Source organism: Micromonospora humida (genome assembly GCF_016901255.1).
GTDB classification, from domain to species: domain Bacteria; phylum Actinomycetota; class Actinomycetes; order Mycobacteriales; family Micromonosporaceae; genus Micromonospora; species Micromonospora wenchangensis.
Genome location: NZ_JAFEUC010000015.1, coordinates 112,899 through 169,998, shown reverse-complemented (window position 1 = coordinate 169,998; position 57,100 = coordinate 112,899). Strand labels below are relative to the sequence as shown.

The 57,100-nt window shown below is 72.7% G+C and carries 52 protein-coding genes and 1 pseudogene (1 of these 53 running past the window's edge); 37 read left to right on the top strand and 16 right to left on the bottom strand.

The annotated features are described in order from the left end of the window. Positions 1-108: 108 nt before the first annotated feature. On the top strand, positions 109-312 hold the full coding sequence (locus tag JQX11_RS26530) for a cold-shock protein (RefSeq protein ID WP_011905669.1): 204 nt from the start codon (positions 109-111) through the stop codon (positions 310-312). Positions 313-452: 140 nt separating this feature from the next. On the opposite strand, the gene JQX11_RS26525 is transcribed toward JQX11_RS26530, so the two are convergent. Then, the gene (locus JQX11_RS26525; protein ID WP_204927656.1) at positions 453-647 is read right to left on the bottom strand and encodes a hypothetical protein; all 195 of its coding nucleotides are present in this window, start codon (positions 645-647) and stop codon (positions 453-455) included. 88 nt (positions 648-735) lie between these two features. Next, positions 736-1,719, bottom strand: coding sequence for an aldo/keto reductase (locus tag JQX11_RS26520; RefSeq protein ID WP_204927726.1), 984 nt, complete (start codon positions 1,717-1,719; stop codon positions 736-738). Between the two features lie 85 nt (positions 1,720-1,804). Between JQX11_RS26520 and JQX11_RS26515 the strand changes: the two genes are divergently transcribed. Next, positions 1,805-2,599, top strand: a complete 795-nt coding sequence (locus tag JQX11_RS26515) for a trans-aconitate 2-methyltransferase (protein WP_204927655.1) — start codon at positions 1,805-1,807, stop codon at positions 2,597-2,599. Then, complete coding sequence (locus JQX11_RS26510; RefSeq protein ID WP_204927654.1) at positions 2,596-3,615, top strand: adenosine deaminase; 1,020 nt, start codon at positions 2,596-2,598, stop codon at positions 3,613-3,615. Before JQX11_RS26515 ends, JQX11_RS26510 begins: the two co-directional genes overlap by 4 nt. Before the next feature lie 227 nt (positions 3,616-3,842). Here the strand turns inward: JQX11_RS26510 and JQX11_RS26505 are convergent, their stop codons facing one another. Both JQX11_RS26505 and JQX11_RS26500 read right to left on the bottom strand, forming a co-directional pair. Beyond that, positions 3,843-5,246: a HAMP domain-containing sensor histidine kinase gene (locus JQX11_RS26505; protein WP_204927725.1), complete on the bottom strand. Its 1,404-nt coding sequence runs from the start codon at positions 5,244-5,246 to the stop codon at positions 3,843-3,845. Positions 5,247-5,275: 29 nt separating this feature from the next. Next, the gene (locus JQX11_RS26500) at positions 5,276-5,965 is read right to left on the bottom strand and encodes a response regulator transcription factor (protein WP_204927653.1); all 690 of its coding nucleotides are present in this window, start codon (positions 5,963-5,965) and stop codon (positions 5,276-5,278) included. Positions 5,966-6,038: 73 nt separating this feature from the next. Here JQX11_RS26500 and JQX11_RS26495 point away from each other — a divergent pair, with 73 nt between their 5' ends. Continuing rightward, complete coding sequence (locus JQX11_RS26495) at positions 6,039-6,962, top strand: ADP-ribosylglycohydrolase family protein (protein WP_204927652.1); 924 nt, start codon at positions 6,039-6,041, stop codon at positions 6,960-6,962. Between the two features lie 17 nt (positions 6,963-6,979). On the opposite strand, the gene JQX11_RS26490 is transcribed toward JQX11_RS26495, so the two are convergent. Then, positions 6,980-7,831 (bottom strand): DUF1775 domain-containing protein, encoded by an 852-nt coding sequence (locus JQX11_RS26490; protein ID WP_204927651.1) that lies wholly within the window; start codon positions 7,829-7,831, stop codon positions 6,980-6,982. Positions 7,832-8,042: 211 nt separating this feature from the next. On the opposite strand from JQX11_RS26490, the gene thrS reads away from it, so the two are divergent. The 4 genes from thrS to JQX11_RS26470 all read left to right on the top strand — a co-directional run bounded on the left by thrS (position 8,043) and on the right by JQX11_RS26470 (position 12,656). Further along, positions 8,043-10,046 (top strand): threonine--tRNA ligase, encoded by a 2,004-nt coding sequence (thrS, locus tag JQX11_RS26485; RefSeq protein WP_204927650.1) that lies wholly within the window; start codon positions 8,043-8,045, stop codon positions 10,044-10,046. 80 nt (positions 10,047-10,126) lie between these two features. Further along, a complete protein-coding gene (locus JQX11_RS26480; protein ID WP_372444638.1) occupies positions 10,127-10,699 on the top strand; it encodes an HIT family protein in 573 nt (190 codons plus the stop codon). Between the two features lie 114 nt (positions 10,700-10,813). Beyond that, positions 10,814-11,452, top strand: a complete 639-nt coding sequence (locus JQX11_RS26475; protein WP_204927649.1) for a CG0192-related protein — start codon at positions 10,814-10,816, stop codon at positions 11,450-11,452. Positions 11,453-11,597: 145 nt separating this feature from the next. Continuing rightward, complete coding sequence (locus JQX11_RS26470; protein WP_204927648.1) at positions 11,598-12,656, top strand: aldo/keto reductase; 1,059 nt, start codon at positions 11,598-11,600, stop codon at positions 12,654-12,656. A gap of 118 nt (positions 12,657-12,774) precedes the next feature. Here JQX11_RS26470 and JQX11_RS26465 read toward each other — a convergent pair whose 3' ends face one another. Continuing rightward, on the bottom strand, positions 12,775-14,898 hold the full coding sequence (locus JQX11_RS26465; RefSeq protein WP_204927647.1) for an elongation factor G-like protein EF-G2: 2,124 nt from the start codon (positions 14,896-14,898) through the stop codon (positions 12,775-12,777). 251 nt (positions 14,899-15,149) lie between these two features. On the opposite strand from JQX11_RS26465, the gene pgsA reads away from it, so the two are divergent. The 8 genes from pgsA to JQX11_RS26425 all read left to right on the top strand — a co-directional run bounded on the left by pgsA (position 15,150) and on the right by JQX11_RS26425 (position 21,367). Beyond that, positions 15,150-15,770 carry a phosphatidylinositol phosphate synthase gene (gene pgsA / locus JQX11_RS26460; protein ID WP_204927646.1) on the top strand — a complete coding sequence of 207 codons (621 nt, stop codon included), beginning with the start codon at positions 15,150-15,152 and terminating at the stop codon, positions 15,768-15,770. After that, positions 15,767-16,708: a phosphatidylinositol mannoside acyltransferase gene (locus JQX11_RS26455; RefSeq protein ID WP_204927645.1), complete on the top strand. Its 942-nt coding sequence runs from the start codon at positions 15,767-15,769 to the stop codon at positions 16,706-16,708. Before pgsA ends, JQX11_RS26455 begins: the two co-directional genes overlap by 4 nt. A 15-nt stretch (positions 16,709-16,723) precedes the next feature. Continuing rightward, on the top strand, positions 16,724-17,893 hold the full coding sequence (locus JQX11_RS26450; RefSeq protein WP_204927644.1) for a glycosyltransferase family 4 protein: 1,170 nt from the start codon (positions 16,724-16,726) through the stop codon (positions 17,891-17,893). After that, positions 17,890-18,405 carry a hypothetical protein gene (locus tag JQX11_RS26445; protein ID WP_372444637.1) on the top strand — a complete coding sequence of 172 codons (516 nt, stop codon included), beginning with the start codon at positions 17,890-17,892 and terminating at the stop codon, positions 18,403-18,405. Before JQX11_RS26450 ends, JQX11_RS26445 begins: the two co-directional genes overlap by 4 nt. Before the next feature lie 180 nt (positions 18,406-18,585). Beyond that, positions 18,586-19,503: a pyridoxal 5'-phosphate synthase lyase subunit PdxS gene (pdxS, locus tag JQX11_RS26440; protein WP_204927643.1), complete on the top strand. Its 918-nt coding sequence runs from the start codon at positions 18,586-18,588 to the stop codon at positions 19,501-19,503. Between the two features lie 31 nt (positions 19,504-19,534). After that, complete coding sequence (gene pdxT, locus JQX11_RS26435) at positions 19,535-20,140, top strand: pyridoxal 5'-phosphate synthase glutaminase subunit PdxT (RefSeq protein ID WP_204927642.1); 606 nt, start codon at positions 19,535-19,537, stop codon at positions 20,138-20,140. 219 nt (positions 20,141-20,359) lie between these two features. Continuing rightward, positions 20,360-21,112 (top strand): YebC/PmpR family DNA-binding transcriptional regulator, encoded by a 753-nt coding sequence (locus JQX11_RS26430; protein WP_204927641.1) that lies wholly within the window; start codon positions 20,360-20,362, stop codon positions 21,110-21,112. Between the two features lie 60 nt (positions 21,113-21,172). Continuing rightward, the gene (locus JQX11_RS26425; RefSeq protein WP_232378609.1) at positions 21,173-21,367 is read left to right on the top strand and encodes a hypothetical protein; all 195 of its coding nucleotides are present in this window, start codon (positions 21,173-21,175) and stop codon (positions 21,365-21,367) included. 87 nt (positions 21,368-21,454) lie between these two features. Here the strand turns inward: JQX11_RS26425 and JQX11_RS26420 are convergent, their stop codons facing one another. From JQX11_RS26420 to JQX11_RS26410, 3 genes are all read right to left on the bottom strand, one after another. Next, positions 21,455-22,402 carry a permease prefix domain 1-containing protein gene (locus JQX11_RS26420; RefSeq protein WP_204927640.1) on the bottom strand — a complete coding sequence of 316 codons (948 nt, stop codon included), beginning with the start codon at positions 22,400-22,402 and terminating at the stop codon, positions 21,455-21,457. Beyond that, on the bottom strand, positions 22,399-22,740 hold the full coding sequence (locus tag JQX11_RS26415; RefSeq protein WP_204927639.1) for a PadR family transcriptional regulator: 342 nt from the start codon (positions 22,738-22,740) through the stop codon (positions 22,399-22,401). Before JQX11_RS26415 ends, JQX11_RS26420 begins: the two co-directional genes overlap by 4 nt. 115 nt (positions 22,741-22,855) lie before the next feature. Continuing rightward, positions 22,856-23,467, bottom strand: a complete 612-nt coding sequence (locus JQX11_RS26410; RefSeq protein ID WP_204927638.1) for a hypothetical protein — start codon at positions 23,465-23,467, stop codon at positions 22,856-22,858. A 133-nt stretch (positions 23,468-23,600) separates the two neighbouring features. Here JQX11_RS26410 and JQX11_RS26405 point away from each other — a divergent pair, with 133 nt between their 5' ends. Beyond that, positions 23,601-25,001 (top strand): serine/threonine-protein kinase, encoded by a 1,401-nt coding sequence (locus tag JQX11_RS26405; RefSeq protein WP_204927637.1) that lies wholly within the window; start codon positions 23,601-23,603, stop codon positions 24,999-25,001. Here the strand turns inward: JQX11_RS26405 and JQX11_RS26400 are convergent. Together JQX11_RS26400 and JQX11_RS26395 are read right to left on the bottom strand one after the other, a co-directional pair. Beyond that, positions 24,998-25,528: a hypothetical protein gene (locus tag JQX11_RS26400; protein WP_204927636.1), complete on the bottom strand. Its 531-nt coding sequence runs from the start codon at positions 25,526-25,528 to the stop codon at positions 24,998-25,000. The two genes, JQX11_RS26405 and JQX11_RS26400, sit on opposite strands and share 4 nt — an antisense overlap. Next, the gene (locus tag JQX11_RS26395) at positions 25,521-26,060 is read right to left on the bottom strand and encodes an RNA polymerase sigma factor (protein ID WP_204927635.1); all 540 of its coding nucleotides are present in this window, start codon (positions 26,058-26,060) and stop codon (positions 25,521-25,523) included. Before JQX11_RS26395 ends, JQX11_RS26400 begins: the two co-directional genes overlap by 8 nt. Before the next feature lie 150 nt (positions 26,061-26,210). Here JQX11_RS26395 and JQX11_RS26390 point away from each other — a divergent pair, with 150 nt between their 5' ends. Together JQX11_RS26390 and JQX11_RS26385 are read left to right on the top strand one after the other, a co-directional pair. Then, positions 26,211-26,864, top strand: coding sequence for an acyl-CoA-like ligand-binding transcription factor (locus JQX11_RS26390; RefSeq protein WP_307826359.1), 654 nt, complete (start codon positions 26,211-26,213; stop codon positions 26,862-26,864). A 10-nt stretch (positions 26,865-26,874) separates the two neighbouring features. Then, entirely contained in the window at positions 26,875-28,455 is a 1,581-nt protein-coding gene (locus tag JQX11_RS26385; protein ID WP_232378608.1) for an MDR family MFS transporter, read from the top strand. Between the two features lie 58 nt (positions 28,456-28,513). Here the strand turns inward: JQX11_RS26385 and JQX11_RS26380 are convergent, their stop codons facing one another. Together JQX11_RS26380 and JQX11_RS26375 are read right to left on the bottom strand one after the other, a co-directional pair. Continuing rightward, positions 28,514-29,563 carry a hypothetical protein gene (locus JQX11_RS26380; protein ID WP_204927633.1) on the bottom strand — a complete coding sequence of 350 codons (1,050 nt, stop codon included), beginning with the start codon at positions 29,561-29,563 and terminating at the stop codon, positions 28,514-28,516. A gap of 4 nt (positions 29,564-29,567) precedes the next feature. Beyond that, a complete protein-coding gene (locus JQX11_RS26375; protein ID WP_204927632.1) occupies positions 29,568-30,170 on the bottom strand; it encodes a hypothetical protein in 603 nt (200 codons plus the stop codon). Positions 30,171-30,482: 312 nt separating this feature from the next. Between JQX11_RS26375 and dnaE the strand changes: the two genes are divergently transcribed. Beyond that, positions 30,483-34,013 (top strand): DNA polymerase III subunit alpha, encoded by a 3,531-nt coding sequence (gene dnaE, locus JQX11_RS26370; RefSeq protein ID WP_204927631.1) that lies wholly within the window; start codon positions 30,483-30,485, stop codon positions 34,011-34,013. Between the two features lie 45 nt (positions 34,014-34,058). Here dnaE and JQX11_RS26365 read toward each other — a convergent pair whose 3' ends face one another. Continuing rightward, a complete protein-coding gene (locus tag JQX11_RS26365) occupies positions 34,059-34,919 on the bottom strand; it encodes an SPFH domain-containing protein (protein ID WP_204927630.1) in 861 nt (286 codons plus the stop codon). Between the two features lie 152 nt (positions 34,920-35,071). Here JQX11_RS26365 and JQX11_RS26360 point away from each other — a divergent pair, with 152 nt between their 5' ends. From JQX11_RS26360 to JQX11_RS26305, 12 genes and pseudogenes are all read left to right on the top strand, one after another. Continuing rightward, entirely contained in the window at positions 35,072-36,109 is a 1,038-nt protein-coding gene (locus JQX11_RS26360) for an aminotransferase class V-fold PLP-dependent enzyme (protein WP_204927629.1), read from the top strand. 90 nt (positions 36,110-36,199) lie between these two features. Further along, positions 36,200-36,823, top strand: coding sequence for a transcriptional regulator (locus JQX11_RS26355; RefSeq protein WP_307826358.1), 624 nt, complete (start codon positions 36,200-36,202; stop codon positions 36,821-36,823). A 136-nt stretch (positions 36,824-36,959) separates the two neighbouring features. Continuing rightward, on the top strand, positions 36,960-38,525 hold the full coding sequence (locus JQX11_RS26350) for an MFS transporter (RefSeq protein ID WP_204927628.1): 1,566 nt from the start codon (positions 36,960-36,962) through the stop codon (positions 38,523-38,525). A gap of 12 nt (positions 38,526-38,537) precedes the next feature. Next, entirely contained in the window at positions 38,538-39,146 is a 609-nt protein-coding gene (locus JQX11_RS26345; RefSeq protein ID WP_204927627.1) for a TetR/AcrR family transcriptional regulator, read from the top strand. A gap of 96 nt (positions 39,147-39,242) precedes the next feature. Next, positions 39,243-39,770 carry a crossover junction endodeoxyribonuclease RuvC gene (ruvC, locus tag JQX11_RS26340; protein WP_204927626.1) on the top strand — a complete coding sequence of 176 codons (528 nt, stop codon included), beginning with the start codon at positions 39,243-39,245 and terminating at the stop codon, positions 39,768-39,770. Then, the gene (gene ruvA / locus JQX11_RS26335) at positions 39,767-40,369 is read left to right on the top strand and encodes a Holliday junction branch migration protein RuvA (RefSeq protein WP_204927625.1); all 603 of its coding nucleotides are present in this window, start codon (positions 39,767-39,769) and stop codon (positions 40,367-40,369) included. The genes ruvC and ruvA overlap by 4 nt, the downstream gene beginning before the upstream one ends. Positions 40,370-40,403: 34 nt before the next feature. Beyond that, complete coding sequence (gene ruvB / locus JQX11_RS26330; RefSeq protein WP_204927624.1) at positions 40,404-41,468, top strand: Holliday junction branch migration DNA helicase RuvB; 1,065 nt, start codon at positions 40,404-40,406, stop codon at positions 41,466-41,468. 120 nt (positions 41,469-41,588) lie between these two features. Continuing rightward, on the top strand, positions 41,589-41,954 hold the full coding sequence (gene yajC / locus JQX11_RS26325; protein WP_232378607.1) for a preprotein translocase subunit YajC: 366 nt from the start codon (positions 41,589-41,591) through the stop codon (positions 41,952-41,954). A gap of 229 nt (positions 41,955-42,183) precedes the next feature. Next, positions 42,184-44,106 carry a protein translocase subunit SecD gene (gene secD / locus JQX11_RS26320; RefSeq protein WP_204927622.1) on the top strand — a complete coding sequence of 641 codons (1,923 nt, stop codon included), beginning with the start codon at positions 42,184-42,186 and terminating at the stop codon, positions 44,104-44,106. Between the two features lies 1 nt (position 44,107). After that, positions 44,108-45,307: a protein translocase subunit SecF gene (secF, locus tag JQX11_RS26315; protein ID WP_204927621.1), complete on the top strand. Its 1,200-nt coding sequence runs from the start codon at positions 44,108-44,110 to the stop codon at positions 45,305-45,307. Positions 45,308-45,406: 99 nt separating this feature from the next. Then, complete coding sequence (locus JQX11_RS26310) at positions 45,407-45,973, top strand: adenine phosphoribosyltransferase (protein ID WP_088644004.1); 567 nt, start codon at positions 45,407-45,409, stop codon at positions 45,971-45,973. A gap of 432 nt (positions 45,974-46,405) precedes the next feature. Beyond that, positions 46,406-48,685, top strand: a pseudogene (locus tag JQX11_RS26305) (RelA/SpoT family protein); the annotation flags it as partial. Positions 48,686-48,764: 79 nt separating this feature from the next. Here JQX11_RS26305 and JQX11_RS26300 read toward each other — a convergent pair. Further along, on the bottom strand, positions 48,765-49,604 hold the full coding sequence (locus JQX11_RS26300) for a peptidylprolyl isomerase (protein ID WP_204927620.1): 840 nt from the start codon (positions 49,602-49,604) through the stop codon (positions 48,765-48,767). Between the two features lie 61 nt (positions 49,605-49,665). After that, positions 49,666-50,550 carry a peptidylprolyl isomerase gene (locus JQX11_RS26295; RefSeq protein WP_204927619.1) on the bottom strand — a complete coding sequence of 295 codons (885 nt, stop codon included), beginning with the start codon at positions 50,548-50,550 and terminating at the stop codon, positions 49,666-49,668. 260 nt (positions 50,551-50,810) lie between these two features. Between JQX11_RS26295 and JQX11_RS26290 the strand changes: the two genes are divergently transcribed. The 5 genes from JQX11_RS26290 to aspS form a co-directional block, all read left to right on the top strand. Beyond that, positions 50,811-51,530 carry an MBL fold metallo-hydrolase gene (locus JQX11_RS26290; protein ID WP_204927618.1) on the top strand — a complete coding sequence of 240 codons (720 nt, stop codon included), beginning with the start codon at positions 50,811-50,813 and terminating at the stop codon, positions 51,528-51,530. A 70-nt stretch (positions 51,531-51,600) separates the two neighbouring features. Continuing rightward, on the top strand, positions 51,601-52,923 hold the full coding sequence (gene hisS / locus JQX11_RS26285; RefSeq protein WP_204927617.1) for a histidine--tRNA ligase: 1,323 nt from the start codon (positions 51,601-51,603) through the stop codon (positions 52,921-52,923). Between the two features lie 73 nt (positions 52,924-52,996). Continuing rightward, the gene (locus JQX11_RS26280; protein WP_204927616.1) at positions 52,997-53,932 is read left to right on the top strand and encodes an acyl-ACP desaturase; all 936 of its coding nucleotides are present in this window, start codon (positions 52,997-52,999) and stop codon (positions 53,930-53,932) included. A gap of 912 nt (positions 53,933-54,844) precedes the next feature. Next, positions 54,845-55,897: a S1 family peptidase gene (locus JQX11_RS26275; RefSeq protein WP_204927615.1), complete on the top strand. Its 1,053-nt coding sequence runs from the start codon at positions 54,845-54,847 to the stop codon at positions 55,895-55,897. A 193-nt stretch (positions 55,898-56,090) separates the two neighbouring features. Then, positions 56,091-57,100, top strand: the 5' portion of a protein-coding gene (gene aspS, locus JQX11_RS26270) for an aspartate--tRNA ligase (RefSeq protein WP_204927614.1). The gene runs 796 nt beyond the window's last position; only the first 1,010 of its 1,806 coding nucleotides appear in the window; the start codon lies at positions 56,091-56,093; its stop codon lies beyond the right edge, outside the window.

Sequence of the window (57,100 nt, the reverse complement as noted above, 5' to 3'; positions counted from 1 at the left end):
GAACGGAGCGGTCTCCCGCTGTGGGGGCCACACCCGGGTCGTCGCCGCCCGCACACGGCCAATCGGCCGCACAGCGTGCTCGGCCGCCGGTTTTAGAAGGAGATACACATGGCGCAGGGAACCGTGAAGTGGTTCAACGCTGACAAGGGCTTCGGCTTCATCACCGTCGACGGCGGGGGTGCTGACGTGTTCGTCCACTTCTCGGCCATCCAGACCAGCGGCTACCGCACGCTGGAGGAGAACCAGCGGGTGGAGTTCGAGATCGCCCAGGGTCAGAAGGGTCCGCAGGCCGAGCAGGTCCGCCCCCTCTGAGCGAAGCCGGTCGGCGTTCGCCGGCCCGGGTGATCCGGCCAGCCGGATCGACGAGAAGCCCCGTGTCCTTCCAGGACGCGGGGCTTTCCGCATCGGTTCCTCTCCCCTTCGGCGTGCCGGGCCGCAGCCCGGCACGCCGGTCAGGGCAGCCGCCGGGCCCGCAGGCCACGCCAGAGCAGCACCAGGCCGGCCAGCACCAGCAGCGGCCCGACGACGGCCCACAGCCGCTCGTCGCTCATCAGGCTGCCGTCGACGTATCCGAGGCCCTGGACCGTCCAGACGGCGCCGACCACCACGGCCAGCAGGCCCAGGGTGAGCGTGAGCCATCCCCTCACCGGTCCCCCCTCCGTGGGCCGGTCGACCCGGCCCGGTCACCAGGATGCCGGCCGGACGGCACCGACGCGACGACCCGGCCGGCGTGGCTCACCACCGGTCGTGCACCCGGGGTCGGACCAGCTCGTCGTAGACCGACCGGACGGTGTCCAGCTCGGCGCCGGTGAGCGCGGGGGACCCGGCCGCGGCGGCGTTGCCCCGGGCCTGCTCCGGGTTGCGGGCGCCGGGGATGACCACGGTCACCCCGGGCTGGTCGATGACCCAGCGCAGGGCGAACTGGGCCATCGTGCGCCCGTCGCCGACCAGCGGGGCGAGCCGGCGCACCACGGTCAGGCCGAGGTCGAAGTCGACGCCGGAGAAGGTCTCGCCGACGTCGAAGCTCTCCCCGTGCCGGTTGTAGGTGCGGTGGTCGTCGGCGGCGAAGGTGGTGTGCTCGTCGTAGCGGCCGGAGAGCAGGCCGCTGGCCAGCGGCACCCGGGCGATGATCCCGACGCCGGCCGCGGCGGCGGCCGGCAGCACCTCGTCGAGGGGCTTGAGCCGGACCGCGTTCAGGATGATCTGGACGCTGGCCACCCCCGGCCGGGCGATCGCCGTGAGTGCCTGGTCGCAGGTCTCGACGCTGACGCCGTACCCGGCGATCCGCTTCTCGGCGACGAGGGTGTCGAGGCCGTCGAAGACCCGGTCGTCGGCGAAGACCTCGGTGGGCGGGCAGTGCAGCTGCACCAGGTCGAGGGTGTCCACGTCGAGGTTAGCCCGGGACCGGTCGGTCCAGGCCCGGAAGTTGTCCAGGGTGTACGCCTGCGGCGTCTGCTCGACCCGGCGGCCCATCTTGGTGGCGACGGTGAGCCCGTGTCCGGGGTTGTCCCGCAGGAACCGCCCGATCAGTTGTTCGCTGCGGCCGTCGCCGTAGACGTCGGCGGTGTCGAGGAAGGTGACGCCGGACTCCACGGCGGCGGCGAGGACGGCCAGGGCGTCGCTCTCGCTGACCTGTCCCCAGTCCGCGCCGAGCTGCCAGGCCCCGAGGCCGACCACACCCACCTGCCGGCCGAGCCGGTCGAAGCTGCGCTGTTCCATGCCGTCGAGCCTAGTGACCTGCTTGCCGGGGCGCAGCGCCGGCCGTACCTTGTAACAAAACGTACGTACGGTTTGGGGGTTGGTCATGTGGGATCCGGGCACGTACCTGCGCTACGACGACGAGCGGTCCCGCCCGTTCCACGACCTGCTGGCCCGGGTCGACGCCGACCGGCCACGCGCGGTGGTCGACCTCGGCTGCGGTCCGGGCACCCTCACCGCGACCCTCGCCCGCCGCTGGCCGGACGCCCGGATCAGCGGCCTGGACTCCTCCCCGGAGATGATCGGGCGGGCCCGGACACTCGACACCACCGTCGACTTCACCGTCGGCGACGTCACCGACTGGCGGCCCGCCCCCGACGTGGACGTGCTGGTCGCCAACGCCGTGCTGCAGTGGGTGCCCGACCACCCGGCCCTGCTGCGCCGCTGGGCGCACGCGCTGCCGCCCGGCGGCTGGCTGGCGTTCCAGGTGCCCGGCAACTTCACCGGCCCCTCGCACCGGGCGCTCCGCGAGGTCGCCGAAGATCCCCGCTGGGCGGCCACCGTCCGGCCGCTGCTGCGCGAGGACCCCGTCGACGACCCGGTCGGGTACGCCACCGCGCTGACCGCCGCCGGCTGCGCGGTCGACGCCTGGGAGACCACCTACCTACACCGGCTGCCCGCCCCCGCCGACGCCGAACACCCCGTGCTGACCTGGCTGGACGGCACCGCCCTGCGCCCCGTGCGGGCGGTGCTGGACGACACCGCCCTCGCCGGTTTCCGCGCCGCGCTGGAGAACCTGTTGGCCCGCGCGTACCCGGTACGGCAGGGTCAGGTGTACTTCCCGTTCCGTCGGATCTTCGTGGTCGCCCGTACGGGTGCCCGGCACAAGGAGCCGCAGTGACCGACCTGTCCGCCTTCATCGCCGAACTGCCCAAGGTGGAGCTGCACGTGCACCACGTGGGCTCCGCGTCCCCCCGGATCGTCGCCGAACTGGCCGCCCGGCACGAGGGACGCAGTCCCGTACCGGCGGACCCGGACGCCCTCGCCGACTACTTCGCGTTCCGCGACTTCGCCCACTTCATCGAGGTCTACCTCAGCGTCGTCGACCTGATCCGCGACCCCGACGACGTCTGGCTGCTCACCCACGAGGTGGCCCGGGAACTGGCCCGCCAGCAGGTCCGCTACGCCGAGCTGACCGTCACCCCCTACTCGCACGTGCGCCGGGGCATTCCCGCACCGGCGTTCTGCGAGGCCATCGAGGACGCCCGCCGCCGCGCCGAGGCCGACTTCGGCATCGCGCTGCGCTGGTGCTTCGACATCCCCGGCGAGGCCGGCCTGCCGGCGGCCGAGGAGACCCTGCGGATCAGCCTCGACGAGCGCCCCGACGGTCTGGTCGCCTTCGGCCTCGGCGGCCCCGAGATCGGGGTGCCCCGGCCGCAGTTCAAGCCGTACTTCGACCAGGCGCGGGCGGCCGGGCTGCGGTCCGTGCCGCACGCCGGGGAGACCACCGGCCCGCAGACCGTCTGGGACGCCCTGCGCGAGCTGGGCGCCGAGCGGATCGGCCACGGCATCTCCGCCGCCCAGGACCCGGAGCTGCTGGCGTACCTGGCCGAGCGGCGCATCCCGCTGGAGGTCTGCCCGACGTCCAACGTACGGACCCGGGCCGTCGCCCGGATCGAGGAGCACCCGCTGCGGCGACTCGTCGACGCGGGGGTGCGGGTCACCATCAACTCCGACGACCCGCCGATGTTCGGCACCACCCTCAACGACGAGTACGCCGTCGCCGCCCGACTGCTCGACGCCGACCCCGACGGGCTCGCGGCGCTGGCCCGGGAGGCGGTGTCCGCGTCGTTCCTCGACCCGGCCGGGCAGGCCCGGATCATTGCCGAGATCGACGCCTTCGTGGCGACCCGCTGAACCGTCACGGGTGACCGGGAAGAGTGGGTGTACACGCGGCGGGAGCTGGTGTGGGGGACCGTGCCCCCGCCGCGCGTACCGATCCACCGGCCGGTGGGTGTCAGGGGCGACAGGCCGGTGGAACCGATGGGTTCGGCCCCGATCCTGTCAGCCCGCCGACGCCGCGTCGCCGTCGTTAATCCGGATCTAAGGAAACCTTGCGCCACAGCACAGCCAGCGTCGGTTTCTCAGCCGTCGGTGGGACGCTGCCGGGGCCAGCGGCGGCCCCCGCCCTTCTGCTCCCGGGCCTCCCGGGCCATCCGGCCCACCAGCCCGAACCGGTTGACCTGCCGGGGCGTCGCCTGCGGATCGGCCAGCAGCATCACCACGCTCGCCCCGCCCAGGTGGGCCCGGTCGAGGCTGACCGAGCCGTTGGCCTGCAACGCCACCCGCCGCGCGATGTCCAGCCCCAACCCGGTCGAACCCTGGTCGCTGGCCCCGCGCCGCAACGCCCGGTCCGGGTTCGCGATGCCCGGACCGGCGTCGTCGATCCGGATCGCCACGTACCCGTCCCGGCGGGAGACGGCCACCTCGAACGCGGTGCCCTGCGGGGTGTAGCGGAAGACGTTGCCGATCACCGCGTCCAGGGCGGCGGCCAGCTCGGCCCGGGGCACCGGCACCGGAATCCGGAACTGGGCACCGCTGACCCGGTGCGGGCGGTTCTGGTCGCCGGCCAGCGCCGCCCAGAACACCATCCGGTCCCGGACCACCTCGCTGACGTCGCACTCGGCCGGCCCGGCCTCGTGTGCCACCGCCTTGCGGGTCGTCTTGATCAGCACGTCGATCTCGCCCTCCAGGGTGACGATCGCCTGCCGGATGCGCCGGATCGTCCGCCGCCGGTCCAGCTCCGCCGCGCTGAACGAGCCGACGCTGGTGTCGTCGGAGTCCAGCCCCTCGGCGTCGAGCCGCAGCACCGTCAGCGGGGTACGCAGCCGGTGTGACAGGTCCGCCACCAGCTCCCGTTCGTCGGTGCGGGCGGCGACCAACCGGTCGGCCATCCGGTTGAACGCGTACCCCGCCTCGGCCAGCTCGCGCGGGCCGCTCGGCTCGACCCGTACCCCCAGGTCACCGTCGCCCACGGCGAGCGCGGCGCGGACCAGGGCCCGGGTGGAGTCGACCGCCCGCCCGGCGACCCGGTCCACCACGATCACCGCCGCGCCGACCAGCGCCACGGCCACCCCGGTGAGCAGCAGCCAGGTGCCGCCCGCCCCCTCGTCGAGGACGGCGTCGGGCACGAAGACCTCGACCACGGCGACCCGGCCGTCGAGCACCACCGGGTCGAGCCGGACCAACCCGCCGTCGACGTCGACCACCCGGGACTGCTCCCCGGCCCGCGCCCGCTCCAGGTCGTCGGCCGACGCCCGGCCGGCCGGCTGCTTCCCGGCCAGGCCGTGCACCACCGGACGGGTCGCCGGGTCGTCCCCGGTGGCCTCGACCGCGCGGCGGACGGCCGCCGGCTCGGCGCTGACGGCGAGCGCGCCGGTGACCAGTGCCCCGCGTCGCGCCGCGTCGGCGAGCGCCTCCTCGCGCACCTCCTCCCGCAGGGTCAACCCGAGCGGGACGAGGAACGCCGACGCGACCAGCGCGCACATGCCGGCCGTCAACGCGGCCAGCGCCGGCCTCAGTCGGGGGCCACCAGCCGGAACCCCACCCCCCGCACGGTGCGCAGGTAGCGCGGCTTCGCCGCGGACTCGCCCATCTTTCGGCGCAGCCAGTACAGGTGCACGTCGATGGTCTGGTCCTCGCCGACCGACGGTTGGCGCCATACCTCCTCCAAGAGTTCCCGCCGGGACACCACCCGGCCGGGCCGCGCCGCCAGATACGCCAACAGGTCGAATTCCTTACGGGTGAGCGCCAGCGGCTCCCCGTCGAGCACCGCGCTGCGCTCGCCCACGTCCACCCGCAGCCCTCCGACGGAGTGCACGGCCGGCGCGACGGTACGGCTGGCCCGGCCGACCCGGCGCAGCACGGTGGTGATCCGGGCGTCCAGGTGGGCGCCGGTGAACGGTTTGACCATGTAGTCGTCCGCGCCGGCGCGCAACAGGCGGACCACCGACTGCTCGTCGTCGCGGGCGGTGGCGATGATGATCGGTACGTCGGTGATGCCGCGCAGCATCCGCAGCGCGTCCGAGCCGTCGAGGTCGGGCAGGCCCAGGTCGAGCACGACCAGATCGGGGGTCTCGGCGGCGACCCGACGCAGCGCGTCCAGCGCCGTGCCGACCGCGTGCACCGCGTGCCCCCGTTCACTGAGCGACCGCAGCATCGCGCCACGGACGACGTGGTCGTCTTCGACCAGGAGCACGGTGGCCACGTCAGCACCGTACTGCCCGTGGCAAGTCGGGCGCGTTGCGACGCATCCGCGAACCGGGCAAAATGGTACGACGATGCCGTTCACCCTGTTTCCCGACGCCCGGCTGGCGTTGGCCCGGGACAGCCTCGCCGGGCTGTCCGTCGGCGACGCCCTCGGTTCGCAGTTCTTCGTCCCGGGCCGCCTACCCGACGACCTCGCGGCCGGGCGCCTGCCACCACCGCCCTGGCAGTGGACCGACGACACCGAGATGGCCTGCTCGGTGCTCGCCGAACTCGCCACCCACGGCGACGTCGACGCCGACCGGCTGGCGCTGGCCTTCGCCACCCGGGCCGAGCCCTACCGGGGCTACGGGCCGGGCGCGGTGAGCATCCTACGGTTGATCCGCACCGGCACCCCGTGGCCGGTGGCCGCCGCGTCGGCCTTCGACGGCCAGGGCTCCTGCGGCAACGGCGCGGCGATGCGGGTCGCCCCGCTCGGCGCCTGGTACGCCGACTCGACCACCCGTGCCGCGTCCCGCGCCCGGGTCAGCGCCGAGGTCACCCACGCCCACCCGGAGGGGATAGCGGGCGCGGTCGCGGTGGCCGTCGCCGCCTGCCTCGCCGCCCGGGCCCGGCTGGACGGGGAACCCCGCCCCGACGCGGCCCGGCTGCTCACCACCGTCGCCGGGTCGATCGACCCGGCCAGCACGGTGCACCGGGGGGTACGCCGGGCGATCGGCCTGCTCGGTCGCGGCCTCGACGAGGCCGTCGCGACGCTGGGCAACGGCGCCCGGGTGACCGCCCAGGACACGGTCGCGTTCACCCTCTGGGTGGCCGCCACCCACCTGGCCGACTACCCGGCCGCCATCCGCGCCTGCGTCGAGGCGGGCGGGGACGTCGACACCACCGCCGCGATCGTCGGCGGGATCATCGGCGGCCACACGGGGGTCGGCACGCCCGGCGGGGTGCCCGCCGAGTGGGTGGCCGCCCGGGAGCCGCTGCCGGACTGGCTGGACTGAACCGACCCGGCCGGCCCTCAGTGCGACGACACCCGCTCGGCGTCGGCGTGCCCGTCGAGCCGCCAGCCCCGCTCGCCGGGGGCGGAGCCGGCCTGCGCCGTCGGGTCGTCGTCCCCCGTGTCGTCGGCGGCGGCCCGACGGCGCGACCGGCTCGCCACCCAGCCGATCGCCGCGCCGCCGCCCAACCCGACCAGCAGGCCCCCGCCGAGCAGCAGGTCCGCACTGGGACCGCCCTCGTCGTCGGCCGGTGCGGCGTCGGCGGCCGGGGCCGCCTGGGCGTCCGTCCCGTCGGCCGCGCCGCCGTGGTGCCCGGTCGCCGCGCCGGGAGCGGGCGGCACCAGCGCCAGCGTCGGGGCGGGATGCCCACCCCCGGCCGGGTCGGCCCAGCGCACCACCGTCCCGTCGGAGTAGGTCTGCACCACCTCGAAGGTCATCCGGTCGGCCTGCGGCAGCGGCCCCATGGCCACCGAGAGCCGGGCCGGACCCGACACCGCCGGCCCGGCACCCCGGGTCCAGACCACCGCCGAGGTCACCGTGCTCACCGACGGGGCGTGGATACCGGCGACCGGCGCGGCCAGCTCGCGGGAGGTGATCAGCGGTGCCCAGCCGTCCACCGACAGCGGGTACACCTCGCCGATCGGGGCGTCCGGCGGCATCCTGAACTCGATCTTCTCGGTGCGCGCGCCGGGCCGCTCCTCGGGCACCACGAAGGTCAACTCCACCGCGTCGCCCTGCACCGCCTGGCTCGGACTGGACGTCAGCCCGTCCGCCGACGCCGCGCCCGGGGCGCCGAACACCCCGGCCGCCGCCACCGCCGCCAGCACCAGCACGCTCCGACGCCGCCGGACGTCACCTCGGGTCGTCGTCATCTTCCGCCCCCATCCGTCTCGCCGTGGCCGACACCGGCTCCGGCCACACCCGGTAGTTCGGACGGCGGGCCGAAAAGGTTCAACGTCGGTGCGGGTCGGCACCGCGACCGGGCTTCCTTTCCCGGCGACCGGGGGCGACGGCGGGACCGATAGCATCGAAGCAGCCGGCGCGTCCGGCCCATCCGTGCCGCCTGCCGTTGAGGAGTTCACCGTGTCCGCACCCCGTACCCCCGTCGTGGCCGACCCCGTCGTCGTGGCCGCCGGGACGACGGCGGCCGACGCGGTGGCCGCGGCCGGGCTGCCCGCCGCCGGCCCGAAGGCGGTCGTGGTGGTCCGCGACCCGCAGGGCCAGCTCCGCGACCTGGACTGGACCCCGGCCGAGGACACCACCGTCGAGCCGGTCAGCCTCGACTCGCCGGACGGGCTCAACGTGCTGCGGCACTCCACCGCGCACGTGCTCGCCCAGGCCGTGCAGGACGTCTTCCCCGAGGCCAAGCTGGGGATCGGCCCGCCGATCGAGAACGGCTTCTACTACGACTTCGCCGTCGACAAGCCGTTCCAGCCGGACGACCTGGCCAAGCTGGAAAAGCGGATGCAGGAGATCGTCAAGTCCGGGCAGCGGTTCCGCCGCCGCCGCTTCGGCAGCCTCGACGAGGCGCGGGCCGAGCTGGCCGCCGAGCCGTTCAAGCTGGAGCTGATCGAGGTCAAGGGCGAGGGGCTGGACACCAGCGAGGTGATGGAGGTGGGCGGCGGCGAGCTGACCATCTACGACAACCTCGCCGCCGGCGACGACAAGGTCTGCTGGTCGGACCTGTGCCGGGGCCCGCACCTGCCGAACACCCGGCTGATCGGCGCGTTCAAGCTGATGCGTTCGGCCGCCGCGTACTGGCGGGGGTCGGAGAAGAACCCGCAGCTCCAGCGGGTGTACGGCACCGCCTGGCCGACCCGCGACGAGCTGAAGGCGTACCTGAAGCTGCTGGAGGAGGCCGCCCGGCGCGACCACCGCAAGCTCGGGGTGGACCTCGACCTGTTCAGCTTCCCCGACGAGTTGGGCTCCGGCCTGGCGGTCTTCCACCCCAAGGGCGGCATCATCCGCCGGGAGATGGAGAACTACTCGCGGGTCAAGCACGAGGAGGCCGGCTACTCGTTCGTCAACACCCCGCACATCACCAAGGGCCACCTGTACGAGGTCTCCGGGCACCTCGACTGGTACGCCGACGGGATGTTCCCCCCCATGGAGGTGGAGGGGGCGAACTACTACCTCAAGCCGATGAACTGCCCGATGCACGACCTGATCTTCCGGTCCCGGGGCCGCTCCTACCGGGAGCTGCCGCTGCGGATGTTCGAGTTCGGCACGGTCTACCGGTACGAGAAGTCGGGCGTGGTGCACGGCCTGACCCGGGTCCGGGGCATGACCCAGGACGACGCGCACATCTTCTGCACCGAGGAGCAGATGGCCGGCGAGCTGAAGTCGCTGCTCGCCTTCGTCCTGGAGCTGCTGCGCGACTACGGCCTGGACGACTTCTACCTCGAACTGTCCACCCGTAACCCGGACAAGTCGGTCGGCACCGACGAGAACTGGGAGCGGGCCACCGAGGCGCTGCGGTCGGCCGCCGAGGAGTCCGGCCTGCACCTGGTGCCCGACCCGGGCGGCGCGGCGTTCTACGGGCCGAAGATCTCCGTCCAGGCCAAGGACGCGATCGGGCGGACCTGGCAGATGTCCACCATCCAGGTCGACTTCAACCTGCCCGAGCGGTTCGGCCTGGAGTACCAGGCGGCCGACGGCAGCCGGCAGCGGCCGGTGATGATCCACCGGGCGTTGTTCGGGTCGATCGAGCGGTTCTTCGGGGTGCTCACCGAGCACTACGCCGGGGCGTTCCCGGCCTGGCTGGCGCCGGTGCAGGTGGTCGGCATCCCGATCCGCGAGGACCACACCGAGTACCTGCACGGCTTCGTCGCGGCGCTGCGCGCCAAGGGCATCCGGGCGCAGGTCGACGCCGGTGACGACCGGATGCAGAAGAAGATCCGCACCGCCCAGCAGCAGAAGATCCCGTTCATGGTGATCGCCGGGGACGACGACGTGGCCGCCGGCACCGTCTCGTTCCGCTACCGCGACGGTTCCCAGCGCAACGGGGTGCCGGTCGCCGAGGCGGTCGACCACGTACTCGACGTGGTCTCCTCGCGGGCCAACGCGGGGCCGTCCGCCGCCGGCTGACCCGGCCCGACCCCACCCGCCACCGGCCCCGTACCGACGGGCCGGTGGCGTTCGTGGTGGGGGATCGTAGGATCGGCGGTGTGACTGGGGCGGAGCGGCACCTCGACGGCGACACGGACCACGGCTCGGCGGACGACGGCCTGGCCGACGGGCTCGACCGGCTCTGGACCCCGCACCGGATGACCTACATCTCGGGGGAGGACCGCCCCGAGGGGGGCTACGAGAAGCCCGCCGGCTGCCCGTTCTGCCTGGCCCCCGGCCTGCCGCCGGCGCGGAGCCTGGTGGTGGCCCGGGGCACGCACGTCTTCGCGGTGCTCAACCTCTACCCGTACAACCCGGGGCACCTGCTGGTCTGCCCCTACCGGCACGTGGCCGACTACACCGAACTCGACCAGGCCGAGACGGTCGAGCTGGCGGCGTTCACCCAGACCGCGATGCGGGTGGTCCGGCAGGTCAGCAGCGCGCACGGGTTCAACCTGGGGATGAACCAGGGCGGGGTGGCCGGCGCCGGCATCGCCGCCCACCTGCACCAGCACGTGGTGCCCCGGTGGGGTGGGGACATCAACTTCATGCCGGTGATCGGCCGGACGAAGGTGCTGCCGCAACTACTCTCCGACACCCGCGAGCTGCTCGCCCGCGCCTGGCCGTCCTGACCGGCGGCCCGGGACCGGCGCGCCCGCCACGGCACAACGCGGCCGGGCGCGCGCCGGTCGACCGGGCCACGTGACGGGTGCGGCGGCCGGTCTGCCGACTCCTAGGATGTGATCATGGCCTTGCTGCACCAGGCGGAGATCCGCCCCACGAAACTCGAACTCCTGGCCGGGTGGCTGCCGGGCCGACGGTGGTATTCGGGGCCGGCCGCCGGCGAGCCCGTCCGGGTCGCCGCCTACCGGTTCGACGACCCCGCCGGTGCCGTCGGCATCGAGACGATCCTGGTACGCCTCGACACCGGCCCGGTCCACCAGGTCCCGCTGACCTACCGGGACGCGCCGCTGGCCGACGCCGACGAATGGCTGGTCGGCACCACCCACCACTCGGTGCTCGGCCCCCGCTGGGTCTACGACGGGTGCGGCGACCCGGTCTACGCCGCCGCCCTGGCCGCCGCGATCCTCACCGGAACCGGTCAGGCGCAGGAGTACTTCGAGATCGACGGGGTGCGGGAAATCCGCGAGCCGTCCATGACGGTGGCCACCACCGGCAGCGTGGGAGCCCCCGTCGTCGGCCCGGTGCGTCAGGTGGTCGACGGCGACCCGACCCGCATCGGCACCGACACCGTCGACCTGCTCGTCGCGCGCCGACTGCCCGGTGACGGACTGCCCGACGGCGGGCCGGCAGCCGCCACCCTGACCGGCCGCTGGCCGGGGCAGTCGACCCCGATGCCGCTGGCCAGCGTCCGGCCCCGCTGACCACCCGGCGGCCTCCCGGCACCACGGGGTGGGCCGGGCACGTCGCCGTCGCCCGGTGTCCACGCCGAGGTGTCGCTTGTGGTCGATCGGGCACGTTGCGTCAGCTTCGTCTCCCCAGGCTTCCGGAAGGTGACACGATGCGGCCATGGCAGTGACGACACGGGTGTTGGGTCGCAGCGGCATCGAGGTCAGCGCTCTCGGCATGGGGTGCTGGGCGATCGGTGGCCCCTGGGCCGAAGGATCCCAGCCGCTGGGCTGGGGCGCGGTCGACGACGAGGAGTCGGTGCGGGCCGTCCGCCGCGCCCTCGACCTCGGCGTGACCCTCTTCGACACCGCCGACACGTACGGCGCCGGGCACGGTGAACGGGTCCTCGGGCGGGCGCTGTCCGGCCGCCGGGACGAGGCGGTGATCGCCACCAAGTGGGGGTACACCTTCGACGAACGGGCCAGGCAGGCCACCGGCGAGGACTCCTCCCCGGCGTACCTGCGGCGGGCGGTCGTCGACTCCCTGCGCCGGCTGGACACCGACCGGATCGACCTCTACCAGCTGCACCTCGGCGACCTGCCGCTGCCCCGGGTGGAGGCGCTGGTGGGCACCTGCGAGGACCTGGTCGCCGACGGCCTCGTCCGGGCGTACGGCTGGAGCACCGACCGGGCCGACCGGGCCGCCGGCTTCGCCCAGGTGGCTCCGCACGCCACCGCGATCCAGCACAACCTGTCGGTGCTGCGCGACGCGCCGGCGATGCTGTCCACCTGCGACAAGTACGACCTGGCCAGCGTCAACCGGGGGCCGCTGGGGATGGGGCTGCTCACCGGCAAGTACACGGCGGGCTCCACCCTGCCCCGCGACGACGTGCGGGGAATGACCCCCGGCTGGCTGGAGTGGTTCCGGGGCGGCCGACCCGCGCCGGAGTGGCTGCGCCGGGTCACCGCCGTGCGCGGCGCGCTGACCGCCGACGGTCGGACCCTGGTCCAGGGCGCGCTGGGCTGGATCTGGGCGCGCAGCGGTCGGGCGGTGCCGATCCCCGGCTGCCGTACCGTCGCCCAGGTGGAGGAGAACGCCGCCGCGCTGCGCCTCGGCCCGCTCACGCCGGACCACTTCGCCGAGGTGGAACGGCAGCTCGCCGCTCTGCGTACGGCCGCGCTGCGCGACGCCGACCGCCCGCACTGGCCACTCCCCCCCATCCCCGCCGCCCGCCCCTGACCACCCCCCACCCCCGTCGATCATGGAGTTGTGGTCCCCCGCATAAGCGACACATGTGTGGTCAACCCCCACCACAACTCCATGATCGACGCGGCGGTGGGAGGGGTGGCGGGGTGGGTTAGTTCGGGGTGGGGGTGGGGGTGTAGTGGGAGAAGGTGCGGCGGAAGGTGCCGGTGCCGGCGGTCAGGGCGCGCAGCTCCACCGCGTAGCGCAGCAGTTCCAGGGCGGGCACCTCGGCCCGGATCAGGGTGCGGCCCTCGGCGTCCGGGTCGGCCTCGGTGCCGAGCACCCGACCCCGCCGGCCGGACAGGTCGCCCAGCACCGCCCCGACCGAGGAGTCGGCGACCCGGACCACCACCTCGTCGACCGGCTCCAGCAGCGTCGCCCCGCCCCGCCCGGCGGCGTCGCGCAGGGCGAGCGCGGCGGCGGTCTGGAACGCGGCGTCGGACGAGTCGACGCTGTGCGCCTTGCCGTCGACCAGGGTCACCCGCACGTCCACCACCGGGTGGCCGGCCACCAGCCCCTGCGCCAACTGGGCCCGTACGCCCTTCTCCACCGACGGTACGAAGTGGTGCGGCACCGCCCCGCCGACCACCCGGTCGACGAACTCGATCCCGGCACCCCGGGGCAACGGCTCCACCGTGAGGTCGCAGACCGCGTACTGGCCGTGCCCACCGGACTGCTTGACGTGCCGGCCGTGCCCGGTGGCGGCCACCGTGAACGTCTCCCGCAGCGGCACCCGCACCGGCTCGGTGTCCAGCTCCACCCCGCCGGCCCGGAGCCGGTCGAGCACCACGTCGGCGTGCGCCTCGCCCATGCACCACAGCACCAGCTGGTGGGTCTGCGGGTTGCGTTCCAGCCGCAGCGTCGGGTCACCCACGATCAGCCGGCCCAGGTTGCGGGCCAGGGCGTCCTCGTCGGCCCGGCTGCGGGCCACCACCGCCACCGGCAGCAGCGGCTCCGGCATCTCCCACGGCGCGATCAGCAGCGGCTCGTCGCGCGCCGAGACGGTGTCGCCGGTCTCCGCGCTGCCCGACTTGGTGATCGCGCAGATGTCACCCGCGACGCAGGCGTCCACCTCCCGCAGGGCCGCCCCGAGCGGCCGGTAGACGTGCCCGATCCGCTCGTCGGCGTCGTGGTCGGGGTGTCCCCGGTCGGCCATCCCGTGCCCGGACACGTGCACCGTCTGGTCGGGGCGCAGCGTCCCGGAGAAGACCCGGACTAGGCAGACCCGGCCGACGTGCCGGTCGACGGTGGTCCGGACCACCTCGGCGACCAGTGGGCCGTCCGGGTCGCAGTCCAGCGGCGGGCGGGGGGAGCCGTCCAGCCCGGTGACCGCCGGCACCGGCCGTTGCAGCGGCGACGGGAACGCCGACACCAGGCCGTCGAGCAGCACGTCCAGCCCGACGCCGGTGGCCGCGCAGACCGGCACCACCGGGTAGAAGTGCCCCCGGGCGACCGCCTTCTCCAGGTCGGCGACCAGCACCTGAGTGTCGATCTCCTCGCCGTCGAGGTAGCGGTCCATCAGGGTCTCGTCCTCGCTCTCGGCGATGATCCCCTCGATCAGCTCGCCCCGGGACTCGGTGATCGCCGGCAGGTGCTGCGGGTCCGGGTCGCGCACGGTGGCGGGGAGCCCGGCCGAGTAGTCGTGCACCCGCCGGGTGACCAGCGCCAGCAGACCGGCCACCGACTCGCCGTCGTCACCGAGCATCGGCAGGTGCAGCGGGAGCACGTTGTCCCCGAATACCCGCTGGCACAGCGCCACCGCCTCGTCGAAGTCGGCACGCGGATGGTCCAGCCGGGCGACCGCCACCGCACGCGGCAGGTCGACCGCGGCACACTCCTCCCACAGGGCGGCCGTGGCGGCGTCCATCCCGTCGACGGCGGACACCACGAACAGTGCCGCGTCGGCGGCCCGCAGACCGGCCCGCAGTTCGCCGACGAAGTCGCCGTACCCGGGGGTGTCCAGCAGGTTCACCGTCACCCCGGCGTGCACCAGCGGCGCGCAGGACAGGGCGACGGAACGCTGTTGGCGTACCGCGGCGGGGTCGTGGTCGCCGACGGTGGTGCCGGCGGCGACGCTGCCGGCCCGGTCGATCGTGCCGCTGGCCGCGAGCAGCGCCTCGACCAGGGTCGTCTTGCCGGCCCCCGAGTGCCCGACCAGCACCACGTTGCGTACGGTGCCGGGGTCGGTCACCGCCGGCACGCCGGTGGCTGCCCTGTCGTGGTTCCTCTGCGCCATCGCGGCGCACCTCCCTCAGCCGGTGGTGGATGGCGACCGCCGCGCGCGACGGGAAGCGGGGCCCGGTGCGGGTGCCGCGGCGCTATCCTCCGGTGACCCGTCGGCCGGACGACGGTCAACGGCCGTGACGGTGAGCTGGCTCACCTTCCGCCCCGATCTCACACCCGGCGGGGGGTTGGCACAAGCCTCCCGGGCGGGTCGGGCGACCGGCCGTACCGCCCGCCGCCGCCGGCCGTTATCGTGGGACCGCCATGGCGAAGATCTTCCAAGTGACGGCCCGCGCGGGGATGACCCGCGTCGTGGAGCCGGTCGCGCGCGGTCTGCTCCGCGCCGGTGTGTCCCCCAACGCGGTCACCGTGGCCGGCACCGTCGGCGTGCTCCTCGGCGCGCTCGGCTTCGGCGCCCGTGGCCATCTCGTCGCCGGAGCGTTGATCGTGACGTTCTTCGCGCTGACCGACATGCTCGACGGGACGATGGCCCGGATGAGCGGCGGCTCGACCCGGTTCGGCGCGTTCCTCGACTCGTCGATGGACCGGGTCTCCGACAGCGCGGTGTTCGGCGCGGTCGCCTACTGGCTGGCCACCGAGGGCAACCACTCCGGGGTGGCCGCCGCGCTGGTCTGCCTGGCCGCCGGTGGCCTGGTCTCCTATGTCAAGGCCCGTGCCGAGGGGCTGGGGATGAGTGCGAACGTGGGCGTCGCGGAACGCACCGAACGGCTGCTGATCGTCGGGGTCGGTGGGCTGCTCACCGGCCTCGGGATCGGCCCGGCCCTGGAGATCTCGCTCTGGCTGCTCGCCGCCGTGTCGATCTTCACGGTCGGCCAGCGGGTGGCCCACGTGTACCGGCAGGCGCAACTGGCCGGCCGCGAGTGAACCTCACCGAACTCGGCTACGTCGCCGGCTGGCGGCTGGCCCGCGCGCTGCCCCGACCCGTGGTCGCCGCCGCCTTCCGGGCCGGTGCCGACCGCGCCCACCGGGCCCGGGGCAGGGGTGCCACCCGGCTGCGCGCCAACCTGCGTCGGGTGGTCGGCCCCGACCTACCCGAGCCGGAGCTGGACGCGCTGGTCAGGCAGGGTCTGCGGTCGTACGCCAGGTACTGGATGGAGGCGTTCCGGCTGCCCTCGCTCAGCCGCCAGCAGATCCTCGACGGCTTCCACCTCGGCGGGTCGGACATGCTCGCCGCCGACGTGGCGGCCGGCCGGGGCGCGGTGGTGGCGTTGCCGCACGCGGGCAACTGGGACGCCGCCGGCGCCTGGGTCGCGGCCACCGGCTGGCCGATCACCACGGTCGCCGAACGGCTCAAGCCGGAGGGCGTCTACCAGCGGTTCCTCGCCTTCCGGCAGACCCTCGGCATGGAGATCCTGCCCACCCACGGCGGTGCCCGCCCGGCCTTCGACGTGCTGGTGGACCGATTGCACAGCGGCGCGGTGGTGCCGCTGCTGGCCGACCGGGACCTCTCGGCCCGGGGCATCGAGGTGGACTTCTTCGGCGCGCGGACCAAGATGCCGGCCGGGCCCGCCCTGCTGGCCATCCGCACCGGCGCCCCGCTCTACGTTGCCTCGCTGTGGTACGAACCGGAGATGCCGCGCGCGCAGTTGGAGGGCCCGCTGCCGGTGCCCGAGCCGGACAGCGCACCCCTGGACGAGCGGGTCCGGGTGCTGACCCAGCGGATTGCCGACCGTCTGGCGGCGGGCATCGCCCGTCATCCGCAAGACTGGCACATGTTGCAGCGGATGTGGCTGGACCAGCGGGGCTCCACCGACGGCGGGTCCACCGCGCCGGCGCCCCCGGCCAGCGCCGGATCGGTCTGAGGGAGGAGGGCGCCAGTGCGGATCGGCATCGTGTGCCCGTACTCCTTCGACGTCCCGGGCGGGGTGCAGAACCACGTCATGGACCTGGCCGAGGCGTTGCTCGGGCTGGGGCACGAGGTGAGCGTCCTGGCCCCCGCCGACGAGGAGTCGACGCTGCCGCCGTACGTGGTCTCCGCCGGCCGGGCGGTGCCGCTGCCGTACAACGGCTCGGTGGCCCGGATCGCGTTCGGGCCGGTCTCCACCGCCCGGGTGCGGCGCTGGCTCACCCGGGGCGACTTCGACGTGCTGCACGTGCACGAACCGCTCACCCCGAGCCTGTCGATGCTGGCGGTGCTCTCCGCCCGGGGGCCGGTGGTGGCCACCTTCCACACCGCGATGACCCGCTCCCGGGTGCTCGCCGCCGCCCAGGGGCTGCTCCAGATCCTGCTGGAGCGGATCACCGCCCGGATCGCGGTCAGCGCGCTGGCCCGCAAGGTGCAGGTCGAGCACATGGACGGCGGGGCGGTGGAGATCCCCAACGGGGTGGCGGTGGCGAAGTTCGCCGGGGTCGAGCCGTTACCCGGCTGGCCGGGGGAGTGCACCACCGGCAGCGGCGGGACGCTGGGTTTCCTCGGCCGGTTCACCGAGGCCCGCAAGGGCTTCCCGATCCTGCGGGACGCCTTCGTCGCGCTGGCCCCGCACCGGCCGGGACTGCGCCTGCTGGTGGCCGGGCCCGGCGACCCGGACGACCTGTTCGGGCGGTTCCCGGCCGAACTGCGCGACCGGGTGACGTTCCTCGGCCTCGTCTCCGAGGTCGACAAGGCCCGGATGCTGCGCAGCGTCGACCTCTACGTCGCCCCGAACATCGGCGGCGAGTCGTTCGGCATGATCCTCACCGAGGCGCTCGCGGCCGGTGCCACCGTGGTCGCCAGCGACCTGGACGCGTTCCGCCGGGTGCTCGACGGCGGGCGGGCCGGCCGGCTCTTCCCGACCGGCGACCCGGCCGGCCTACGTGCCGCCCTGGCGGAACTGCTCGACGACCCGGCGCAACGGGCGGCGTTGACCGCCTGCGGCGACCAGGTGGTCGCCCACTTCGACTGGCCGGTGGTGGCCCGCCGGGTGGTGGAGGTCTACGCGGCGGCCATCGAGGCCACCGACGGGCGGGTCATCGACCAGGAGTGGGCGGGGCTGGGTGGTCCCGGGTGAGCACCACGCTGCCGCAGCTGTGGGCGGTGCTGGCCACCGCGGTCGTGGCCGTCCTGCTCGCGGTCTACCTGGTCTGGACGGCCGGCCGGGTCGAGCGGCTGCAGACCCGGGCGGAGTCGGCGGCCCGCGCGCTCGACGCGCACCTGCTGCGCCGGGCCGCCGCCGCCGCGGTGCTGGCCGAGAAGCGCTACGGCGTCGAGTTGTACGCGGCGGCCCGGATCGCCCTGGACGCCGTCCCCGAGGAGCGGGAGGCGGCCGAGAACGACCTCACCCGGCAACTGCGGGCGGTCCGGCTCGACCCGGCCGATCCGGCGTGCGAGGCGGTGATCGCGGCGAGTCGGCGGCTGGCCCTGTCCCGGCAGGTGCACACCGACCTGGTCCGTGACGCCCGTACCGCGCGCAGCCGGCCGCTGGTGCGGGTGTGCCGGATGGGCCGCCGCCACCCGTGGCCGCGCTACTTCGACATCGACGACCCCACCCTGGCCCTGCCCGCCGACGTCCCGACAGGCTGACCCCACGGCGTGCCGGCCCGGCCGGTCGGCGGTCCGCCGCCGCCGGTGGGCGGTGCGCGGACGTGGTGACGCGGGCCACAGGGCAGGCCACCGTGGGGCCGATTGGCTGTCGGAACGGCGTCGCCGCGGTCGTAGCATCAGCCGGAACCCACCCCCAGCACGTCCGAGGAGTGATGAGCCGTGCCCGAAACGACCTCCCCGAACGCCGGTGACGCCCAGGTCTGGGGCACCGCCCGCGTCAAGCGGGGCATGGCCGAGATGCTCAAGGGCGGCGTGATCATGGACGTGGTCACCGCCGAGCAGGCCAAGATCGCCGAGGATGCCGGCGCGGTGGCCGTGATGGCGCTGGAGCGGGTGCCGGCCGACATCCGGGCCCAGGGCGGCGTGTCCCGGATGAGCGACCCGGACATGATCGACGGCATCATCCGGGCCGTCTCCATCCCGGTGATGGCCAAGGCCCGGATCGGCCACTTCGTCGAGGCGCAGATCCTCCAGTCGCTCGGCGTCGACTACGTCGACGAGTCCGAGGTGCTGACCCCGGCCGACTACGCCAACCACATCGACAAGTGGGCGTTCACCGTCCCGTTCGTGTGTGGCGCGACCAACCTGGGCGAGGCGCTGCGGCGGATCACCGAGGGCGCGGCCATGATCCGCTCCAAGGGTGAGGCGGGCACCGGGGACGTCTCCAACGCCACCATGCACATGCGGAGGATCCGGCAGGAGATCGCCCGGCTCAGCTCCCTGCCGGCCGACGAGCTGTTCGTCGCGGCCAAGGAGTTGCAGGCCCCGTACGAGCTGGTCCGGGAGGTCGCCGAGACGGGCAAGCTGCCGGTGGTGCTGTTCACCGCCGGGGGCATCGCCACCCCGGCCGACGCCGCGATGATGATGCAGCTCGGCGCGGAGGGCGTCTTCGTCGGCTCCGGCATCTTCAAGTCGGGCAACCCGGCCGAGCGGGCCGCGGCGATCGTCAAGGCCACCACCTTCCACGACGACCCGGACGTGCTGGCCAAGGTGTCCCGGGGGCTGGGCGAGGCGATGGTCGGCATCAACGTCGACGAGATCCCGCAGCCGCACCGTCTCGCCGAGCGCGGCTGGTGACCCGGGGGCCACGACGTCGGGAGGGGCAGCCGTGCGCGGACCGGTGATCGGGGTGCTGGCATTGCAGGGGGACGTCCGTGAGCACCTCACCGCCCTGGCCGGGGTCGGTGCGGACGCCCGCCCGGTGCGCCGGCCGGCCGAGCTGGACGCGGTCGACGGGCTGGTCGTGCCCGGCGGGGAGTCCACCACGATGAGCAAGCTGGTGGACATCTTCGGGTTGCGGGAGCCGGTCGACAAGCGGATCGCCGCCGGGATGCCGGTCTACGGCTCCTGCGCCGGCATGATCATGCTGGCCGCCGAGGTGCTGGACGGCCGCCCCGACCAGCGGGGTTTCGCCGGCATCGGGATGACCGTGCGGCGCAACGCGTTCGGCCGCCAGGTGGACTCGTTCGAGGCTCCGGTACGCGTCGCCGGGGTCGACGGGCCCGCGTTCCACGCCGTCTTCATCCGGGCCCCCTGGGTCGAGCGGGTCGACCCCGGCGTCGAGGTGTTGGGCCGGGTCACCGGTGGCCCGGCCGTCGACCGGGTGGTCGCTGTCCGCCAGGGCAACCTGCTGGCCACCTCGTTCCACCCGGAGCTGACCGGTGACCTGCGCCTGCACCGCTACTTCGCCGACCTGGTCGCCGCCGCCCGCTGAGCCGGCCCGGCCCGGCAAAGAAGCGGTCATTCGTGGCGATTTGCCGGTGGCTCGGCGGTGGTGACGCGCCGGGTGTGACGGCGGGGTCGGTGCTCTCGGTAGGATTGCCGCGGTTCGGCGCGGGCACTGCCCGTCGCAGCCCTCCAACGCGGCCGGTGCTGGCCCGGAGTCGGCGCGGCCAGCCGACGCGAGGCGTGAGTCAACAGACGGAGGTACGAGATGTCCGGCCACTCTAAATGGGCGACCACCAAGCACAAGAAGGCCGTCATCGACGCCAAGCGCGGCAAGATGTTCGCCAAGCTGATCAAGAACGTCGAGGTCGCGGCCCGCACCGGCGGCGGTGACCCGGCCGGTAACCCCACCCTCTTCGACGCCATCCAGAAGGCCAAGAAGAGTTCGGTCCCGAACGACAACATCGACCGCGCGGTCAAGCGTGGCTCCGGCCTGGAGGCCGGCGGCGCCGACTGGCAGACCATCATGTACGAGGGGTACGGCCCGAGCGGCGTGGCCATGCTGATCGAGTGCCTGACCGACAACCGCAACCGGGCCGCCACCGAGGTCCGTACCGCGCTGACCCGTAACGGCGGCTCGCTCGCCGACGCCGGCTCGGTGTCGTACATGTTCTCCCGCAAGGGCGTGGTGATCGTCCCCAAGGCCGACACCACCGAGGACGACGTGATGATGGCGGTCCTCGACGCCGGCGCCGAGGAGGTCAACGACCTCGGTGAGGCGTACGAGGTGGTCTCCGAGCCGACCGACCTGATCGCGGTCCGCACCGCGTTGCAGGAGTCCGGGATCGAGTACGAGTCGGCCGAGTCCGCCCTGATCCCCAGCGTCAACGTGCCGCTGGACGAGGACGGCGCACGCAAGATCTTCAAGCTGATCGACGTGCTGGAGGACTGCGACGACGTGCAGAACGTCTACGCCAACTTCGACGTCCCGGACGACGTGATGGCGGCGGTGGACGCCTGACGGTCGTGCCGGTGCACCGGTTCCCGCCGGGCGACGTGGTCGTCCGGCGGGAGATCCTGCGTGGTGAGGTCTGGTTCGGCTGCCCCACCATCTGCGTGGCGGACACCGGAGGCGATCCGGGCCGAGGGGGACCGGATCGCCGCGCTGCTCGACGCGGGGCAGCGGTGGTGGGACGCGGGCTGGGCGCACTGGCGGCCGGATCCGTCCTGGCCGGTGCCGCAGCTGCCGCCCGGCTGGGCTGCCGTGCCGTGCTGACCTGACCCGCCCCCGCGCAACCCGGCACTCCCGGACCGTGCGACGGGCCCGGCGTGGATCCGCCGGGCCCGTCGGGTGCGGGTTCGCTCAGCGCGTCTGACGGCGGGTCTTCAGGGCGCTGTCGATCAGCCCCCAGACCACCACTCCGGCCGCGCTCAGCGCGATGATGACTCCGAGGGTGTCCCGGTTGTCCTGGTCGGCGAGCCAGGTCAGCCGGTCGGCCAGGGCCGGATTGAGCAGCCGGTCGGAGAGCGCCAGCCACGCCACCGGCACCGCGAACGCCACGTCGAGCAGGCCCTTCACCCCGAACAGTGGCCAGTTCCAGCGTCCGATCCGGTACTTGACGATCTCGAACACCACGCTGGCGGCCAGCACCACGATCAGCGCCGGCAGCCAGAACGCCCACAGCGCCGGGGCGAGGATCGGGATGTTGCCGCCGTCGGTGTCGTGCACCCACGACTGGAAGTGCTGCAGGGGCAGGTACCCGATGGCCAGTGCGAGCATGGCCACCGTGGCGACGGTCTCGGCGAGGGAGACGTCCCGGTGGGTGGGGACGTCGGGGAGTTGGTCGACGGTCCAGCCGGGCATCGTGGGGTCCGGCTGGGCGCGTTCGATGACGGCGAACGTCAGGGTGAGCCAGAAGGCGATCTGCACGGCCACCTGCATGGCGGCGACGATCCCCGGACCGATGGCGCCGAATCCGTCGCCCTGTGCCACCTCGACGGCCACGACGACCGTGCCGACGATTGCCGGGATGAAGCTGAGCAGCAGTTTGAGCAGTCGGAGCCAGACGAGGTAGTAGGCCGGGCCGATGAGCTGGAGCCGGCGGTCGGCGTACCGGGAGGCCAGCAGGTCCGGGTTGCCCAGCTCGGTGAGCACCTCCCGTTCGGCGGTGGCGGTGTGCTGGCCGCCGCCGCTCCGGTCCTCGATCATGTCCTCGATGGAGGCGCGCAACTCGGTGGCGATCTCGTCCCGGCGCTCGGCGGGCACCGAGCGGAGCGTCGCCGCGAGGTAGCGGTCGGTCAGGGTGCTCATCGGTCGACTCCTTCGATCAGCCCGGTCACGGAGGTCTGTACGGCGGCGAGGTCGTCGAGCAGTCGGGTCAGCACCGTCTCGCCGTCGGCGCTGGTCCGGTAGAACTTGCGTGGCCGGCTTTCCTCGGTGTTCCACTCGCTGGTCAGCAGCCCCTGTTCCTCCAGCCGCCGCAGCAGCGGATAGAGGGTGTTGGCGTCGACCGGGAAGCCGTGCCCGCCAAGGCGTTGCAGTAGTGCGTAGCCGTAGTCGGGCGTGCGCAGGGCCAGCAGGCTGGCGACCACCACCGTGCCGCGGCGCAGCTCCTGGAGATGGGTCCGCAGAACCTCTTCGTTGACCATGTGTCACACCATACTGTGTGGCACACACTAATGTCTACCGGCGCAGCAATGTGGGGTCGGCACTATGCGAGCCGGGGCGTCGGGAAACCCCGACGCCCCGGCTCCGACCGGCTGATCAGCAGGGCCGGCCCTGCCGGAAGGCCCGCTCGACGTGGTCCGCCAGCCCGACCTGGAAGTAGCCGACGCCCGGCCGGATCGGGTGCCCGGTGAACAACTCGACCCGGTTGCCGAACCGCACCAGGTACGCCGTGTCGTCTCCGGCGTCGTTGTGGATGAACTCGCCCCGGGGGCCGTAGATCCGCGCCACCTCGGCGAAGGACATGCCCACGCCCGCCCCGGCCGGCGAGCGGGGCGGTGCGGTGGCGGTACCCATCTCGACCAGCCGCCCGTTGCGGAAGGCCACCATGATCTTCCCGGCCCACTCGCCGGTGACGCCGGCCGTGACCACGCCCTCGCAGTCGACGGCCGTCCAGTCGATCAGTCCGGCCGCGGTGAGCCGGGTCAGTGACGCGCCGATCCGGAACGGCCCCGCCCCCCGGACGCTGAGCAGGTCGGTGCCGGTGGAACGCCCGGGGAGGCCGCCCGACCACAGTCCGGCGGCGACCCCCGGCGCGCGGTCCACCGTGGACCCCGACGCGACGCCGGGATGCGCCCCGGCCGGTACCGCCGGCGCGACGACGGCCAGGGTCAGCACGCCGGTGAGCAGGATGGTGCGGAGACGATGCATGACAACTCCTTCGCGGGTACGGGTCTGTCGTTCTGTTGGTCTCCACCGGGCCGGAATCCGTTCGTCGGCTTTCCGACCGACTCCGGCGCACACCGGCACCCGCCGCCGGTTACCGTGCGGTGGGGGTGGAACGATGGGCACTCCGGCGTGGATCGGGCCCTACCGGGTGCAACGGCTGCTCGGTGCGGGCTCCTTCGCGACCGTCTGGCTCGGTCACGATCCCGCTCTCGACTCCCGGGTCGCGATCAAGGTGCTGGCCGAGAACTGGAGCCACGACCTGCGGGTCCGCGAACGCTTCCGGGACGAGGCCCGGCTGCTGCGGCGGCTCGACCACCCCCGGCTGATACGGGTGCACGCGGTCGGCGAACTACCCGACGGCCGGCCGTACGCGGTGCTGGCCCTGGCCGACGGCGGAAGCCTGCGGGACCGGTTGGCCGCCGGGACGCCACCGGTGCCGCCGGCCCTGACGCTGCTCGACGAGATCGCCGCCGGGGTCGCCGTGCTGCACCGGGAGCGGGTGGTGCACCGCGACCTCACCCCGGGCAACGTGCTGTTCACCTCCACCGCCGACGGGGAACGGGTGGTCATCGCCGACCTCGGGCTGGCCAAGGCGCTCGCCGCCGCCTCCGGGCTGACCGCCCGCGCCGGCACGCCCGGCTACATGGCGCCCGAACAGGACGATCCGCTGGCCGTGGTGGACACCCGCAGCGACGTGTTCGGGCTGGGTCGGCTCGGCCTGCGGTTGCTCGGCGGTCCCGGCCCCCGGCCGGACCTGGACGGGGTGCCCGCGCCGGTGGTGGCGGTGCTACGCCGGGCCACCGCGCCCCGCCCCGCCGACCGCTACCCCGACGCGGACGCTTTCCGGGCGGCGTTGCGCCGGGCCGCCGGGGCACCCGACGACCCCGCCACCCGGCGACCGGGGAGGGCGTTCCCGGTGGGGGAGGCGCGGCCGGTCGGCCGGGCGGGTTCGGCGGCCGGTCGCCGGGTGGCGCGCCGGCTGGGCCTGGCCGGGGCCGGTGCCCTGATCCTGGTCGCGGTGGGTGCCACCGGCGGTGACGCCACCCGGCCCACGGCCGACGGCCGGTGGGGCCGCAGCGGGCCGGTGAGCGTGCTCCTGCCGGCCGGCTGGCGGGCCGCCGGGACGGGCTGGGCCGGCCGGTACGACGCGCGGGGGCGGCTCGAACCGGCGCTTGTCGTCTCGCCCGACCCGGGCCGGTGGGCGACCGACCCGACCGTGCCGGGGGCCTTCGTCGGCCTCTCCGCGACGCTGGGCCGGCGGTCCACCCCGGCGGACCTCGTCGCGCAGCGTCCGCACGCCGACTGCGTGGCCGCCCCGGTACGGCGGGTACGCCGCGGCTCGACGGTCTGGGTGGTCGCCCGGTTCACCTGCCCGGCGGGTCGGCCGGTGCTGGTCGAGGCCGCCGCCCGTGCCGGCCGGGTCGGGCTGCTCTACGTGCAGGTCGCCCCGCCGCAGGGCAGCGGGCCGGACGTCGTCGACGCGCTGCTGGCCGGGGTACGCGTGCGGCCCGGCTAGACGACCACCACCGTGACCAGGTACGTCGTCCCCTCGTACGGGATGCTCACCCCGACCGTGCCGGCGCGCAGGAAGCGGAGGTCGACCACGCCGGCCTCGTAGTTCTGGTCGACCAGGTCCTCCCGGTCCACCGTGACCTCGCCGGGGCCGATCCCCTGGAGCCGGAGCACCCCGCCGACGCCCAGGCACAGCGAGGTCAGCAGCGCCAGCTCGGTGTCGGCGAGGACCAGGTCGTAGCGGACCGGGCCCAGGCAGGCGCTCGGCCGTGGGCTCGCCGACGGGGGCCGGGTGCCCCGGGTCCGGTCGGGGGTGGACGGTGCCGGTGCGGGCCGCGTCGACAGCGCCCCCACGGTGCCCGGGGGCGGGCCGGCCGGGGTCGGGGCCACGGTGGTCGGGGGTGCGGTCGTCGGGATCGCCGGGGTGGGCGTCGGCGCCCGGACCGGGAGCGGGGCGACCGGGGCCGCGCAGCCGGTCACCGGTACGAGCAACAGCGCGGCGGCCAGCCCCCGGCCGGTCCGCTCAGCCACCGGTCAACCGTTCCCGGACCTGGCGGCGGGCCTGGTGGACGCGGGATTTCACGGTGCCCTCCGGCACGTCGAGCAGGGTGGCTATCTCGGGGTAGGACAGGCCGAGCAGGTCGCGCAGGGTCAGCGCCTCGGCCGCCTCGGGGCGGACCGCGTCCAGCGCGTCGAGCAGGTCGAGCCGGGTGCCGGCGACCACGCTGGTGCGTCGGGGGTCCGGCGGGTCGGGCAGCGGCACCCCGCCGGCCTCGACCTGCCAGCGTCGGCGCAGAGTCCGGTACGTCGACCGGGCCCGGTTGGCGGTGAGCCGGTACAGCCAGGTGTGGAACGACGAGCGGCCCTCGAAGCGTCCGATGCCCCGGGCCACCGCGAGCAGGGCGTCCTGACAGGCCTCCTCGGCGTCCTCCCGGTGGGGCAGCAGCCGGCCGCACAGCCGGAGCACTTCGGGGCGTACCGCCGTCAGCAGCGCGTCCAGCGCCCCCGGCTCGCCCCGGGCGGCGGCGCGGGCCAGGTCGTCGATGTCGTCCGTGAGGAGCATTGCCGTCCCCCGAGCGCCGTGGTGTGGTGCCGTCGAGGCTAGGCGGCCGGGACCGGCCGGGCCACCCCGCACCGGCTCGGCCTCCGGTCGAGTTTCATGTCACACTGCGCAAGTTTGCAGGCACTGCACTTTTGTTCGTACGCTCCCCTCGTGACCAGGGACGAGGGACTCGGACGGCGGGACCGCAAGAAGCGGCAGACCCGCGCCGCACTGGCCGCCGCCGCGCTGCGCCTGGTCGCCGAGCGGGGGCTGGACCAGGTCACCGTCGAGGAGATCGCCGAGGCCGCGGACGTCTCCGCCAGGACCTTCTTCAACTACTTCGCCACCAAGGACGACGCGCTGGTCGGCGACACGGCGGGCGACCGGGAACGGGTGCTGCGGGCGCTGGCCGCCGTACCGGCGCAGGTGCCGGCGCTGACGGCGATCCGGTCGGCCCTGGCCGGCGTGATCGACGAGGTGGAGGGCGACGCCGCGTTGTGGCTGCTGCGGATGCAGGTGGTGATGCAGCACCCGATGCTGCTGGCCCGGCTGGTCTCCGGCAACGCGACGACCGAGCAGGCCATGGTCGAGGCGCTCGCGGCGCGTACCGGTCACGACCCGGACGACGGCTATCCCGCCCTCGTGGTGGCGGTCACCGGGGCCGCGCTGCGTACCGCGATGGTCCGCTGGGCCACCGGCGGCGGGTCCCGTTCCCTGGCCGAACTGCTCGACGAGGCGTTCGCCGCCGTCGCCGCCGGGCTGCCCGACCCCCGTACCCCCGACCAGCCCGGCGCGACCGCGCCGGACGTGCATCGAGCCCGGTAAGGAAACGTCCATGACCGCAACTGCCGCGTCGACCCCGCCCGAGGTGGGCACCGGCCGGATGTCCCGCCGGGAGGTCCTCCAGGCCCTCTCCGGCCTGATGGTGGGCATGTTCGTGGCGATCCTCGCCTCGACCGTGGTGGCGAACGCGCTGCCGCGCATCATCGCCGAACTCAACGGCAGCCAGACCGTCTACACCTGGATCGTCACCACCGAGCTGCTGGCGATGACGGCCACCGTGCCGCTGTGGGGCAAGATGGCCGACCTCTACAGCAAGAAGCTGCTCATCCAGCTCTCCCTCGGCCTGTTCGTGCTCGGCTCGTTGATCGCCGGCCTCGCCCGCAACGTGGAGACCCTGCTGGCCAGCCGGATCGTGCAGGGTGTCGGCGCGGGCGGGATGACCGCCCTGGCGTTGATCGTGATGGCGGCCATGATCCCGCCCCGGGAGCTGGGCCGGTACGCCGGCATCTTCGGCGCCGTGTTCGGCGTCGGCACGATCGCCGGCCCGCTGATCGGCGGCGTCATGGTCGACACCTCCTGGCTGGGCTGGCGCTGGTGCTTCCTGATCGGTGTGCCGTTCAGCCTGCTTTCGATCGTCCTGCTGCAACGCACCCTGCACCTGCCGGTGGTGCGCCGCAGGGCCCGCATCGACTGGTGGGGTGCGCTGCTGATCACCGCGGGCGTGTCCACCCTGCTGGTCTGGTCGTCGCTGGCCGGGCACCGGTTCGCCTGGGCCTCGGGTTGGACCGCGCTGATGGTCGTCGGCGGGCTGGTGCTGCTGGCGCTGGCGGTCTGGGTCGAGTCGAAGGTGCCCGAGCCGATCATCCCGCTGCGGATCTTCCGCAGCCGTACGGTCACGCTGACCACGGTCGCCAGCGTGCTGGTCGGGGTTGCCCTCTTCGGCGGCACCGTGTTCCTGTCGCAGTACTTCCAGACCTCGCTGGGCAAGTCGCCGACCGTCGCCGGCCTGATGAGCCTGCCGATGATCCTCGGCCTGCTGGTCTCCTCCACCGTCGCCGGCCAGCTCATCACCCGGTTCGGCAGGTGGAAGGCCTACCTGGTGGCGGGGGCGGCCGTGATGACCGTCGGCATGCTGCTGCTGAGCACCATCGACGCCGACACCGGCGTGCCGCTGCTCTCGCTCTACATGGCGGTGCTCGGCACCGGCGTGGGCATGCTGATGCAGAACCTGGTCCTCGCCGCCCAGAACGACGTGCCCGCCCACGAACTCGGTGCGGCCACCTCGGTGCTGACCTTCTTCCGCAGCATGGGTGGCGCGATCGGGGTCAGTGCCCTCGGCGCGGTGCTGGCCAACCGGGTTACCGGCCTGATGACCGAGCGGCTCGGCCCGGCGGCCGGCGTCACCGGCGGCGGCACCACCGAGGTGCCCGACCTGTCCGCGCTGCCCGCCCCGGTCCTGGCGATCGTGCGGGACGCGTACGCCACCGCCACCTCGGAGCTGTTCCTCATCGGTGCCCCGATCGCCCTGCTCGCGCTGGTCGCGGTCGTCTTCATCAGGGAGAAGCCGCTGCACGAGGTGAGCGGCGATGAGCGGGCCGAGCAGGAGGCAGCGACCCTGACCGCGATGCACTGACCGGTCGACCGGCGGCGCGGCCGGGCCCGGGGCGGACGCGTCGGGCCCGGGCCGGGTCTCACGCGGCGACGACCCGGGAGCGGACCCGGCGCACCGTCACGACCAGCAACACCCCCGCCGCGAGGGTCAGCACGCCGGCGAGCGCGACGATCCACGGCAGCCGGTCCGACAGCGTGGCGGGCAGCCCCCAGGCCCCGTGGTCGCGAGGAAAGGTGATCTCGCCGGTGAGTTCGCGGTGCAGTCGGCCGCTCTCCAGCCGTAGCCGGGCCCGCCAGGGTCCGTCGGGAAGCTGCCGGCCCAGCAGGACCTCGGCGTGCGCGGTGCCGCCGGGCGGGACGGTGGTGCCGACGGTGACGCCGAAGGGACCGGCGGACAGCCCGCCCGGCCCGTCGGAGAGCCACAGCTTGCCGGAGAGGTCCAGGGCGCGCTCCCCGGTGTTGCGGACCGTCGCCCGGACGACCGGCAACCCCTTGTCGGTACGCCCCGGCACCAGATCGTCGATCTCGAAGTCCGACGGTGGTTCACCGCCGGGCCCGACGTCGAGGTAGATCCGGATGCCCGCCCGGTTGATCTTCTGTACGGTGCCCCGGGTGGGATCGGGTGTGGTCGAGGCGACCGAGGCCCAGATCGCGCCGTACCGTTCGCCGCGTGGGGCCGAGGGTGGGATGTCGACGTTCACGCGAAGCGTGGTGGTGCTGTACGGCGGGGCGACGAAGCTGGGTTGATCGATATGGACCCACTCGGGCAGCTCGTTGGCGTTCGGGTCGGGTGACGGCACAAACTGGTTGTCCCGGATCTCCGCCGCGTCGACCGACATGGTGATCTTCTGGGACCGGGGGGAGTCGTTGGTCACCGCGAAGCGCCGGCTCATGGTGGCGCCCGGCGTCAGGTGATCCACGATGTACACCCGGGCGCGGGGGTCGTCGCGCCGGTCGGCCGACGCCTCCAGCAGCTGGATGCCGATGCTGCCCGAGGGTTCACCCCGCTGGTCGCCCCCGGTGTCCCCGTCCCCCTCCGCTGCGACGGGGACACCGGTGGCGGCGAGGAACAGCGCGACGAAGAACGGCGCGAGGAGCACGCGCCACCGCAACTGTGTCGCCGGGGTCATCGGATCAGGCGACCGAGTGGGTGATCGTGCCGGTGAACTGCCCGGCGACGGCGGAGAGCGGAACGGCGACGGTGAGCAGCGGGTTCCAGGTCGCCGAGTTGTTGCCGGTGTCGGCGGGGAGCACGGTGTGGCTGAACGCGGTGGCCGGCGTGTCCAGGGCCGTGCCGTCGGCCGGCGGCGGCGGGTCGCAGGGGCTCGCCTGGCCGGGGACGAAGGTGCCGCTGCCGGTGGTGGCGGTGGCGTCGCCCGAGCAGTAGTAGATGTCGCTGGCCGGGATGCTGGTGCCCGGGTCGGTGCCGGCGCCGGTGATGAAGGCGGTGCTGCTGACCGTGGCGACCCAGCTCGGGGTCGCGCTGGCCCGCAGGTCGTCGACGGTGATCGCGCCGAGCTGGCCGTACGCGAAGCCCCCGGGGGCACCGTCGTTGGCCAGGTCGACGGTGTCGGGGACGGTGATCTGCAGGGCCCCGGCGGTGACGTCGAAGGTGACAGTCGTGTCGCACGGGTCGCTGGCCACACAGGTGCCCGCGTACGCCGGTGTCGCCGTCAGGAGCCCGGCTGCCAGCGCCGCCGCCCCCACCACGGCGGCGAATGCGAGTCCTCGTCTCATGTCGTCTCCTTTGCCTTTGGTCATGGCGAATTGCCGACCTCAGACTAGGAACCGCTCGACCTTTTTGTCCTCTATACCGCCATTTGTGAAGAATGCGAGTGGGTGTTCGTTCTGCTGCCGTCGCCGATGGTCGGGAAGGCTCCGACGGGGTGGCGGGGCGGTCGGCGGTCGCTGTCGGGGGTGCGGTCGGTGACCGTCGGCGATGCCCGGCCGACACCCCGCGCCGCTACCGGGCCGGCGCGTGGGGCGGCCCGGTAGGGTGGGCCGGTCGTGCCTGTTCCGCCTTGATCGACCTTCCCCGGGGGCTCACGTATGAGCGATTCGTTCGCGCATCTGCACGTGCACACCGAGTACTCGATGCTCGACGGGGCGGCCCGGCTGAAGGACCTCTTCGCCGAGGCCAACCGGCTGGGGATGCCGGCGGTGGCGATCACCGACCACGGCAACATGCACGGCGCGAACGACTTCTACAAGCAGGCGATGGCCGCCGGCATCACCCCGATCCTCGGCGTCGAGGCGTACGTCGCGCCGGAGTCGCGCTACCACAAGGCCCGGGTCAAGTGGGGTCGGCCGGAGCAGAAGAGCGACGACGTCTCCGGTAACGGCGCGATCACCCACAAGACCATGTGGGCGCGCAACGCGCAGGGCCTGAAGAACCTGTTCACCCTCAACTCCCGGGCGTCCATGGAGGGGCACTACGTCAAGTGGCCCCGGATGGACATGGAGCTGATCGCCGAGCACGCCGAGGGCATCATGGCCACCACCGGCTGCCCGTCCGGCGCGGTGCAGACCCGGCTGCGGCTGGGCCAGTTCGACGAGGCGCTCAAGGTCGCCGCCGCCTACCAGGACATCTTCGGCAAGGAGAACTACTTCCTGGAGATCATGGACCACGGGCTCTCCATCGAGCAGCGGGTCCGCGAGGATCTGATCACCATCGCCCGCAAGCTGGACATCCCGCCGGTGGTCACCAACGACTCGCACTACACCCACGAGGCGCAGGCCGAGGCGCACGACGTGCTGCTCTGCGTGCAGACCGGCAGCAACGTCGCCGACCCGAACCGGTTCCGCTTCGAGGGCGGCGGCTACTTCGTCAAGTCCGCCGACCAGATGCGCGCGGTCGACTCCTCGGAGTTCTGGCAGCAGGGCTGCCGCAACACCCTGCTGGTGGCCGAGAAGGTCGACCCGAGCGGGATGTTCGAGTTCCACAACCTGATGCCGCGCTTCCCGGTACCCGAGGGGGAGACCGAGGAGTCCTGGTTCCGCAAGGAGACCTTCAAGGGGCTGGCCCGCCGCTACCCGGGGGGCATCCCCGAGGGGCACGTGGTGCAGGCCGAGTACGAGCTGGGCGTCATCAACCAGATGGGCTTCCCGTCGTACTTCCTGGTGGTGGCCGACTTCATCCAGTGGGCCAAGAGCCAGGGCATCGCGGTGGGTCCCGGTCGTGGTTCGGCGGCCGGTTCGCTGGTGGCGTACGCGTTGGGCATCACCGACCTGGACCCGATCCCGCACGGCCTGATCTTCGAGCGGTTCCTCAACCCCGAGCGGGTCTCGATGCCGGATGTCGACATCGACTTCGACGAGCGTCGGCGCGGCGAGGTGATCAAGTACGTGACCGACAAGTGGGGCGAGGACAAGGTCGCCCAGATCGCCACCTTCGGCACGATCAAGGCGAAGGCCGCGATCAAGGACTCGGCCCGGGTCCTCGGCTTCCCGTACGCGGTCGGTGACCGGATCACCAAGGCGATGCCCCCGGCGGTGATGGGCAAGGACATCCCGCTCACCGGCATCTTCGACCCCAAGCACCCCCGGTACGCCGAGGCCGGCGAGATCCGGGGCCTCTACGAGACCGACCCGGACGTCCGCAAGGTGATCGACACCGCCAAGGGCATCGAGGGACTGATCCGGCAGACCGGCGTGCACGCCGCCGGCGTGATCATGTCCGCCGAGCCGATCATCGACCACATCCCGCTGATGCGCCGGGACGCCGACGGGGTGATCATCACCCAGTTCGACTACCCGACCTGCGAGTCGCTCGGGCTGTTGAAGATGGACTTCCTCGGCCTGCGCAACCTGACGATCATCGACGACGCGGTCAAGAACATCCAGCTCAACCACGGTCGGGAACTCGACCTGCTGGGTCTGCCGCTGGACGACAAGCCCGCCTACGACCTGCTGGCCCGGGGCGACACCCTCGGGGTGTTCCAGCTCGACGGCGGGCCGATGCGTTCGCTGCTGCGGCTGATGAAGCCGGACAACTTCGAGGACATCTCGGCCGTGCTGGCGCTCTACCGGCCCGGCCCGATGGGCGTCGACTCGCACACCAACTACGCGCTGCGCAAGAACAACCTCCAGGAGATCACCCCGATCCACCCGGAGCTGGAGGAGCCGCTGCGGGAGATCCTCGCCCCCACCCACGGCCTGATCGTCTACCAGGAGCAGGTGCAGCGCGCCGCGCAGATCCTCGCCGGTTACACCCTCGGTCAGGCCGACCTGCTGCGCCGGGCGATGGGCAAGAAGAAGAAGGAGATCCTCGACAAGGAGTTCATCCCGTTCCGGGACGGCTGCCGCGAGCGCGGCTACTCCGACGAGGCCATCCAGGCCGTCTGGGACGTCCTGGTGCCGTTCGCCGGGTACGCCTTCAACAAGGCCCACTCGGCGGCGTACGGCCTGGTGTCGTACTGGACGGCGTACCTCAAGGCGCACTACCCGGCCGAGTACATGGCGGCGCTGCTGACCTCCGTCGGTGACGACAAGGACAAGATGGCGCTCTACCTGTCGGAGTGCCGCCGGATGCGCATCCAGGTGCTGCCGCCGGACGTGAACACCTCCGCCGGCCCGTTCACCCCGGTCGGCAAGGACATCCGGTTCGGCCTGGCCGCCGTACGCAACGTCGGGGCCAACGTGGTCGCGGCGATCATGCGGTGCCGCGACGAGAAGGGCGAGTACGCCGACTTCTACGACTTCCTGTCCAAGGTCGACGCGGTGGTCTGCAACAAGAAGACCATCGAATCCCTGATCAAGGCGGGTGCGTTCGACTCGCTGGGGCACACCCGCAAGGGCCTGCTGACCGTGCACGCCGACGCCATCGACGCCTTCGCCGACGTCAAGCGCAAGGAGGCCGTCGGCCAGTACGACCTGTTCGGGGCCGGCTTCGGTGACGCCGACACCGGCAGCACCACCGTGATGCCGACCATCGGCGACGCGGAATGGGACAAGCGGGACAAGCTCGCCTTCGAACGCGAGATGCTCGGCCTCTACGTCTCCGACCACCCGCTGTTCGGCCTGGAGCACGTCCTCGGCGCGGCGGCCGACACCACCATCGCCGCGCTGTCGGAGGAGGGCACCGTGCCCGACGGCGCGGTGGTCACCCTGGCCGGCATCCTCTCCGGCGTGCAGCGCCGGGTCACCAAGCAGGGCCGGGCCTGGGCCTCGGCGGCGCTGGAGGACCTGGCCGGCGGGGTGGAGACGCTGTTCTTCCCGAACACCTACGAGGTGATCGGCCAGTACATCGCCGAGGACGCGATCGTGGTGGTCAAGGGCCGGGTGGACCGGCGCGACGACACCCCCCGGATCATGGCGATGGACATGTCCATGCCGGACGTCACCAGCACCCCCGGCAGCAAGCCGGTGACGCTGACCATCCCGGTGCACCGCTGCACCCCGCCGCTGGTGGAACGGCTCAAGGAGACCCTGGTGCTGCACCCGGGCGACACCGAGGTGCACGTCAAGCTGCTCAACGGCGGCAAGGTCACCACCCTGCGGCTCGGCCCGTTCCGGGTGGCCGCCACCACCGCGCTGATGGGTGACCTCAAGAGCGTCCTCGGCCCCGCCAACGTGAGCTGACCCGCCGGGCGGTGGGTGACCACCGCCCGGCGGCCGGCGGCCAGGTCACTTGCCGCCGGTCACGATCCCCGGGTTGATGCACAGTCCGGGGGTGCTGCCGTTCTTCTCGGCGATCTCCAGGCAGCGGGACACCTTGTCGACCTTGACGTTGGTCTCGGTGATCTGCCGCTGGATGTCGGCGTTGCGGCGGTCCTGTTCGAGGTTGCGGGTCTGGGCGAGCTTGTCCTGGAAGGCCTTGATGTTGCCCTCGGTCTTGTCGTCGTGGTTGACCCGGGTGATGGTGACGGACAGGATGTCGACGTCGCCGGAGAGCCGGCCCTCGGCGTTGCTCCGGATGCTCTCGGCGAACGGCTTGAGGTCGACGTTCAGGTTCCCCGTCCGGGCGTCGATCTTCTCCAGCGGGTTGTAGGTGGCGAAGGCGTCGTTGACCGCGCTGTCGAGCTGCACCCCCACCCGCTGGCCCCGGAAGCTCTCGAAGTCGCCCTTGTAGTCCATGAACTGCTTCGGCGCGTTCTCCGGCTTGACCTGCCACTCGATCAGCACCTCGACGCAGGCGTCGGCGAGGGTGCCGGTGCGGACCCGGACGCAGTCGTCGCCGCCGATGTGGTCGTACTTCTGCCGGCCGGCGTCCCACTCGCCGACCTTCTGCCAGGGGGCGACCCACTTGAGCCCGGAGCCGGTGACCTCGCCGGTCGGTTTGTTGAAGCTGGTGACGATGCCGACCGAGCGGATCGGCACGGAGTGCGCGCTGGCGCCGATCCCGAACAGCAGCGCGCCGGCCAGGCAGCCGAGCGCGACCAGCGTGCAGGTGCGCTTGACGGCCGGGTACCGGGCGAGGAGCCGGACCGCTCCGGCGACCAGCGCCCCGACGGCGAGGATGACGGCGAACGTGAAGCCGACGGGCACGGGGCATCACCCTTCCGAGGGAGCGTCGTTATGTGGATCATCAACCTAGGTCAGCGGGTCAAGCCGGTGCCGGTCGGGTGGCCGGCGGGTGCGGGCCACCACCGGCGGATTGGTGCTGACCGGGCGCGCGGGGGTGTCACTAGCCTCGACGCATGGAGTTGGCGCAGGCACGCGAGCTGTGGCAGCCGGAACCCGGCTGGTTGAACACCGCCAGTTACGGGCTCCCGCCCGAGCCGGTCTGGACGGCGGTGCAGGAGGCCCTGGCCGACTGGCGGGTGGGGCGTACCTCCCACGAGGTGTGGGAGGAGGCCACCGGGCGGTCCCGGGAGGCGTTCGCCGGCCTGGTCGGGGTGCCGGTGACCGATGTCGCGGTCGGCGGCAGCGTGTCGCAGCTGCTCGGACCGATCGCCGCGGCCCTGCCCGCCGGGGCCACCGTGGTCGTCCCCGAGGTCGAGTTCACCGCCAACCTCTTCCCCTGGCTGGTGCAGGAGGAACGCGGCGTGCGGGTGCGCACCGTGCCGCTGGCCGGCCTGTGCGACGCGATCGACGCCGGCACCGACCTGGTCGCGTTCAGCCTGGTGCAGTCCGCCGACGGGGCCGTCGCCCCGTACGCGGAGATCGTGGCCGCGGCCCGCGCGCACGACGCGCTGGTGGTGGTGGACGCCACCCAGGCGTGCGGGTGGCTGCCGTTTGACGCGGCGCTGGCCGACGCGGTCGCGGTCGGGACGTACAAGTGGCTGGTGTCGCCACGCGGCTCGGCGCTGGCCTACCTGGCCCCGGCGCTGCGCGAGCGGATGCGTCCGGACGCCGCCGGCTGGTTCGCGGGCAAGGAACCGCTGTCCACCTACTACGGTCCGCCGCTGCGGTTGGCCGACGACGCCCGCCGGTTCGACGTCTCCCCGGCCTGGTTCAGCTGGGTGGGCACCGCCCCGGCGCTGGAACTGCTCGCCGCGCTCGGCCCGGCGGCGATCGGGGCGTACGACGTGGCGTTGGCGAACCGGTTCCTGGCCGGGCTGGGCCGGCCGCCGGGGGAGAGCGCGATCGTCGCGGTGGAGGTGCCCGACGCGCGGCAGCGGCTGGCCCGCGCCGGGCTCCGGGCGGCGGTGCGCGCCGGGCGGGTCCGGGTCGCGTTCCACCTCTACACCACCGAGGCGGACGTGGACCTGGCGTTGGAGGCGCTCACCGGCTGAACCACCGCACTTTTTTCCCGGCGGCGCATCCGAACCGCCCCGTCCGGGCGAACCCCCTGGTAACGGTGTCCTACCCGGGGGGTGCGTCTGGTGTTGTCGGATCCGATGCCGGTCGAGGTCGTCGAGACGGCCCACAAGCGGCTCTCGGCCGCCGCCGAGGACCTCGACGCGAACCTGGTCGCCGCGCTGGTGCTGGAGTACGCCGCCGACGCCGGGGTGGCGGCGGTGTGGGAGGCGGTGTGTTTGCCGCTGCTGGCCGGGCTGAGAGGGCGTGACGCCGCCGAGATCGCCGTCGAGCATGCCCTGTCCGAGGGCATCCGGATCGGGTTGGACGTGCACCGGCGGGTTCCCGGCCGCCGGTTGCGCACCGACGGGGTGCTGCTCGCCGGGGCCGAGAACGAGGCGCACTGCCTGGGCCTGCACGCGGTGGCCGCCGCGCTGCGCGAGCAGGGTCGGGGCTGCCTGCACCTGGGGCCGGCGCTGCCCTGGGTGGCGCTGGGCTCCGCCGTGCTGCGGGCCCGCCCGCGGAGCGTGGTGGTGTGGTCGCAGACGCCGGTCACCGGCCGGGCGTACCGCCTGGTCCGCTTCGGCCGCGACTTCCCGGGGGTACGGGTGTACGCCGCCGGGCCGGGCTGGATCGAACCCCTAGCACCCCCCGCGACCCGGTTGACCAGCTTTTCCGCCGCGCTGGCCGCCTGCGGGCCGCCGGCCTGACCGGGTGACCCGCACCACATCCGATACGAACCGGTGCCGTATCGAAACATGAGGCTCGTAAGGTGAGCACCGTTACGAGTCTGACCCGTTCCGTATTTCTGCGGCACGGGTGCAACCGGGGGGAGCACCGGAGCGTATGCAACCGCACGAGAACACCGGACATCCGAGACGATGGGCGATCCTCGGCGTGCTGGTGGTCAGCCTGCTCGTCGTCGTCCTCGACAACACGATCCTCAACGTCGCCCTGCGTACCCTGGCCGACCCGGTACACGGCCTCGGGGCCAGCCAGGGCGAGCTGGAATGGGCGATCAACTCCTACACCCTCGTCTTCGCCGGCCTGCTGTTCACCTTCGGCATCCTCGGCGACCGGGCCGGCCGACGCCGGTTCCTGCTCATCGGCCTGGTCCTGTTCGGCCTGTCGTCCCTGCTCTCGGCGTACGCGCAGAGCCCCGGCCAGCTGATCGCGGCCCGCGCCCTGATGGGCGTCGGCGGCGCGGCGATCATGCCGGTGACCCTGTCGATCATCTCCAACGTCTTCGACCCCCGGGAACGGGGCCGCGCCATCGGCGTCTGGGCCGGCGCGGTCGGCCTCGCGGTGGCGATCGGCCCGATCCTCGGCGGCACGCTGCTGGAGCACTTCTGGTGGGGCTCGGTCTTCCTGATCAACGTGCCGGTGGTGGCGCTCGGGGTCCTGCTGGTGGCCCTGCTGGTGCCCGAGTCCCGGGACCCCCGGCCGGGCCGGGTCGACATCCTCGGCGTGCTGCTCTCGGTTATCGGCCTGGTCGCGCTGACCTACGGCATCATCGACGGCGGCGAGCACGGCTTCGGCCGGCCGCTCGTGTGGGCCGCGATCCTCGGCGGGGTGGCGGTGCTGGCCTGGTTCGTCGAGCACGAGCGGCGCAGCGACCACCCGTCGCTGGACGTGCGGCTGTTCCGGGTGCCCCGGTTCGCCGCCCCGGTGGCGATCGTCGGGCTGGTCTTCTTCGCCGCCATGGGCGTGATGTTCTTCAGCTCGTTCTACATGCAGCTCGTCCGGGGCTACAGCCCGCTGGAGACCGGCCTGTTCTTCCTGCCGTTCGCCGTGGCCCAGCTGGTCTTCGCGCCGCGCAGCGCCGCCATGGTGCGCCGGTACGGCGGTCGGGCGGTCGCCACGGTCGGCCTCGTGCTGACCGCCGTGGCGCTGGCCGCGTTCGCCTTCATCGACGCCGCCACGCCGATCTGGGTGGTGCTGGTGGCCTTCTTCCTCCAGGGGGTCGGGATGGCGAACATCATGCCCCCGGCCACCGAATCGATCATGTCGGCACTGCCCCGGGAAAAGGCCGGCGTCGGCTCGGCGGTCAGCAACACCGTCCGCCAGATCGCCGGCGCGCTGGGCGTCGCGGTGCTCGGCTCGGTGCTCTCCGCGGTCTACCGGCAGGACATCGCCACGGTCGCCGACGCCCTGCCCGCGCCGGCCCGGGAGGCGGCCACCGAGTCGGTCTCCGGGGCGTACGCGGCGGCGGCACAGCTCGGTCCGGCGGCCCCGCGGCTGATCGCGGCGGCCAACGACGCCTTCGTCTCGGCCATGCACTGGGCGGCGGCGATCTCCGCGGTGGTGGCCGCCCTCGGCATCATCGTCGTGCTGCGCTGGATGCCGGGCCGGCCCGACGCGGCCGTCCCCGCCACGCCGGTGGCGGAGCGGGAACTGGCCGCAACCACGTAGGTTCGCAGGACGATGTCTGACACGAACCCCACCGCCGATGCTCCGCGGTCGCCCGGGCGACCGCGGAGCATCCGCGCGGACGAGGCCATCATCGAGGCTGTCCTCGACCTGCTCGCCGAGGGCAGCACCATCGAGGCGCTGTCGATCGAGGCGATCGCCACCCGCGCCGGAGTGGGCAAGGCCACCATCTACCGCCGCTGGCCCGGCAAGGACGCCCTCCTGCTGGACGCGTTGCGCCGGCTCAAGGGGGTGGTCGCCCAGCCGGCCGGGCACTCCGTCCGCGACGACCTGGTGCTGCTGGTCGGGGCCGTCGGGCACAACATCGACCCCCGGGCCGAGCGGATCATGCCGTGCCTGGTGCCCGAGGTGAACCGCAGCCCCGACCACTTCCAGCTCTACCAGAACATCATCGAGCCCCGGCGGAAGATCATGCGGGAGGTGCTCCGCCGGGGCGTGGCCACCGGTGAGCTGCGCGCCGACCTCGACATCGAGGTGGCGATGGCGCTGCTCACCGGGCCGATGCTGGTCCAGCGGCTGATGCGCTGGCACCCGGAGCTGGACGACCGGCTGCTCCCCGAGAGGGTCGTCGACGGCGTGCTCGACGGGCTGCGGGCCCGCTGAGCCCACCGCCGGGCGGCGTGTCCGCCCACCGGCGTGTCGGGGTGGACCAGTAGGGTGTCGAACACCCGTACTGTCAAGGGGCCTGGAGGAGACGGCGTGCGTGTGCTGGGCGTCGACCCGGGGCTGACCCGGTGCGGGGTCGGCGTGGTCGAGGGGGTCCCGGGCCGGCCCTGCTCGCTGGTCGCCTACTACGTCGTCTACACCGACCCCGCCGACGACCTGTCGTTGCGTCTGCTGCACCTGGACCGCTCGCTGACCGGTCTGGTGGCCGAGCACCGGCCCGACGCGGTCGCCGTGGAGCGGGTGTTCAGCCAGCACAACGTTCGCACCGTGATGGGCACCGCCCAGGCCAGCGGGATCGCCGTGCTGGCCGGGGCGCGGGCCGGGCTGCCGGTGCAGACCTACACGCCCAGCGAGGTCAAGGCCGCGGTGACCGGCTCCGGCCAGGCCGACAAGAAGCAGATGACCGCGATGGTCACCCGGCTGCTGCGGCTGGCCGAGCCGCCCCGGCCGGCCGACGCGGCGGACGCCCTGGCGCTGGCCATCTGCCACGTGTGGCGGGGCGGCACCCGGTCCAAGCTGGCCGAGGCCGCCGACCGGGTACGACGAGGAGGAGCACGATGATCGCCAGCGTGCGCGGCACGGTGACCGCGACCGGCCCGGACCACGCCGTGGTGGAGGTCGCAGGGATCGGCCTGGCGGTGCAGTGCGCCCCCGGCACCCTGGCCGAGCTGCGGGTCGGCCAGCCGGCCCGGCTCGCCACCAGCCTGGTGGTCCGGGAGGACTCACTCACCCTCTACGGCTTCGCCGACGACGACGCCAAGCAGCTGTTCGAGCTGCTCCAGACCGCCAGCGGGGTTGGCCCGCGACTGGCCCAGGCGGTGCTGGCCGTGCACACCCCGGACGCGGTCCGCAAGGCCATCGCCAACGCCGACACCGCCGCCCTGACCCGGGTCCCGGGGATCGGCAAGAAGGGCGCCGAACGGCTGGTGCTGGAACTGCGCGACCGGATCGGCCCGGTCCCGGTGGGCCCCGACGGCGCGGCCGGGGTGACCGCCGGCGCCTGGCCGGACCAGGTCCGCCAGGCGCTGGTCGGGCTCGGCTGGACGGCCGGCCAGGCCGACCAGGCGGTGGCCGCCGTGGCGGAGACCGTGGACGGGCCCACCCCGCCGGTGCCGGTCCTGCTCAAGCAGGCCATCCGACTGCTCGGCCGGACCCGGTGACCGGCGTGGCACGGTCCCGGCCGGGGCGGCCGGCATGAGCGGCGACGGCCTGGTCTCGGCGTACGCCGACGACGCGGAGCGGGACGCCGAGGTCAGCGTCCGGCCGAAGCGGCTGGACGAGTTCATCGCCCAGCACCGGGTCCGCGACCAGCTCGACCTGCTGTTGCAGGGCGCGATGCGGCGCGGCGCCCCACCCGACCACATCCTCCTGTCCGGGCCTCCCGGCCTCGGTAAGACGACGTTGGCCAATATCGTGGCCGCCGAGCTGGGCTCGGGCATCCGGGTGACCAGCGGGCCGGTGATCGAGCGCTCCGGCGACCTCGCCGCCATCCTGACCAGCCTCGCCGAGGGCGACGTGCTGTTCATCGACGAGATCCACCGGATCGCCAAGCCGGCGGAGGAACTGCTCTACAGCGCGATGGAGGACTTCCGGGTCGACGTGATCGTCGGCAAGGGCCCGGGGGCGACCGCGATCCCGCTCGACGTGGAGCCGTTCACCCTGGTCGGCGCGACCACCCGGTCCGGCCTGCTGACCGGCCCGATGCGGGACCGCTTCGGCTTCGTCGCCCACCTCGACTTCTACTCCCCGGCCGACCTGGAGGCGCTGCTGCACCGCTCGGCGCGCATCCTGGGCGTGCCGATCACCCCGGAGGGGGCGGTGGAGATCGCCGGCCGGTCCCGGGGCACGCCCAGGATCGCCAACCGGCTGCTGCGCCGGGTGCGCGACTACGCCGAGGTCCGGGCCGACGGCGTGGTCACCCTGGAGACCGCCCGGTCCGCCCTGACCGTGTACGACGTGGACGCCCTCGGCCTGGACCGGCTGGACCGGGCGGTGCTGACCGCGCTGGTCGACTCGTTCCGCGGTGGCCCGGTGGGCCTGTCCACCCTGGCGGTGGCGGTGGGGGAGCAGCCGGACACGGTGGAGGAGGTCTGCGAGCCGTTCCTGGTCCGCGCCGGACTGCTGGCCCGTACGCCCCGGGGGCGGGTGGCCACCGAGGCCGCCTGGCGACACCTCGGCCGCACCCCGCCAAATGGTACATTCGGTGTGGAAGCCCCCGCCGTGCCCGATCTCTTCTCGAACGCGCCCGATCCACCGTGATCTGAACGTGATCTGCGCCGCATTCGGCGTTCCCAGGTGCAGGGATTAGACTCGCCGCGGTCTGTACAGGATGTGAATATCCGCCTCCGCTCCGGCGCGCACGTGCCGGGACGGTGGCCAATGGGAAGGTCGCACACCGTGCTTTACGCAGCACAGTCCGGCGGAGGCGCCGGCAGTCTGACGCCGATCCTCATGATCGCCCTGCTCTTCGGGGTCATGTACTTCATGATGATCCGGCCGCAGCAGAAGCGCCGCCGCGAGGCTGAGGCCATGCAGTCCGCGCTCGGACCCGGTGACGAGGTCGTCACCATCGGCGGGCTCTACGGCACGGTCGTGGGTGTCGAGGACGACACCGTGCTGCTGGAGGTGGCCCCCGGTGTGCAGTCCCGCTACGCCCGGCCGGCCATCGCCCGGGTGGTCACCCGGGCCGAGCGCCCCGAGGCCGACGAGCCGGTCACCGAGGACGCGGAAGTCGTCAAAGAGTGAGGCCGCTACCCGCCCGGCACCACGGGCGGGTAGCGGCGGGACAACTGGATAGGTGGGCCGGTCCCCAGGGTCGGCACCCGCACCGTCCGCCCGACGCCACCACGTCGGCGGTGGTGCGCCGTGCCGTCGGTCGGGAGTGGCCCGCGCAGAGCACGTCGGGGCGGGAACCCCGCTCCGACCTCGTCGCCGCTGCGCCGGCGGCGCGACCGTTACAGGGAGACAGACAGCCGTGGCACCACCTCAGGGACAGATGCGCCCCGGGCGGCAGCTCGCCGTGCTTGGGTTCATCTTCGTCGTCCTCTATTCCTTGGTGTTCTTCTCGGGCGGTGCCAGCGGCGGCTGGAAGGACCGGCTGGAGCCGCGGCTCGGCCTGGACCTGATCGGTGGCACCCGGCTGACGCTGGAGGCGACCAACACCATCGACGGCAAGCCCCCGACGTCGGCCAACCTGGAGGAGGCCCGGCAGATCATCGAGAGCCGGGTCAACGCCTACGGGGTGGCCGAGGCTGAGGTGGTCACCGAGGGCAACCGGAACATCGTCATCTCCCTGCCCGGTGAGAACCGGGAGCTGACCGACGTCGGCAGCGCCGCGGAGCTGCGCTTCCGCAAGGTGCTCAAGGCCGCCGACGGCAGCGGCGCGGTCGCCGCCCCGGCGCCGTCGGGCAGCGCCTCGCCGGCCCCGTCCGGCAGCGCGTCGCCCGCCCCGTCGGGCAGCGCCTCGCCGAAGGCCTCCGGCAGCGCGTCGCCGAAGGTGTCCGGCTCGCCGAGCGCCGGTGGGCAGGGCGGCGGCGCCCCCGCGCCGAGCGCCAGCGCCTCCCCGTCCGGGTCGGCCTCGCCGAGCGCCCCGGCCGCCTCGCCCAGCGCCAGTGAGGCGCCGGTGTCGCAGAGCATCGAGGAGCAGCGCAAGGCCGTCGAGAAGAAGGTCGGCGCGGCCGCCTGGGCTGCCGCGAGCGGACTCCAGGCCCCGGCCGACCTGGCCACCAACCCGGCCCTGGCGGAGACGTTCAAGCCGTTCGGCGCGCTCTCCCCGCAGGAGGTCGCGGTACTGACCCCGCAGATGCAGTTCAACGTGCCGACCATCACCTGCGCCCAGCTCGACAAGCGGCCCCCCGCCTCGATCAAGGACGAGAAGCAGCAGGCGGTCGCCTGTGAGGGTGGCGCGGCGAAGTACCTGCTCGACCAGGCCAAGGTGCTCGGCACCGACGTCAAGGACGCCAACGCGGTCCTCGACCAGGCCAGCACCTGGGTGGTCAGCCTGAACTTCACCGGCGACGGCCAGTCCAAGTGGACCGAGCTGACCCGGGAGGCGTTCAACAACACCGGCGGCGGCTGCGACCAGACCGCTCTCGGCCAGGACGGCAAGTGCCGGGTGGCCGTGGTGCTGGACAACGAGATCGTCTCCTCGCCCGAGATCCAGGGCGTGCTGACGGGCGACTCGCAGATCACCGGCAGCTTCGACAACACGTCGGCCAACGCGCTGGCCAGCCAGCTGCGCTACGGCGCGCTGCCGGTCACCTTCGTGCCGCAGGAGCAGCAGAACGTCACCGCGACGCTGGGCGACAGCCACCTGCGGGCCGGCCTGCTGGCCGCCGGCATCGGCATGCTGCTGGTCATCATCTACTCGTTCTTCTACTACCGGCTGCTCGGCTCGGTCATCTTCCTGAGCCTGGTGCTCTCCGCGTTGCTGGTCTTCGGCGCGCTGGTGGTGCTCGGCCGGTCGATCGGCTTCACCCTCACCCTCGCCGGCATCGCCGGCATGATCGTCTCGCTCGGTGTGGCGGCGGACTCGTTCGTCATCTACTTCGAACGACTCAAGGACGAGATCCGGGAGGGGCGCAGCCCGCGCAGCGCGGTGCCCCGGGCCTGGATCCGGGCCCGCCGGACGATCATCTCGGCCAACGCGATCACCCTGATGTCCGCCGTGGTCCTCTACATCGTCTCGGTCGGCACGGTGAAGGGCTTCGCCTTCGCCCTCGGCCTGGCGACCGTGCTCGACCTGGTGGTCGTCTTCCTGTTCCGGCACCCGATCATGACGATGTTCGCCCGGACCCCGGCGTTCCTGTCGCCGCGGGTCAGCGGCCTCGGTCGGGCCCTGCCCGCCCGGTCGGCCGAGCCGGGCACCGCCCGCAACCCGCGCGTCAAGGAGGCCTGAGATGGCTAAGAGTGGTCTGGCGTCCCGGCTCTACCGGGGCGAGGCCGGTCTCAACATCGTCGGCCGGCGCAAGCTGTGGTTCACCGTCGCCGGGGTGCTGGTGCTGATCGCCGTGCTCAGCTTCGCGGTTCGCGGCTTCAGCCTGGGCATCGAGTTCGCCGGCGGCAACTCGTTCCAGGTGCCGGCCAGCGTCGGCACCCTGGAGCAGGCCGAGAGCAAGGTCGACGAGGCACTGGCCGCCGAGGGCGGCGGTGCCGAGGTGGTGACCGCGCAGAAGGTCGGCAGCACCAGCGGCGAGTACTACGAGCTGCGCACCTCGCAGCTCAGCGCCGACCAGGCCAACGCGGTCAAGGCCAAGATGGCCGACGAGTTCGGCATCAACGCCGACCAGATCAGCGGCAGCCAGGTCAGCGAGGCCTGGGGCAGCCAGGTCACCTCCCGGGCGCTGCTCGGCCTGGTCATCTTCGTCCTGGTGGTGGCCGCCTACCTGGTGCTGCGGTTCGAGTGGCGGATGGCGGTCGCCGCGATCATCTCGCTGTTCATGAACCTGATCCTCACCGCCGGTATCTACTCGCTTGTCGGCTTCGAGGTCACCCCGTCGACGATCATCGGGTTCCTCACCATCCTGGGCTTCGCGCTCTACGACGTGGTGGTGGTCTTCGACAAGGTCCAGGAGAACACCCGGGGCATCACCGCCAACAACAACCAGACCTACGGCGAGGCGGCCAACCTGGCGCTCAACCAGAGCCTGATGCGGTCGTTGAACACCTCGGTGGTCGCCCTGCTCCCGGTTGGCGGTCTGCTCTTCATCGGTGCCGGCCTGCTCGGCGCGGGCACCCTGAAGGACCTGGGCCTGGTGCTGTTCGTCGGTATGGCGATGGCGTTCCTGACCTCGATCCTGCTCTCCACCCCGCTGCTGGTGCTGCTCAAGAACCAGGACCCGCGGATCGACGCGCACACCAAGCGGGTGCTGGCCCGTCGGGGCGCCATCGCCCGGGGCGAGATCACCCCGCGCGGTGCGGCCCGGCAGGCCGCCGCCGAGGAGGCCACCGACGAGCCGATCGACCCGGAGGCGGCGGCCCTGGCCGGCAGCGCACCGAAGGTCGGCGCGCGTCCGGCGGCCAAGCGGTCGGCCGGCGCCCGGGGTGGCCGTCCCGCCGGGGGCGGCGGCAACCGGCCCGGTGGCGCGAAGCGGCGCTGACCGACGGGCTACCCGCCCCACGTCGAGTCGACGGCGTCCGCCATGCTGTGCGAACAGCGTGACGGACGCCGTCGTCGTATCGAAGGAGAGCCGACCACCGTGACGGAGACCCACAGCACCGGTGTACGCGGGGACAGCGGCCCACAGGTGGCCCGGCTGGTCGCCAGCCGGGTACTGGACGTGCCGGACTTCCCCAAGCCCGGGGTCATGTTCAAGGACCTGATGCCGTTGTTCGCCGACGGCGACGTGTTCCGTGAGGTGATCGACGGGATCATCGACCACCACGGGCGGGACAACTTCGACATCGTGGTCGGCATCGAGGCCCGGGGTTTCGTGATCGCCGCCGCGATCGCGTACGCGACCGGGTTGGGGGTGGTGCCGGTGCGCAAGGCGGGCAAGCTGCCCCGGCCGGCGTACGCGGCCTCCTACGCCCTGGAGTACGGCGAGGCGACGCTGGAGGTGCACCAGGACGCCTTCACCGCCGGGCACCGGGTGCTGGTGGTCGACGACGTGCTGGCCACCGGCGGCACCGCCGAGGCGACCCTCGGCCTGGTGGAGCGGGCCGGCGGCACGGTGGCCGGGTTCACCGTGCTGCTGGAGTTGGGCTTCCTGGGCGGGCGGGAACGGCTCGCCGGGCGTCCGGTCCATGCCCTGCTGACCGTTTGATTCCTGGGTCGTCCCGCCGACCTGGGACGGACCGTCCGGCGGAGCGGCACGGCACCTACCGTGCGGGTAGCATTGCCCATTGCTGACCGGACGGTCACCCGTCCGGGCGGTGGTCAGGTGCCGGCCGCAGGGCCGGCGGGCAGTGCCACCGACCCGGCGGCGGCCGGCGGGGAACACGCCGGCGTGACGGCCGGTTCGGCAAGTCAGGCGTCGGCCGTACGGTCGGCGTGGTCCCGGCGATCGGTGAGGAGGCCGGTGTCCCACGATGTCGTTCCTCCGGTGGAGGGCACGGTGCACCCGACAGGCGACGCTGACGGCGCGGTGACCGCTCGGAACAACGATCCGGCGGCCGGCCCGACGGGGGCCGGCGACCACGTCGGCGGTACGCCGGACGGCCTGGCGGTGGGGGCGTCTTTCGACGACGACCCGTCGCCGAGCGGTGGTTTCGCGCTCTCCAACGCCCCGACCGGTCGTCGGGTCCGGGCGCGGCTGGCCCGGTTCAACGCCCCGTGGCAGACCTCCCAGGTCAGCGAGGTGCTCGAACCGCTGATCGCCAGCCACCGGGAGAACCATCCGAAGGCCGACGCCCGGCTGCTCCAGCGGGCGTTCGACACCGCCGCGCGCTGGCACTCCGGCCAGTACCGCAAGTCCGGCGACCCGTACATCACCCACCCGCTGGCGGTGGCGACCATCCTGGGCAACCTGGGGATGGACACCACCACGCTGGTGGCGGCGCTGCTGCACGACACGATCGAGGACACCGAATACACCCTCGACCAGATGAAGGTCGACTTCGGCCCCGAGGTCACCCTGCTCGTCGATGGTGTGACGAAGCTGGACAAGGTCAAGCTGGGCGACGCGGCCAAGGCGGAGACGATCCGCAAGATGGTCGTGGCGATGGCGAAGGACCCCCGGGTCCTGGTGATCAAGCTGGCCGACCGGCTGCACAACATGCGGACGCTGTCCTTCCTGCCGGCCCCGAAGCGGGAGCAGAAGGCCAAGGAGACGCTGGAGATCCTGGCCCCGCTGGCCCACCGGCTCGGTATGAACACGATCAAGTGGGAGCTGGAGGACCTGGCCTTCGGCACCCTGTTCCCCAAGCGGTACGAGGAGATCCTGCGGCTGATCGGGGAGCACCAGCCGCAGCGGGAGTCGCTGCTCAAGCAGGTCACCCAGAAGGTCGGCACCGATCTCAAGGCCGCCAAGATCAAGGCGGAGACGACCGGTCGGCCGAAGCACCTCTACTCGATCTACCAGAAGATGATCGTGCGGGGGCGGGACTTCAACGACATCTACGACCTGGTCGGGGTGCGCATCCTGGTCGACACGGTGCGGGACTGCTACGCGGCGCTGGGGGTCATCCACGCCAACTGGCAGCCGGTGCCGGGCCGGTTCAAGGACTACATCGCGATGCCCAAGTTCAACATGTACCAGTCGTTGCACACGACGGTCATCGGGCCCACCGGCAAGCCGGTGGAGATGCAGATCCGCACCTACGCGATGCACCGGACCGCCGAGTTCGGCATCGCCGCGCACTGGAAGTACAAGGAGCACAAGGGCACCCAGATCGTCGGCCCTCCGGCGCACATCGACGAGATGACCTGGCTGCGGCAGTTGCTGGACTGGCAGCGGGAGGCCGCCGACCCGTCGGAGTTCCTCGACGCGTTGCGGTTCGACCTGTCCAGCCAGGAGGTGTACGTCTTCACCCCCAAGGGTGACGTCATCCCGCTGCCGACCGGGTCGACGCCTGTCGACTTCGCGTACGCGGTGCACACCGAGGTCGGGCACAAGTGCATCGGGGCGCGGGTCAACGGCAAGCTGGTGCCGTTGGAGTCGACGCTGTCCAACGGCGACGTGATCGAGATCTTCACCTCGAAGTCCGACACGGCGGGCCCGACGCAGGACTGGCTGAGCTTCGTCAAGAGTCCCCGGGCGCGCACCAAGATCCGCCAGTACTTCAACAAGGAGCGGCGTGAGGAGGCGATCGAGGCCGGTAAGGACTCGATCGTCAAGGCGATGCGTAAGCAGGGCATGCCGTTGCAGCGGATGCTCACCTCCGACGCGTTGATGGCGATCGCCCGGGACCTGCACCTCGCCGACGTCGCCTCGCTCTACGCGGCGGTCGGCGACAGTCAGGTGTCGGCGCAGTCGGTGGTGCAGAAGCTGATGGCCGCGTACGGCGGTGAGGAGGGCGCGGCGGAGGACATCGCCGAGACCGCCGTCGCCACCCGTCCGCCGCACAGCCGGCAGAACAGCAGTGACCCCGGCGTGGTGGTGCGGGGCGTCAGCGACGTCTGGATCAAGCTGGCCCGGTGCTGCACGCCGGTGCCCCCGGATTCGGTCTTCGGGTTCGTCACCCGCTCCGGCGGGGTCAGCGTGCACCGCGACGACTGCGCCAACGCCGAGGACCTGCGGGCCCAGGTCGAACGGGTGGTGGAGGTCAGCTGGAAGCTCACCTCCGCCTCGACGTTCCTGGTGGCCATCCAGGTGGAGGCCCTCGACCGGCACAAGCTGCTGGCCGACGTCACCCGGGTGCTCTCCGAGGAACGGGTCAACATCCTGTCGGCGACGGTCACCACCACCCGGGACCGGGTGGCGGTGAGCCGGTTCAGCTTCGAGATGGCCGACCCGAAGCACCTGGGGCACCTGCTGGCCGCCGTCCGCAAGGTCGACGGGGTCTTCGACGCCTACCGGGTCACCTCCGGCGCCTGACCGTCAGCCGCGTCCCCGGTCACCTGACACGGAAGCGCCCGCCGGCTCAGCCGGCGGGCGCTTCGTCGTACGGTGCTGGTCAGCTCTCGATGTCGCTCATCGTCAGCTTGGTGATGGTGACCTCCTTCTTGGGGTGGCCACCCCCCGCCTGCTGCGCGAACGCCTTGTCGTCGCCGGCCGCCCCGACCTGCTTGACCAGGTCCATGCCGGAGGTGATGGTGCCGAGCACGGTGTAGTTCGGGTCGAGCTGCGAGTCGCCGTAGACGATGAAGAACTGGCTGCCGGTGCTGCCCTGCCCGGCGTTGGCCATCGCGATGACGCCCTCCGGGTAGGGGGGCCGCTTGTCGGTCGGCAGGTTCTCCTCGGGCATGCTGTAGCTCGGCCCGCCGGTGCCGTCGGTCTGCCGCCAGCCCTTGCCGGTCGCGCTCGGGTCACCGCACTGGAGCACCTTGATGCCCTCGGTCACCAGCCGGTGGCACTTGGTGTTGTCGAAGAAGCCCTTGCTGGCCAGGTGGGTGAAGCTGCCGGCGGTGCACGGCACCTTGGTCCGGTCGAGCTTGGCGACGATCGGGCCCAGGTTGGTGTCGATCGTCATCGTCTGGGTGCCCTTGTTGGCCTGCTGGTTCGGGGGCATCCCGACGTCCTTGACCTGCGCCGGCCGGCCCTCCTTCGGCGCCTCGGTGTAGGCGCACTGCGAGAAACCCTCGGTGCCGGCGGCCTGCTGCTTGCTGTCGTCGTCGTCGCCACCGAGGCTGGTCGCCAACCAGACGGTGCCGGCGACCACGAGCACCAGGATGGCGGCGGCCCCGACGATCGCCTGCGTCTGCCGGCGCTTGCGGGCTTTGGCCGAACGCTCGGCCATCTCCCGCTCAAGTCGGGCCCGCGCCGCCGCGCGCTGCCGCTCTCTCGTGGACGTCACGGTCACTCCTCCTGGGCTTTCTCTGGCGCGGCGGGGCCGCAGGTACGGGTTGTGGGCCGGCTCAGCCGGCGCTCGGGCTGGCCGCCGGGGACGCGGCCGGGGAACCGGTCGCCGGTGCCGGGGCGGCCTGCGCCTCGCCGACGGTGAGCTTGCGGATCACCACGTCGGTCTTCGGCTTGACCTTGGCGCCCGCCCCGTTGTCCACGGTCGGCAGGGCGCCGATCTTCTCGACCACGTCGAGGCCGCCGGTGATCCGGCCGATGATCGGGTACGCGGGCTGGGCCGGGCTGGAGTCCTTGAAGAAGAGCAGGAACTGGCTGCCGTTGGCGCCCGGCGGGTTGCCGATCATCGCGACCGTGCCCTTGGGGTAGGTCGGCGGCTGCCCGGGTTGCGGGCTGGCCGAAGGGCTCGCCTCGGGCGCGGTCGGCACGTTCTCGTTGTAGAACGAGTAGCTGGGGCCGCCGAGCCCGGTGCCGCTCGGGTCGCCGCAGCGCAGCGCGCCCTCGGTGGTGATCTCGTGGCACTTGGTGTTGTCGTAGAACGACTTGCCGGCCAGGTGGGCGATGCTCGCCCCGGCGCAGGGGGCCCCGGCGAGATCCAGTTCGGCGGTGATCGGGCCGCCCTGGTCGGTGTCGATGGTCATCGTGCGTACCCCGGTGGTGGGCAGATCCTTGGTGGCCGGGGTGCCGACGTCCTTGAGGTTGGTGTTGGCTGCGGCATCCTGCGGCGTCCAGAGGCAGACGTCCTCGGCGGCCTTCGGCTCGGGGTCGCTGTCGAAGGCGCCCAGCCCCCACGCCGCACCGGCCACGATCAGCACCAGCACCACTGCCGCACCGACCCCGGCCTGGATCTGCCGACGCCGTCGGGCGGCGGCGGCCCGCCGGGCCAACTGCCGGTCGAGCTTCTCCCGCGCGAGCTTGCGCTGCCGGTCCCTGCTGGAAGCCACCCGTGCTCCCCTCCTCTACCCTGGTCGTCACCGGCGGTCGGGCCGTGCGCGCCCGCCGTGCCCGCAGGTGCGCCACGCCACACGCCCGCCAGAGTGTACGGGTACCTGCTGTGAAAGTGGTGTACGAGGGCCGGCCTGGGTTTATCAAAGTGCGTCACTGTGCCGTGCGGGGCCCGTGGTACGGGTGGGCGCGGATATCGGATCGCGCCGACGACTAGGCTGCCCAGGAGACGGACGACTGAGACGGAAGGGGAGCGGACGTGCTCGTGGCCGGCTTTCCCGCGGACGCCTTCGGCACCAACTGTTACGTGGTGGCAACCGCGCCGGGGGAGCAGTGCGTGGTGGTCGACCCCGGCATCGGGGTGCTCGACCGGCTCGACGCCGTGCTCGCCGAGCACCGCCTGCACCCGGCCGCCGTGCTGCTCACCCACGGCCACCTCGACCACACCTTCTCCGTCGCGCCGGTCTGCGGCGCACGCGGCATCCCCGCGTACGTGCACCCGGAGGACCGGGAGCTGTTGGCCGACCCGACCAAGGCGCTGTCGATGGACCTCACCGCGCTGTTCGGCGGACGGCTGCCGTACACCGAGCCCGACGACGTCGCGGAGCTGACCGACGGGGCGACGCTGGCGCTGGCCGGCCTGGAGATCACCGTCGACCACGCGCCGGGCCATACCGGCGGGTCGGTGCTGTTCCGGCTACCCGGTGCCGGCTCGCCCTGGGAGGCCGACCAGGTCTGCCTCTCCGGTGACGTGCTGTTCGCCGGCTCGATCGGCCGCACCGACCTGCCGGGCGGCAGCATGCCCCGGATGCTGACCAGCCTGCGGGAGAAGGTCCTCCCGCTGGCCGACGACACCGTCGTGCTGCCCGGCCACGGCCCGGCGACCACCATCGGCCGGGAGCGGGTGCGTAACCCGTACCTCGCCGACCTGGCCGGCCCGGACGGCGCGCGCCCCGCCGCGCCCACCCGCGGCCTCTAGCCGTTCCTCCGCGCCCGGCGCGGACCTGTCGATCCCACCGCGCCCGGCGCGGACCCGCAAGGAGTACGTCATGAGCAAGCCCACGCCCATCTCCGGCTTCCCGGAGTGGACCACCTCGCAGCGGATGATCGAGCAGTTCGTCCTCGACCGGATCCGGCACACCTTCGAGCTGTACGGGTTCGCCCCGCTGGAGACCCGGTCGGTGGAGCCGCTGGACCAGTTGCTGCGCAAGGGGGAGACCTCCAAGGAGGTCTACCTGCTGCGCCGGTTGCAGGCCGACGCGGACGGCCCGCCCGGTGACGACGCGCTCGGGCTGCACTTCGACCTGACCGTGCCGTTCGCCCGCTACGTGCTGGAGAACGCCGGCAAGCTCCAGTTCCCGTTCCGCCGCTACCAGATCCAGAAGGTGTGGCGGGGCGAGCGCCCGCAGGAGGGGCGTTACCGGGAGTTCCTCCAGGCCGACATCGACATCGTCGACCGGGACACCCTGCCGGCGCACTACGAGGCCGAGATGCCGCTGGTGATCGGGGACGCGCTGCGGTCGCTGCCGATCCCGCCGGTGCTGATCCAGGTGAACAACCGCAAGATCTGTGAGGGGTTCTACCGGGGCATCGGGCTGACCGACCCGGAGGCGGCGCTGCGCGCGGTCGACAAGCTCGACAAGATCGGTCCGGCGAAGGTGGCCGACCTGCTGGCCGAGACGGCGGGGGCGAGCGCGGCGCAGGCCGACGCCTGCCTGGCGCTGGCCGGAATCTCCGCGCCGGACGCGTCCTTCGCCGACGCGGTGCACGCCCTCGGGGTGAGCGATCCGCTGCTCGACGAGGGTGTCGCCGAGTTGGTCGCGGTGGTGGAGACGGCCGCCGCGCACGCGCCAGGGCTGTGCGTCGCCGACCTGCGGATCGCCCGGGGCCTGGATTACTACACCGGCACCGTCTACGAGACCCAGCTGGTCGGCTACGAGCGGTTCGGCTCGATCTGCTCCGGCGGCCGGTACGACAACCTGGCCAGCGCCGGGAGCGTGTCGTACCCGGGGGTGGGGATCTCGATCGGGGTGACCCGGCTGCTCGGGCTGCTGTTCGGTGCCGAGGCGCTGTCGATCTCGCGCAGCGTGCCGACCTGCGTGCTGGTGGCCGTCGCGGCCGAGGAGGATCGGGCGGCCAGCAACGCCGTGGCGGAGGCGCTGCGGTCGCGGGGCGTGCCGACCGAGGTGTCGCCGAGTGCGGCGAAGTTCGGCAAGCAGATCCGCTACGCCGAGCGGCGCGGCATCCCCTACGTGTGGTTCCCGGGAGGCGAGGGTCACCAGGTGAAGGACATCCGTTCGGGCGAGCAGGTGGACGCGCTGGCGGACCGGTGGTCGCCGCCGCCTGCGGATCTGACTCCGGTGATCGGCTGAGCCCGGGTTACTGGCGCGTACGCCGACGGGGACCTACGGTGGCGTAAGTTACGCCACCGTAGGGAGGGCCCCTGTGACCGAGCTGAGCCAGACCGCGCTGCTCCACGAACTCGAACCCGTGGTCGCCAAGAACCTCGACCGTCACCTGTCGATGGCCAAGGAGTGGTTCCCGCACGAGTACGTGCCGTGGAGCGAGGGGCGCACCTTCGACGGCCCGCTCGGCGGTGAGGCGTGGTCGGAGGGGGACTCGACCCTGCCCGAGGTGGCCCGTACGGCGCTGATCGTCAACCTGCTCACCGAGGACAACCTGCCCTCGTACCATCACCAGATCGCCAGCCTGTTCGGACCTGACGGGGCGTGGGGGACCTGGGTGGGTCGGTGGACGGCCGAGGAGGGCCGGCACGGCACCGCCATCCGGGACTACCTGACGGTGACCCGGTCGGTCGACCCGGTCGCCCTGGAGCGGGCCCGGATGGTGCACATGACCGCCGGTTACACCAACTCGCACGACTCGTCGATGCTGCGCTCGCTGGCGTACGTGTCGTTCCAGGAGCTGGCCACCCGGATCTCGCACCGCAACACCGGCCGGATCACCGGTGACCCGGTCTGCGAGGCGCTGCTGAGCCGGGTCGCGGCCGACGAGAACCTGCACATGGTCTTCTACCGCAACCTGCTCGGGGCGGCCCTGGAGGTGGCCCCCGACCAGACGATGCGGGCGATCGCCGAGGTGCTGGAGGACTTCCAGATGCCCGGTGTCGGCATCGAGGGCTTCACCCGCAAGTCGGTGACGATCGCCCTGGCCGGCATCTACGACCTGCGTCAGCACCGCGACGACGTGGTCGCCCCGGTGCTACGCCAGTGGGACGTGTTCAACGTCGCCGGCCTGGGCGCCGAGGGTGAGGCCGCCCGTGACCGGATCGCCGCCCACCTGGGCGGCTTGGAGCAGGCCGCGTCCCGGTTCGAGGAGAAGCGCGACGCCCGGGCCGCCAAGCTGGCCGCCCGCGCCTGACCTGATCGTCCCCTCCGGCGGTTTCACCGCACCCGTGCCTGCCCGCAGGTGCGCCCACGTCGCCACCCCCTGCGGGGGACGCGTCGGGTGTGCCGTGCGGCGGGCGCGTCGGTGTGCCGCGGGTGGGGACGGTTCTTCCGGTCCCGGCGCGTCGCCCGGGGTTGTGTCGACGTCGTGCGTCACCCCGATGCCCCGTCCGTCCCTCGGAGTCGGTGACTTTCGGTGATGGATCGACGGGTGTGACGCTCCGTCACTAAGCCGCCTCCCTCGTGTTCCTGCCCTTCCGCGCTTTGCTCTGCTGCTCTCGAAGCGACACCGGCCTGAACTGCCCTTCCTTGCAGCGTGCGGTTCGCTGGTCTTCTCATGCGTAGCTACCTGGTGTAGCTGTCGCGGTGGGGGCAGCAGAGCAAAGGGGTGGACCGTCGGGTGGCGGGGTCGACTGATGATCACTTTCGGTGACGGGTGTCGAGTGCTGCCGTTCTCCGCCGCCATCGGGCCTGCCGGCACGGGACGTCCTGGTCGGCGGCCCGGTCGTGGCGTGCCGTCCCGGCCGTAACCGGACCGCCCCGGTGTCCACCGGGTCCCGGACGGTGCGGAGGTCGGTCGGTGTGTCGACGGGATCGGCTGCGGTGCCTGCGGGACCGGGTGCGGCGGGCCGTCGGCGGTGGCTGCTTGGGCCCCGGCCGTTCGTGGGGGTGGGGGCGGGTCGGCGGAGGGTCTGACATGGATGTGTCCACGATGTTGCCTGACCGTCATAACCGCTGGTGGGGTGAATCCGGGCAAACGCATGTCTTGATTACGATCTTAAATATGTGAATACTTCAGTCACTCGGCCGGTTTCCCCAGGTCGGCCGGTTGTCCCCGGGTGTGTCTTCATGACGCCGCCCGTCACCCCCTTCCGGAGGTTGTTGCATGCGACCCACGAGGTCCTCACTCCGACACGCCGCCGCCGTCGCCATGGCCGGAACCCTGGTCACCGGCGCGCTCATGGGTGCCCCCGCCCAGGCGGCCCCCGCCTCGCCCGCATCCCCCGACGCCGCCGCCAGCCTGGCCGAGCGTCTCGGTGACCGCGCCGCCGGCACCTACGCCGACGCCACCGGCAAGATGGTCGTCACCGTCACCGACACCGCCGCCGCCAAGCAGGTCCGCGCCGCCGGTGCCGTCCCGAAGCTGGTCACCCGGGGCGCGGCCCAGCTCCGCTCCGCCACCGCCGAGCTGGAGCGGTCGGCCAAGATCCCCGGCACCGCGTGGTGGACCGACACCGCCACCAACCAGGTCGTCGTGTCGGTCGACAGCACCGTCACCGGCGCCAAGCTGGAGCGGGTCAAGGCCGCCGCCGCGCGCACCGGTGGCACCGTCCGGGTCGAGGCCGAGGCCGGCGTGCTCAGCACCAAGATCTCCGGTGGCCAGGCGATCTACACCGGCGGCGGTCGCTGCTCGCTCGGCTTCAACGTCCGCAACAGCGCCGGTCAGACCTTCTTCCTGACCGCCGGGCACTGCACCAACATCGGCTCGACCTGGTACTCGAACTCCGGCCAGACCAGCGTGCTCGGTACCCGTACCGGCACCAGCTTCCCGGGCAACGACTACGGCATCGTCCGGCACAGCAACGCCGCCAACGCGACCGGCAACGTGTCCCTCTACAACGGCAGCTTCCGGGACGTCACCGGTGCCGCCAACGCGTACGTCGGCCAGAGCGTGCAGCGCTCCGGCAGCACCACCGGCCTCAAGAGCGGCTCGGTGACCGCCACCAACGCCACGGTGAACTACGCCGAGGGATCGGTCTCCGGCCTGATCCGGACCAACGTCTGCGCCGAGCCGGGCGACAGCGGCGGTTCGCTGTTCAGCGGCAGCAGCGCGGTCGGCCTCACCTCCGGCGGCAGCGGCAACTGCACCCGCGGTGGCACCACCTACTTCCAGCCGGTCACCGAGCCGCTGAGCGTCTACGGCGTCAGCATCATCTGACCGATCTGCCGCATCGTCCGATGCACCAGCGGATCCTCTGATCCACCTTGCGCGAACGGGCCGTCGGGAACACCGGCGGCCCGTTCCGCGCGTCCGGTGGGCGGGCCGGCCTTGCTCACCCCGCAACCGGGCGGACCGGGCGGCTGACACAATGCGGGGGAACAGCCGTACCGCAGATGAGGAGACGCAAGTCGTGATCCGTACCCATGACGCCGGCAGCCTGCGCGCGACGGACGCCGGCACCACGGTGACGCTCGCCGGGTGGGTCGCCCGCCGGCGTGACCACGGCGGTGTCATCTTCGTCGACCTGCGCGACGGCTCCGGCGTGGTCCAGGTGGTGTTCCGCGAGGAGGACGCGCACGCGCTGCGCAACGAGTTCTGTGTCAAGGTCGCCGGCGAGGTGACCCGCCGCCCCGAGGGCAACGAGAACCCGGAGCTACCCACCGGCGAGATCGAGGTGACCGCCAGCGCGCTGGAGGTGCTCTCCGAGGCCGCGCCGCTGCCGCTGCCGGTGGACGACCAGGTCGAGGCCGGCGACGACATCCGGCTGCGCTACCGCTACCTGGACCTGCGCCGCAGTGGCCCGGCCAACGCGATGCGGCTGCGCTCGCGGGCCAACCAGCTCGCCCGCACCGTGCTGCACGAGCGGGACTTCCTGGAGATCGAGACCCCGACGCTGACCCGGTCCACCCCCGAGGGCGCCCGCGACTTCCTGGTCCCGGTCCGGCTCCAGCCCGGCAGCTGGTACGCGCTGCCGCAGTCGCCGCAGCTGTTCAAGCAGCTCCTGATGGTCGGCGGCATGGAGCGGTACTACCAGATCGCCCGCTGCTACCGCGACGAGGACTTCCGGGCCGACCGGCAGCCGGAGTTCACCCAGCTCGACATCGAGATGTCCTTCGTCACCGAGGACGACGTGATCGACCTCGGCGAGGCGATCGTCGGGGCGCTCTGGAAGGACCTGGCCGGGCACGAGATCCCCCGGCCGATCCCCCGGATCACCTGGCACGACGCGATGGCCCGGTACGGCTCCGACAAGCCCGACCTGCGTTACGGCCTGGAGCTGACCGAGCTGACCGACTACCTGCGCGGCACCGCCTTCCGGGTCTTCGCCGCGGCGATCGACGCGGGCGGCTACGTCGGCGCGGTGGTGATGCCGGGCGGGGCGGCGCAGACCCGCAAGGAACTCGACGGCTGGCAGGACTG

Bases quoted from the DNA above. Each gene is read 5' to 3' on its own strand.
- JQX11_RS26530 (WP_011905669.1), top strand. From the start codon at position 109: ATGGCGCAGGGAACCGTGAAGTGGTTCAACGCTGACAAGGGCTTCGGC.
- JQX11_RS26520 (WP_204927726.1), bottom strand. From the start codon at position 1,719: ATGGAACAGCGCAGCTTCGACCGGCTCGGCCGGCAGGTGGGTGTGGTC.
- JQX11_RS26515 (WP_204927655.1), top strand. From the start codon at position 1,805: ATGTGGGATCCGGGCACGTACCTGCGCTACGACGACGAGCGGTCCCGC.
- JQX11_RS26505 (WP_204927725.1), bottom strand. From the start codon at position 5,246: ATGTGCGCGCTGGTCGCGTCGGCGTTCCTCGTCCCGCTCGGGTTGACC.
- JQX11_RS26495 (WP_204927652.1), top strand. From the start codon at position 6,039: ATGCCGTTCACCCTGTTTCCCGACGCCCGGCTGGCGTTGGCCCGGGAC.
- JQX11_RS26490 (WP_204927651.1), bottom strand. From the start codon at position 7,831: ATGACGACGACCCGAGGTGACGTCCGGCGGCGTCGGAGCGTGCTGGTG.
- JQX11_RS26475 (WP_204927649.1), top strand. From the start codon at position 10,814: ATGGCCTTGCTGCACCAGGCGGAGATCCGCCCCACGAAACTCGAACTC.
- JQX11_RS26470 (WP_204927648.1), top strand. From the start codon at position 11,598: ATGGCAGTGACGACACGGGTGTTGGGTCGCAGCGGCATCGAGGTCAGC.
- JQX11_RS26465 (WP_204927647.1), bottom strand. From the start codon at position 14,898: ATGGCGCAGAGGAACCACGACAGGGCAGCCACCGGCGTGCCGGCGGTG.
- pgsA (WP_204927646.1), top strand. From the start codon at position 15,150: ATGGCGAAGATCTTCCAAGTGACGGCCCGCGCGGGGATGACCCGCGTC.
- JQX11_RS26430 (WP_204927641.1), top strand. From the start codon at position 20,360: ATGTCCGGCCACTCTAAATGGGCGACCACCAAGCACAAGAAGGCCGTC.
- JQX11_RS26420 (WP_204927640.1), bottom strand. From the start codon at position 22,402: ATGAGCACCCTGACCGACCGCTACCTCGCGGCGACGCTCCGCTCGGTG.
- JQX11_RS26415 (WP_204927639.1), bottom strand. From the start codon at position 22,740: ATGGTCAACGAAGAGGTTCTGCGGACCCATCTCCAGGAGCTGCGCCGC.
- JQX11_RS26410 (WP_204927638.1), bottom strand. From the start codon at position 23,467: ATGCATCGTCTCCGCACCATCCTGCTCACCGGCGTGCTGACCCTGGCC.
- JQX11_RS26405 (WP_204927637.1), top strand. From the start codon at position 23,601: ATGGGCACTCCGGCGTGGATCGGGCCCTACCGGGTGCAACGGCTGCTC.
- JQX11_RS26395 (WP_204927635.1), bottom strand. From the start codon at position 26,060: ATGCTCCTCACGGACGACATCGACGACCTGGCCCGCGCCGCCGCCCGG.
- JQX11_RS26385 (WP_232378608.1), top strand. From the start codon at position 26,875: ATGACCGCAACTGCCGCGTCGACCCCGCCCGAGGTGGGCACCGGCCGG.
- JQX11_RS26380 (WP_204927633.1), bottom strand. From the start codon at position 29,563: ATGACCCCGGCGACACAGTTGCGGTGGCGCGTGCTCCTCGCGCCGTTC.
- JQX11_RS26375 (WP_204927632.1), bottom strand. From the start codon at position 30,170: ATGAGACGAGGACTCGCATTCGCCGCCGTGGTGGGGGCGGCGGCGCTG.
- dnaE (WP_204927631.1), top strand. From the start codon at position 30,483: ATGAGCGATTCGTTCGCGCATCTGCACGTGCACACCGAGTACTCGATG.
- JQX11_RS26360 (WP_204927629.1), top strand. From the start codon at position 35,072: ATGGAGTTGGCGCAGGCACGCGAGCTGTGGCAGCCGGAACCCGGCTGG.
- JQX11_RS26350 (WP_204927628.1), top strand. From the start codon at position 36,960: ATGCAACCGCACGAGAACACCGGACATCCGAGACGATGGGCGATCCTC.
- JQX11_RS26345 (WP_204927627.1), top strand. From the start codon at position 38,538: ATGTCTGACACGAACCCCACCGCCGATGCTCCGCGGTCGCCCGGGCGA.
- ruvA (WP_204927625.1), top strand. From the start codon at position 39,767: ATGATCGCCAGCGTGCGCGGCACGGTGACCGCGACCGGCCCGGACCAC.
- ruvB (WP_204927624.1), top strand. From the start codon at position 40,404: ATGAGCGGCGACGGCCTGGTCTCGGCGTACGCCGACGACGCGGAGCGG.
- yajC (WP_232378607.1), top strand. From the start codon at position 41,589: ATGGGAAGGTCGCACACCGTGCTTTACGCAGCACAGTCCGGCGGAGGC.
- secF (WP_204927621.1), top strand. From the start codon at position 44,108: ATGGCTAAGAGTGGTCTGGCGTCCCGGCTCTACCGGGGCGAGGCCGGT.
- hisS (WP_204927617.1), top strand. From the start codon at position 51,601: ATGAGCAAGCCCACGCCCATCTCCGGCTTCCCGGAGTGGACCACCTCG.
- JQX11_RS26275 (WP_204927615.1), top strand. From the start codon at position 54,845: ATGCGACCCACGAGGTCCTCACTCCGACACGCCGCCGCCGTCGCCATG.